This is a genomic window from Micromonospora sp. NPDC003197, from assembly GCF_053590565.1.
On the sequence record NZ_JBSFTE010000034.1, the window covers coordinates 1 to 56768 of the forward strand.

Consider the following 56768-nt stretch of genomic DNA (forward strand, 5'->3'; position numbering starts at 1 on the left):
CAGGACTCTCGACAAGCCCTATTTTCCCTGATCAGAAGGCACTTCTTCGTTTCCGGTCCACTCCTTGGACAGCCCTTAACGAAGGGCCGAGGCTAATGGTCCCATCGTGATTGAGTTGCAGCGTCGTGTCGATATCGACCCAGCCGTCGTTCTTCCTCACATGGATCGGCTGCGCAAAAGTCTCTGTGGAGAACGTCCCCGAGGGGTTCGCGAACAACCTGCTGTTCTCGGCACGCCTCTGTAAGACCTCCACTGGTAGGCCGGTGCGGATTGCCTCGGCGGTGGCCTCGGCGAGGATGCTTATCTCATCGCGTCGGTCCGCTTCAGTTGTGGCTGACGGAGTCGCAGCCGCAGCATCAGTCAGTGGGGGCGATCCAAGCGCGCCAGCCGCGAGTGTTAAGGCTAAGCCAGCCGCCAAAACGCGGCGGTGGCGTTGCCGTAAGTGCCCTGATATGGCAAGGGGGACGGACACGACCGGTGCCTCCAAGGACGATCTAACAGGACGGACAGCGGATCGTATGGGCGCGGATGCTCTCCGTCAAGATCTTGAATACGAGAATCTCATCCCTGACGATGATCTCCCGTCTCTTTGCCCCGGCCACCCCGGTCCGTCTCTTGTGGAGGCAAGATGCCTACGCGGCATGTCCGCCGATCACCTCGCTGGTCGATACGCAGGTGGGTGCCTGCCCGTCTCCGCCGAGCTCGTGTGCTGTCGGCCCTGCTGACGATCACACTGGTCTCGATGGGGCTTGGGCAACTGCCGGCATCTGCTGCTGAAACCGAGCGGCCGTCGTGGGCGGCACCCAAGGAGCCCTCGGTGCCGGGCACGAAGATGAAGCTCCGAGCGGCACCACCCAACCCGGCAGAGCAGGCTGCGGTACGCGGCGTGCGCGAGGTCGTGTGGCCTGCGGCGTCCTCCAGCGAGGTGGACCTGGCAGCGCAGCAATCTGCCCGGTCTGGCACGGCGCGAGTGCGGGTCGGAGACTCGCCAGTGTCGGTGGGGGTAGCGACTCGACGTGACGCCCGCCTGGCGGATGATGTTCCCGATCCGCGTCGGGTGCGGGTGCAGGTGCTCGACCGTGCAGCGACCATTAAGGCCAAGTCGGACGGGTTGCTGTTGCGGGTGCAGCGGACTGACACCGGCCGGTCCAGCGACCGAGTGTCGTTGCAGGTCGACTACAAGTCCTTTGGTTACGCGTACGGGGGAGACTGGGCTGCGCGGTTGCGTCTGGTGGCGCTGCCCGAGTGTGCGCTGACCACTCCGGACCGCTCGGAGTGCCAGGGCCGCCCGGTTCCCACCAGCAACGACACTGCAGCTGGTCAGCTGGTCGCAGATGTCGGTGTGAAGACGGACAGTGTGACCACCTTCGCGGTGACAGCCGCTGCCTCCGGCGCGTCGGGGTCGTACGCGGCCACGCCGTTGGCCCCCTCGGCGACCTGGTCCCACGGCGGCTCTTCGGGAGATTTCAGCTGGTCGTACCCGTTGCGAGTGCCGCCTGCGATCAACGGGCCGGCCCCCCAGATCGGACTCTCGTATTCCTCGGGCTCGGTCGATGGACGCACGGTGACTACCAACAATCAGCCGTCCTGGATCGGTGAGGGCTTCGAGTTCTGGCCGGGTCTGGTGGAGCGCCGGTACAAGCCGTGTGCCATGGACACGGAAAAGAAGAACAACCAGTTGCCCAACAACGTCGGTCGTCCGACCGGTGACCAGTGCTGGGCCACGGACAACGCCACCATCTCGCTCAACGGCAAGGGGTCCGAGCTGGTGCCAGTCGACGCGGCTGGCACGACGTGGCGGATGAAAAACGACGACGGCACCCGTGTGCAGCGGAAGCTCGACACTGGTCGCGGCAACGGTGATGCCGATGGGGAGTACTGGGTCGCGACCACCCCGGATGGCACCCAATACCACTTCGGCTACCACAAGCTGCCGGGATTCACCGGCGCTACTGGACAGGAAACCACCAACTCGACCTGGACCACGCCGGTCTACGGCAACCATCCAGGTGAGAACGGCTACAAGGCCGGAGACTTCGCTGGTTCGGAGCGCGCCCAGGGCTGGCGATGGAACCTGGACTACGTCGTAGACGTACACGGCAACACCATGTCCTACTTCTACGGTGCGGAGACCAACCGCTATGCCCGTAACGCCGACGTCAACGACGCCGCTGTCTACACCCGTGGCGGCTACCTCAAGCGCATCGACTACGGACAGCGTGAGAACGAGGTGTACGCCACCAAGCCGGTCGGGCAGGTCGTCTTCGAGGTGGCGGACCGGTGTGCTGAGGGCACGGTCTGTGATTTCGATCATCCGGACAGCTGGCCGGACACCCCGGTAGACCAAAATTGCTCGGCTGCACCCTGCAACGACGGGTTCTCTCCGACCTTCTGGACGCAGAAGAGACTGGCCAAAGTCACCACGAAGGTCTGGGACGGCACCTCCGAGTACCGGCTGGTGGACTCCTGGACGCTGAAGCACCTCTACGCAGACCCGGGCGACTTCACCAGGGCAGGGCTCTGGCTCGACTCGATCTCACACACCGGGCACGTAGCACCCGCTGGCCAGGAGATCACCCTGCCCGACGTCAAGTTCACTGGTGAGGCGTTCAACAACCGAGTCGACTCGGCAGCTTCCGATCACGTCGCTCCGCACAACTGGTGGCGAGTTACGGCAGTCCAGGCCGAGAACGGTGGCCGGATCGCGGTGAACTATGAGACGCCCGACTGCTTCGCGCCAGGTGGCCTTCCGGCGAGCCCGGACACCAACACCAAACGGTGTCAGCCAGTGCGCTGGTCTCCCGACCCCTCGCTCAGCGAGCGGCTGGACTGGTTCCACAAGTACGTCGTGAAGTCGATCAAGCAGTCGGATGAGCTTGATGGAACCAAGCCGGTCGAAAAGCACTACGAGTACCTGGGCGGAGCAGCCTGGCGCTACGACGAGGTCGACGGGATCACCCCCGAGGAGGAAAAGACCTGGAGCCAGTGGCGTGGCTATGGCCGGGTCAAGACCCGTACAGGCAGCCCGACCGAAGGCCAGATGGTCACCGAAACTCGGTACTTCCGAGGCATGGACGGCGACCGCACCGCCAGCGGTGGCCAGAAGGACGTGTGGGTCACCGACTCCCGTGGTGCTGGCTTCGAGGCAGAGGACCACGACCGTCTTGCCGGGTCGGTCCGAGAGACCATCGCCTGGCTTGCCGAGGATACCTCGATGCTGTCCCGTAGCATCGATGATCCATGGATTTCCGAGCCGACTGCCACCTCGGTCAAGCCGTGGGGTACCACCAAAGCCACGCTGGTTGACACCATTCGGACGCATGGGCGGTTTGCTGTCGAAGGCGGCTGGCGGGACAGCTTGATCGAGAAGACCATCGACGCTGACGGCACCGTCACTGCGGTCAGTTCCAAGCCGCACGTGGGCAAACCCGAGTTCGACACCTGCACCCGGTACGAGTTCGTCTCGAACACCACCAAGCACCTGATCGACCTGCCGAAGCGGGTGGAGAATGTCGCCAAGGCATGCGACGCGACTCCAGTCCGGCCCGCCGATGTCATCTCTGAGGCACTCAGCTTCTATGCGGCAACGAGACGCACGGTGCGGAGCCCACGAAGGGCCAGGTCACCCGGGTCGATGAGTTCTCGGGATGGGACACCGCCCAGAACAAGGCGACGTACCAAACCGTATCGCGGGCGGCGTACGCAGATCCGCACGGCCGGATGACCGAGTCCGTTGACGTCAAGGGCGGGGTGACCAAGACCCTATACACCCCGGCGACGGGCGGCCCGGTCACCAGCGTCAAGACCATCAACCCGCTGCTGCACGAGTCGACCACCTACGTGGAGCCGGCGTTCGGAGCGCAGACCGCGACGGTCGACGTGAATGGTCTCCGGACCGACATGGAGCTCGATGGGCTCGGCCGGCTGTCGAAGGTCTGGGGACCAGGGCGTACCAAGGGCACGGACACGCCGGACGCCGAGTTCGCTTACCTGATTGCCACCAACGGCACGGACGTGATCACCACTAAACGGTTGCAGCCCACCGGTGTCTACCAGACGAAGTACGAGTTGTATGACGGTCTGGGCCGGCTGCGCCAATCCCAGATTCCGGCTGTCGGGGGTGGTCGTGTCGTCTCCGACATGATCTATGACTCTCGCGGTTTGCTGGTCAAGAAGAGCGGCCCCTACTTCAACTCAGCGCCGCCGGCCTTCGAAGTGCTGCTGGTCGCAGATGATGCGATCGCCTCCCAGGCGCGAACGATCTACGACCTTGCCGGTCGGGTGACCAACGAGATCACCTTCGCCAACGGTGCGGAGAAGTGGCGGACCACCATTCACCGCACTGGCACCGACCGCGTTGACGTGGATCCGCCGACCGGTGGTACCGCCACCACGACGATCACCGACGCGCGGGGCAGCACGATCAAGCTCCGCCAGTACAAGGGCTCCTCGCCGACGGGCACCTACGACGAAACTACCTACAGCTACAACAACAAGGGGCAGTTGACCACTGTTACCGACGCCGCCCCAAACGGTGGGAACAAGTGGCAGTACTTCTATGACGTACGTGGTCGAGTCGAGCGGACCGTTGACCCGGACCGGGGCACGACCAGCTTCACCTACACCCCAGCTGGCGAGCAGGAAACAGTCACAACTCAGGACGGCAAGAAGCTTGCCTATGAGTACGACGTCCTCGGCCGCAGCATCGCCCTGCACGACAACTCGCTGAGCGGTGCGAAGCGCGCGGAGTGGGTGTACGACACCCTCCACAAGGGGATGCCGACTTCGTCGACCCGGTATGCGGATGGCAACGCGTGGACCACGCGGGTGGTGGGTTACGACAACGCGACCGGCCAACCCACCGGCACGGAAATCTCGGTTCCCGCCTCCGAGGGCGTGCTGGCTGGCAACTACCGCTTCGATATGACGTACCTGCCGGACGGCAGCCCGGCGACGACGAAGATGCCCGCCGCCGGCGGCCTGGCCGAGGAAACCCTGACGTACGGCTACAACGCCTACGGTCTGCCGACTACGCTTTCGGGGGCCGCAGCTACCGGGGCTACCGCCTACGTCGATGTCACGGAGTACACGCCCTTCGCTGAGCCGTCCCTGGTCGGACTAGGTGCCGGGGCGAAGTGGGTAGACCAAGAGATCTTCTACGAGGCCGGTACGCGTCGACTACAGGGCACCCGAGTCGCAACTGCTGCCAGTGGTTCAGGCTTTATCACCAACACGTCCTACACGTACGACGCGGTAGGCAACGTTACGGAGATTTCGGAGACGCCGACGGGTGTGGCGGCAGATAAGCAGTGTTTCCGCTATGACTATCTGACTCGGCTCACCCAGGCCTGGACTCCGGGTGACGGGGACTGCGCCCCTGACCCGACGGTGGGTGGATTGGGCGGTCCGGCGAAGTACTGGCATTCGTGGACCTATGACGAGACCGGTAACCGGACGTCTCAGGTTGTCCATGCTGCTGGTGGTGACACTACCTCTACCTACGGCTACCCGGCTCCGGGGCAGCCGCAGCCCCACACGATGACCCAGGTGGAGATTACCGACCCAGCGGGGACCCAGACAGTCGCCTATGGGTACGACGAGCTTGGTAATACCACGAGCCGGCCGGGCACTGGCTCTGAGCGCCAGACGCTGACATGGGATGCCGAGGGGCACCTGGAGAAGACCGTTGAGGGCGGCAAGGTCAGCACTTTCGTCTACGACGCCAGCGGTAACCGGATAGCCAAGCGGGACGCGTCGGGCACGACGGTCTACCTGCCAGGTATGGAGCTCAAGTCGGTTGGTGGGGCGACGAAGACTGCGGTCCGCTACTACAGCCACGGTGGACAGACGGTGGCGGTGCGGACGGATGACAACAAGCTGACCTGGATGTTCGCCGACAACCACGGTACGAACTCGGTGGCTGTGGATGCGGTGTCCCAGGCGGTGCAGCGTCGTTACTCGACTCCGTTCGGCGGGGACCGGGGTGATGTAGCGCCGGCGTGGCCGGATGACAAGGGCTTCGTCGGTGGAGTCAAGGACGACACCGGGCTGACACACCTTGGGGCTCGTGAGTACGACCCACAGACCGGGCGTTTCATTTCGGTTGATCCGATCATCGACCCGTCCGACCCGCAGCAGATGCACGGCTACGCGTATGCGGGTAACGCGCCAACCAGTTATGTCGACGCAACTGGGCTGCGTGAGGTCTGCGGTACCGGCGCTAACGACTACACCTGCGGTGATACCACAACCGACGTGGGTTTCACCGTCCCGTCTTACACGCCAGAAGACCTAAAGAACATTGTTGACGGCGCAAGAGAGGAAAAGGAGAAAGCTGAGGCAGTCAAGAAGAAGAGCCTCCTCGACATCATCATTGAGCAGGGTCTAGAGTTTTTACTGGAACTCCTTGGGATCCGCGATATCGAGCGATGCTTCCTCAAGGGAGATATTGGTGCCTGCGTAAGCACCGTGACCAACTTCATCCCGGCTGCAAAGCTTGCAAAGGCCGGTAAGGCCATCTTCTCGGGTGTCAAACGGGCCTTCAAGGCATACAAGGCTTGGCAGAAAGCGGCCAGACTAGCCGAGAAAGCCATCGCACGCGCCGATTCGGTTATCGAGTGGGCGACGAAGAAAGCTGACGAACTCGCGGCTGCGCTCGCAAAGGACAAAGCCCCTTCGTTGCCTGGTTGCGACCCCAAGAACAGCTTCGTTCCCGGCACGTTGGTTTTGATGGCTGACGGGAGCACGAAGCCGATCGAGGAAGTCCGGGTCGGCGATGAGGTAATCGCCACCGACCCTGAGACCGGCGAGTCTGGTCCCCGGGTGGTGACCCGAGAGATCACGGGCTCCGGCGACAAGGCGCTCGTCGAGGTCAGCGTCGATGTAGACGGCGACGAAGGCGATGTCACCGACACGATCGTCGCCACTGACGCTCACCCGTTCTGGGTTGCCAACGCTGGCCGCTGGGCCGACGCTGCCGACCTGCACCCCGGCGACACCCTGCTCGCTCCAGACGGCTCCCGCGTCCGCGTCATCGACATCGTCGCCTACAACGCCGTCGCCACCGTCCATAACCTCACCGTCGACGACATCCACACGTACTACGTGCAAGTGCACAATGTCTCAGTCCTCGTGCACAACTGTAACCAGGCTGGGCTTGCGGCCGCTGAGCGGGCAGGCGATCGCTTTGATCGCGCAGGAGGTGCCACCGGTGCCCTGCGTACGGATGAGCGCGGGTGGTTTCCTGATCCGCTTTCCTCGGGAAACAGGAATATCCACCCCAGCATTGATGGAAAGCCTGCGCCTGGAACCAGGTCAGGATTCAAGCATCACCTGGAGGCCCAGGTGGCGGCGCTTATGCGCCAGAATCCTGAAATGCGGAATGCGACACTTTATATTCACTTTCGGGATCCGGATGCTAAGCGAGAAGTTTGCGTACCCTGCGACGGGACTTTGGAGGATATGCTGCCGTCGGGTGCTTCCTTGACTGTCGTGTTTAGGCAGTTGGACGGGACCATTTTTTCATCAAGACCCTATATTGGTAACGCAAACTGATAGCAAGCAAAAAGGCGGGGTCCACATATTGTGGACCCCGCCTGCCTTCGTTCATTTAAAGAACCGTCATGCGACCTACCGTCGCCAATGCACTCCGGAAATTTCCTCGAGATGGGATAGCTGGCCAAATTCTGATGCGACCACTTCCACATCCCAGCCGGAGCCGGAGTCGGCCTTGACCGTCTCCGCGAGCGCGGCGTTCCCCATGAAAATCCGGTAACCCGGCGCTGGCCACTTCCAAGCGCCGAACGCAACTTCTTCCATAGGGGCTAGGGCTTCTTCCAATATTCTTTCAGGAACGGCAAGCGCTCTAATTCTAGCGGCGGCGCCATAGACGGCTTCTCTTACGGTATTATGTATGAGAAATTCCTCAAGCTGTTCCGGGTTCCTATCCCAGGGTTCGTAGCGCTCGGCATCGAATACACCTTCCGGGTCGTCAGGGTCGATGCACCAGCGCCAGTCGCCTGTAGCATCCACCATAAAGATGGCCTTTCCGTCTTCGGCGATGCGGATTCTCTCGGGGGAGATCATTGTCGTTGTGAACGTGAGTCGCGTCTCCCAGCGTGAGGTCAGCGTATGCCATTCCTTCAGCGGATTGGGAAGCCAATCGCAGGAACCAGGAAGCGGTGTTGCGTTTCTGCTGGGAGCGTCGTACCAGGTCGCGAGGAAGTCGGTTAGGTTAATTCTCTTGGGATCTATCACGCAGTCATTCTCTCATATGGGTGGCTTGTGGGATCCGCGATATCGAGCGATGCTTCCTCAAGGGAGATGTCGGTTCCTGCGTAAGCGCCGGCAGCAACTTCATTCCATCTGTAAAGATTTTGAAGGCTGGCAAAAGCGTCATCTCGGGTATAAATCGCGCTTTTAAGGCGTACAAGGCTTGGCAGAAAGCGGCCAGGCTCGCCGAGAAAGCCATCGCGCGCGCCGATTCGGTTATCGAGTGGGCAACAAAGAAGGCTGACGAACTCGCGGCCGCGCTCGCGAAGGGCCCAGAAGTCTCTTTGGTGCCTGATTGCAAGAAGAACAGCTTCGTTCCCGGCACGTTGGTTTTGATGGCTGACGGGAGCACGAAGCCGATCGAGGAAGTCCGGGTCGGCGATGAGGTAATCGCCACCGACCCTGAGACCGGCGAGTCTGGTCCCCGGGTGGTGACCCGAGAGATCACGGGCTCCGGCGACAAGGCGCTCGTCGAGGTCAGCATTGATGTAGACGGCGACGAAGGCGATGTCACCGACACGATCGTCGCCACTGACGCTCACCCGTTCTGGGTTGCCAACGCTGGCCGCTGGGCCGACGCTGCCGACCTGCACCCCGGCGACACCCTGCTCTCTCCAGAGGGCTCCCGCGTCCGCGTCATCGACATCGTCGCCTACAACGCCGTCGCCACCGTCCATAACCTCACCGTCGACGACATCCACACATACTACGTATCGGTCGGCAATGAGTCGGTTCTCGTACATAACTGCGGCATCGGCACGCAATTCGGCGTCCCGCGGAAGCCGGGCGTGTATGCAATAGAATTGAATGATGGGAATTTCTATATTGGCTCGGCCACCAGTAATATGCGAGGGCTCGTCAATGCGGCGGGCCGACAGGCCAAGCCGGGGAAGCGTCCACATGCTGTGGAGGCAGCCGGATATAATGCGAGCGACATTGTCAACGTAACGTGGGTGGAGGTGCCTGGCAATCTTCGTGGAAACAGATATATCAGCAAGGATGATGCTAGGTCGCTAGAGCAGAGCCAAAGCAAAGTCGGTTGGTCACTGAGTGGCTGCGTTGAGTAGCGTCGGGATGAGCATTTTGTTGGCGTGGTGTCGTTCCATGGTTTGTTTGATTCGGGTGTGACCGGCGAGGCGGATCAGGGCGAGGGCGAGATTGCGTAAGGCTGCCATGGTGTGGGCGGTGTTGCCGAGGTAGGCGTGGTGGGCGTCTTCGCCGAGTAGGACGTCACGGATCCAGTGAGGTGATCTCAGCAACTGTGCGGTAGGTACTTGTAGTCGAAATGAGTCAGATGCAGTGCTGCGGCGATGGTGTCACCGATTCCGCGGGGGCTGGCGGTGGTGTGTTGGAGTGCTTTCCAACGCCTGTTGATGATCGCGAAGCCGCGTTCACCTTGCCATCTCAGGCCGCGTAGCAGCCGATTGTAGGTGCGGTTGCCGACAGCGAGGGGCCTACGGTCGGACGGCTGCTTGACCGGGGTCTTGATGCCATGACCTGCGCCGTCGTAGCCGGCGTCGGCCAGCGCGGGCAGGTCGAGCTCGGCGGCTGACCAGTTGAGCGCGGCAGTGATGCCCAACTGTTGGGCACAGGTCAGGTCATGGACATGCCCAGGCGTCGCCGGCGAGGTCCATATCGGAATCCCGTCAGGGCGCATGACCGCTTGGATGTTCGCGCCGAAGCCCCGGTGCTTACCGGAGTACCAGGCGTCGATCGTTTCGCCTTTCACACTGGTGGTGGTCTCCGCGAGACGGTCACAGGCGAACAGTTTGCCGTCCAGGATCACATGCGACCAGCCGTCGTCGGCGACCCGCCGGAGGGCGTCGTGTAGGTCGGGTGCCTGAGCACACAGGACCGCGACGCCTTCGGCGACGTACCGGTAGGCGGTGGCCCGGGAGACACCGAAGCCTGCCCCTAACAGTGTTCTGTCCTCGCCCTTACGGAACCAGACCAACACCAGCAGGGCCTGCCGGTAGCAGGTCAACGCCCGCGTCCCGCGGCGGGTGCCCCGCGTACGGCGTTCGGTGGCCAGGAGTCGGGCGAGGTGGCGCACGAGTTCCGTGGGGACGTCGAGCATGGCACGATATGCGATCACGTGGGGTCCTCACCATGTGGGTGATCTTGTGGTGAGAACTACCTACCGAGGGCCCCACCCCTCATCCAGCACCGCCGCAAATCTACCGCGTTGCCCGTGTCGCACCAATCAACACATTCGCGATGCTGAGATCAGCTCAGTGCACCTTGTTCTCGATTGCCCAGTGTCCGCGTACGTGGGCGGCGATTTCGGTTGCGGTGCAGGTCAGGCTGGTGATGCCGTGCACGATGTGTTTGCTGACGCGTTGGCCGTCGGGGGCGTAGGTGTCACGGCGGATTCGGAAGACCTGGGTGGCGCCGGGGAAGTCGACGTCGTCGGCGGGTGCGGTCCAGATCGTGCGGGTGGTGTGGTGGCCGTTGCGGTGTTCGGTGTTGGTTGCGGCGGCGAGGTCGGAGACGGCTGCGGGGAGCCGTTCGGTGATCGCGGTGAGCAGGCCGGGCCGGTTTCCCTTGACGGTGAAGACGTAGCCGGCCTCGCGTTGTAGCAGGTAGGTGGCGGTGTTGTGGCTGGGGTGGGCGGCGTCGGCGGTGATCGTCATGCCGGTGAGGTCGACCGGGTCGAGCAGGGCGGCGATCTGGGTGACCTCGGTGGTGTCGGCCGGGACGCGGACCTGTGCGACGACCACGGCGGTGTCGTGGCGCATCGCGGAGAACAGTTGCACGTCTAGGCCGGTGGTGGTGCCGGGGCGGGTATTGCGGACGGTTTTCCCGTCGAGGGCCAGTCCGATACCGGCCTGCTCGTCGAGCAGGGTGTTGAGCCAGGTGCAGATCAGCCGGTCCATGACCGTGGCGTCGACGGTCTCGGTCAGCCGGCGCAGGGTGTCACGGCCTGGCGGGATCCGGATGCCCAGGACCGGGTGCCGGCGGGCGCCCGCGGCCTCGAGGAGGGCCTGCGGCAATTCCGCGATCCGATCGGCGGCCTGCCGGAAGTCACGCGCCCCGCACAGCAGTGCCATGGTCAACACCGTCAGTACCGCAGCCAGGGGATGCCGGACACCTTTCGGCTTACGTGGGTCGCTGACCTGTGCGAATAACGCGGCCAGGCCGGTGACCTGCCCAAGGTTGACCTCCCCGGACTCGTTCGTGACGACATCGGTGACCGCGTGCGAGACTGACACGAGCGGCCTTTCTGGTAGACGACGGTTGGCGTAGAGAACCGCCATCGTCTACTGAGGAAGGCCGCGTTCGTTCACCGACCCTGCCGCCATCAGGAACAACGAAGATCAACTAACTTTGCTTTGGCTCTGGTCGCTAGAGCAGGATGTTATGGATGTGTTTCTTTCTCAGGGGAAGGCGCTCATAAATCGTGACTATCCTGAAATGGAAAGCGGTCGCCATAACTCTAATTGGTTTAGCCGAATCTCAGGGCTTCTTCCGCACAGAAAATGAAATCTCGGAGGGCTGAGGTTCGTCCTGTGTCGCAAAATGGCCCGGAGCGCGGTGTGGGGATTTTACTGATGAGTCTGAGGGGTCGATGATCGTGGGTACGTGGAGTTCTGGGCCGTTCGACAATGACCATGCGATGGATCTTCTCGACGAGCTTGCTGAAATGAATGATCGTGAGAAGGCGGAATATCTCCGAGAGATCTTTACTAACGCCCTTGGACTTTCATCTACCGAACGAGTCTGGCCGAAAGAGGTAGTTGCTGCGGCGGCCCTTATCGCCTTGGCATTACCCGGCGGGGCCGTGGTGGTGATGTATGAGGAGGGCGACTTTGAGTCAGATGCCGAGGAGAACGCCGATGAGGAATGGTCGATTGCAATCCTTCGTGAGCCAGGGGTCGCCCTGGCCAGGCTTGCGCTTGACGCGCTTATGGAGGTTACGCGGCCGGAAGGTCGATGGTTTCTGGGGTGGCTTCTCGACAGTGATCGCGATGCTGCGTTGAACCATGTCGAGGCTGTCGCCCGCGTACTTCGAGCGGCCACCGCCTGAACTCGCCGCCATGAACGAGGTTCCTCGGGAATCACAGTTGTTTATAAACGTCCGTCCAGCCCCCGGTACGACTGCTTGCCGTCAGTCGTACCGGGGCCGGTTTTGTGGGGTGATGGGGGTCAGGTCTGGTGGTGGCGGGATGGGGTCCAGCCGAGAAACCGGGCGAAGAGCACGTACGGGTCGGGTGCGGTGTCCGGGTTGAGCGTGTAGAGGTCGGTCATCGCCTCGTGTAGTAGGCCGCTGAGGTGGACGTACAGCGGCACGGGGTTGTCCTGGAACTGTCGACGCAGGCTGAGTCGCGTCTGCGCACACGGCCACGGTTGCGCGTCGAAGCGGCAGATCCACAGCGGCCGTACCGTCCGATGCGGATCGGGGCGCAGATGCGGCGTCATGGTCTGCCTTTCGTCGGGCCTGGCGCATCGGTCAGGCTGGCTGTGCGTATCGGTCTGGAAGGGGCCGCCCTGACGCGGGGAGCCCTACCGGGGGAGAACGTGCCGAAAGGCGACGACGAGGGCGGCCCCGCGGTTCCGCCCGTCCTTTGGCGAGCGCCGAGCGAAGGGGAAGTTCTGCCGGCGTTCTGGCGGGTCCGAGCGGTTCCGCTGCCCCTCATCCTTGTGATTGGCTGACTACTTTCGGCAGGGGCGACGCGCCTACCAGGCAAGACGTGCGCCCACCCAGTGCTCGTGTGTAGGAGTGTGTAGATGTCGAACCGCCCCCTACTGGACCTGCTCGCCGGTGAGCTGCGCCGGGCGCGTACGGCCCGTGGTCTGACCCAGGTCGCCCTCGGCGAGGAGATCAGCTATTCCGGCTCGCTGGTGGCGATGGTCGAGCAGAGCCGGCGGATACCGAAGCTCGACTTCACCGAGCGCTGTGACCGGGTGCTGAAGACCGACGGGCTGCTGGGCCGCATCCACCATGTGCTGTTGAGCGACACGCTGCTGCCGTGGTTCCGCGAGTGGGTGGCGATCGAACGGGAGGCGGTGGCGCTGCGGTCGTACGAGCCGCTGGTCGTACCCGGTCTGTTGCAGACCGAGGCGTACGCCCGGGCGCTGCTAACCGGAGCGAGCCGATTCAGTCAGGAAGAAATGGAGTCGCAGGTCATTGCTCGGTTGGAACGGCAGGTGGTGCTTTCCCCGGAGAAGCCGCCGTTGCTTGTTGCCGTCTTCGACGAGTACGTGCTGCGTCGCCCGGTCGGCGGGCCGGCGGTGATGCGGGAACAGCTACTGCACCTGGTCGAGGTCGGCACGCGGCACCATGTGCATCTGCACGTCGTGCCGGTCAGTGTCGGGGCGTACGTCGGGCTCAATGGTGCCTTTGTCATCGCCAGCCCCGGCGAGGGGGACGACGTGGCCTACCTGGACAACCAACTGAAGGGGCACATCGTGCAGAATCCCGCCGACCTGTTGACGTTGCGCAATACGTGGGAGGCTGTCCGGGCGGAGGCGCTGTCGCATGGGCAGACGATCGAAGTGATCAGGGAGGCGGTGCGGGCATGGACCTGACCGGCGCGAAGTGGCGTAAGAGCACCCGGAGCAGCGGCAACTCTGGCAACTGTGTAGAGGTCGCTGACAACCTGTCGGGTGTGGTGGGCGTACGGGACAGCAAGGATCGTTCTGGCCCGGCACTCGTTTTCGCGCCCGCAGCATGGCGCACGTTCGTCAACGCGGTAAAGACTCACTGATTCGTTGATGCTGGGCAATGCGTGGGAGGCTGTTCGGGCGGAGGCGCTGTCGCATGGGCAGACGATTGAGATGATCAGGGAGGCGGTGCGGGCATGGACCTGACCGGCGCGAAGTGGCGTAAGAGCACCCGGAGCAGCGGCAACGGGGGCAACTGCGTGGAGGTCGCCGACAACCTGCCCGATGTGGTGGGCGTACGGGACAGCAAGGACCCGTCCGGCCCGGTGCTCGTCTTCGCCCCCGCCGCCTGGCGTGCGTTCGTCACACAGACCAAGGACAACTGAGCGTTCGTGGCTCAGAGCAAGGAGAGCTGATGTCGAGGACGCACAGCTACGAGTTGACCGTGGACTGGACCGGGGCCGGGGACACCGGCACGATCAACTATCGCGCGTACGGCCGGGAGCACGAGGTCACCGCCCCGGGGCTGCCCCCGATTCCGGGCACCGCCGACCCGACCTTCCGGGGCGACCCGAGCAGGTGGAACCCGGAGCAACTGCTCGTCGCCTCGCTGTCCCAGTGCCACCTGCTGTCGTACCTCAGCCTCTGCGCACGCAGCGGCGTCGTGGTAACCGCGTACGTCGACAACCCGATCGGCACGATGACCGAGATCGGCGACGGCGGGAGTTTCACCGAGGTCGTGCTGCGTCCGAAGGTCACCGTCGCGTCGGTGGATCAGGTGGAGAAGGCCACCGCGCTGCACGAGACCGCGCACGAGGTCTGCTTCATCGCCAACTCGGTCAATTTTCCGGTACGCAACGAGCCCATCGTCCTGGTCGCAGGGTCAGACGGCTCCAGGTGATTGCTCGGCGGCTGGCTGGGACGCGGAGTCCTGCACGAGCTTCATCGACACGAGCTCGGTGAATCCGGCGCGTTTGGCGAAGCGCACCTTCTGCCGCTTGTACACCGTGAAGCCGAGCTTGGTGTAGACGCGGAGGGCGGGTGCGTTGGTGTCCTTGATGTCCTCAAGGACGTACTCGCGATATCCGGGCAGCGCCAGCAGGTGACGCAGCAACGCGGTCGCGACGCCGCGACCCTGATAAGCCGGCTCGGTGGCGACGAACCCGATCTCGCCAAGCCCGGGCTGGGCACCGTCGAAGGGCCTCATGAACCAGCGCCGGATCACCACGTAGCCGAGTAGCCCGCGCACCAGCCCGAGGTGACGCCGGATCTCCGGCCATCGCGGCACGAACAGCGTCTGGTCGCCCTCGGTGAACGAGGCGAGGCCAGCGGGCTCCCCGTCCACGAGCGCGATGTAGAACCTTTCGAGCAGCAGCATGTGCTCGAACGCGTCGGCCAACTTGTCGGTGTCGCGCGAGAACGCGACGAAGTCCTCCGCGAAGCTGCGCACGTAGATTTCGGTGATCCGGCGCCGGTACGCCTCGCCGAGCTCGTCTCCCCGTTTGACGCCGACCATCGTCTCGGCCATCCCGCCCACCCCCGCTTGTCACACAGCCGTACGGGGTTGACGATATCCACCGGCACGCACCCGCCAACATCCACTGCGGATGGTATCGGCGCTCAGGTGTCGTGCCGTTCGACCACCCGTTGCACGGCCCGGTAGATCTGACCGAACCGTAGTGCGTCCGAGGTACTCAGCAGCAGGATCTCCTGCCCTCGGCGCTGCACCCACAGCTCGTGGATCCGCGCGCCCCGGTCGTAGGAGCGGTCCAACCAGCCCAGCGGCAGCTCCAGGAACGGGGCCAGCGCCAGCGCGCCGACCACGCAGATCGCCAGGATGACGCCCGGCACCAGCCAATCGCCCCGGTCGTGGGCGGTGTAGGCCAGGGAGAGCACACAGATCACCGCGAGCAGCGGCGGGATCGACAGCAGAAAGATGAGTACGCCCCGTCCCACCAACCTGCCGCCCTCGCGTACGGAACCGCGGCGACGGACGTGCCAGACGTAGGTCAACTCGGCGACCGGAATACTGTGGCCACCTGCGGAGACCGCCTCGGAGGTCACCTGCACCGAGTTATCGCGGTAATAGATGGTCACCATTCCAGCTAACCGTGTCTGTCAATACCGCCCGATCCCCGGACAGACCGGCGAGCATGCACCTGGCACCCTGTACGGACCGCCCGCAATGTGACGGGCGGCCTCGTACGTCGGAGAGGTGTGGTGCCCGGGTGGCCGCAACGGGGTGGAAGAACGCGTTCTACGGGCTGCTGCTGTTGGGCGGTCTGGTGGTAATGGTCGTGGTGCCCGGGGTGGTGTCGTGCGCGTTGCCCAACGAGGGGCGACCGCTCACCGAACGGCTCGACATCGGGTACGGCGCCACGATCCAGCCCCCGGCTGGCTCCCGGCTCAACCTTTCCGACTCCCGTCCCGGCAGCGGTGAGGTGATACTGCTGGTCGACGGGATGGAGGTGCAGCTCAGCGCCCAGTCGTTCCGAGGTGACGCCGAGCCTTATGTCGCGCACGCCCGAGACAAGTTCCAGCGGGACCAGGGACTGCAACTGCTCGGGCGGCCCGAATCGACGCGTACCACCTCCGGGGTCACCGGCGAGCGTGGCTCGCTGGTCGCCGAGGACGAGTACGCCACCAGCGAGAGCGGCTGCTACACCATCCTGACCGCCGGTTCGGTCGGCGTCGTCGCCCTGGTCACCCCGGTTACCAACTGCGCTGTCCTACCCGCGTCACTGAACGACGCGCTCGCCAGCATCGAGATCGAGGGGGCCGCATGACCCGGCCATGGTCGCCGCTGCGTACCCCGACGTTCTGGCTGCTGCTGGCCACACTGGCGCTCGGGACGCTCGGCACGCTTCTGCTGATGTTCTTCATGGCCCTGGTTACGCCCCTGGCCGCGCTGGTCAGCCTGCCCCCACTGCTGATGTTCGGCCTGCTGTCACTGCTGCTGATCCGACAGCTTGACCACCTCGGCCGCCGCCCGTGGTGGCTGGTGTTCATGGCGTACGCCTGGGGCGCGACCGCGTCGATCGTGGCCGCCAGCGGATTCAACTGGTTCGCCGACGTCATTTTGGCCAAGGTCTTCAGCCCGTGGTTCGCCGCCGACTGGGGTGCGGCGATCGTCGCCCCGATCGGCGAGGAGATCATCAAGGGCATCGGGGTGGCGCTGCTGATCCTGGCCGCCCGCCCGCATCTGCGTACCGTCTTCAGCGGAGCGGTGTACGGCGCGATCGTCGGCGTCGGCTTCACCATCGTGGAAGATGCCACCTACGCCTGGACCTCGGCAGACGAGATGCTGCCCGACAACATCGGCGAGGCGTTCCGCATCCTCGTGCTGCGGATCATGGTGCCGGGCGTGGCCGGCCATCCGCTCTTCAGCGCCCTGGTCGGGGCCGGGATCGCCTACTTCGCGCTGCGTACCGACCAGAGTCGGGGCCGACGGTTCGGCATGCTCGGGCTGGGCTTCGGGCTGGGGGCGCTGTGCCACTTTGCCGTGAACGCGCCACTCGGGTTCGCCGCCACCAACGCCCTGGACAAGCTGCCCGGGTTCGCCCCGCTGGGCGGTCTGCTGCTGGTCATCGCCGCGCCCGCCCTGCTGGGCTGGATCTGGCTGGCCCGGATCCGGCGTACCGAGACAGCGCAGCTCACCGCCGAACTCGCCGACCCGACCCGGTTCGCGGATTCGGCTCTGTCCATCGTCCCGGCTGGTCCCGCCGAATCTGCCGCTGCCGAGGTTGGCACTGGCGGAGCTGATGCTGCCGGATTTGGCACTGCCGAACCTGGCACTGCCGAACCTGGTGCTGGCGAGCCGGCGACTGCTGCGGTGGCGACGGCGGAGGAGGCGTACACCCTGGGGTCCTCGCTTCGGCGCTTCCGGGTCGTACGCGCGGTCCGCCGGGCGCACGGTGCTGCCGCAGCAGCGGCCGTTCGCCGCCTGCACCGGGCACAGCTGCGGTTCGTGCAGCTCCCCGTCGACCCGGTGCCGGCCGCCCCGGCTGTCTACTTTCCGGCCATCCCAGCTCAGCCGATACCCGCCCCGATCGCGTCGGCCCAGCCGACTCCGATTGCAGTCCCGGCCCCCGCAGCACCAGTCCAGGACGCACCCGCAGCTCCGATCCAGAGCGCCCCCACTGCCCCGGTCCAAGGCACCCCTGCTGCGCCTGGCCAGGTGGCCGCCCCTGTCCCCTGGCCGTATCCACCGATGGCTGGTCATTATCCGCCGCCCTTGCCGGGACAGTGGACTCCGTACGGACCCGCGCCGGTAGTTCCAGGGCAGTGGCAGCCAATCCCGGGAGGCCAATATCCACAGTCCGTGCCGGGCCAATATTCACAGCCCGTGCCCGGCGGGCAGTGGCCGCCGGTACCCGCCCAGTATCCGCCGCCCGCACCGGGGGGCTGGTATCCCACGCCCCCCGCCCCACCCGGGTACCCCATGCCTGCCCCACCCGGGTACCCCATGCCTGCTCAGCCCGGGTACCCCATGCCTGCTCAGCCCGGGTACGGCATGCCCGCCCACGCCTGGTATCCGATGCCCTCGCCGCCGGTCTGGCAGCCGTCGGCCCCCCGACCGACACCCGTGCAGACGGCTCGGGTCGAACTGGCCGCCGCACGCGCCGAGTTGGCCCGACTGACCGGCTCGGAGCACCCACCCGCTTCCCCCGGTACGCCGGAACCGGCACCGGCCTGGCTGCTCGCCACCGGATTCGGGCTGGCCGTGCTCGGCGTGGTGCACTGGGCGGCCGTGCTGCTCGGCGTACTGGTGATGGGTGTGCCGGTGGTCCTGGCGTGGCGGCGGCAGCAGCCGCTCCCACCCCGGCTGTCCTGGGCCGTGGCCGCTGTTGTCTTCAGCGGCTATCTCTGGCTGACCAGTTGGGTGCTGCTGCTGCTCTTCCCCGGCGAGGTTTGAGCACCCAGCGCGACCTGATGCGTGTTTGATCTCGTGCTGGTCTTGATCAAGAACGAACTGGGAACGGTTGTTGTTGCTCCGGTGACAACAACCGTTCCCAACGGCAGATGTGCTGGAGCCAGTACGCGGAACCAGCGGAGTGCTCGGCCATAGCTCAATGCGGGAAGGCCCGGGGTGTCCGGGGTGAGATCTCCGCACGGAACTGCTCGATCCGGAGGCTGACCTGACGCATCCCGACGGTGTGCTCCAACCGGTCCAGATAGAGCGACTGTCGGGCCAGGGCGTCCAGGTCGACCGTGAAGTAGATCGCCATCAGCGGGTTGACGAACAGGGCGCTGCCCCGGGTGCGGGTGGTGAACTGGTAGTCGCCGCACTCGCCCCGGGTCGCCGCCGCGATCTGGCCGTTGACGATGCTGGGCCGGAGTGGGGTGGCGGCCTGCGCGTCCGCCGCCGCGTCCCGGTACAGCGTCGCCGCGCGACTCTGGCTGGGGATGGAAAGCGCCCCGAGGTACGCGCCTTCGCGGTCGAGAGCGGCGATGTTCTCCAGCACCTGGACGTGGTTGACCCCGTGGTACGCGTCGATGCCGAACCCGAGGCAGGTGACCAGTTTGGTCGGCAGTTCCAGCCCGGCTGTCGCCGCCAGGCTGGTCATGTCCTCCTCGGGCGTTCCCAGGCCGGTCTCGTCGCCGCGCAGCAGGATGTCGGTTCCGCCGTCGACCAGCACGAGTGCGTCGACGTCGAGGTGCTTGACCAGGGTGCGGTAGGCGGCCCGCAGCGGCTGCACCCCGGTCCGGGGGAAGGCGTGGACCGTGGCGGGGAGATCGTGTGTGGCCAGCCAGCGGGCGAGGGTCCGTTCCGGGAAGTAGTCGTCCGGCCCAGCGGTGTCCGGCTCCACCACGGCCAGGTTCTCGTCGAGCCAACTGTCCAGGTCGAGCAGTTCCAGTTGGGTAAACGACAGGTTGGCCAGGTGCACCTGTCTGCCGGTTTCGAGCAGCGTCAGTGCGAGCGGCAGACCGGCGTAGATGTCGAAGCCGCCGCCGGCCCCGGCGATGAGGATGTTGCGCGCCCTGCTCAGCGCCGCGAAGAGTGGTGGAGTCGCCAGGGACGGCGAGTTGCCCGGTGGGATCACATAGCTGCCCGGTGGGATCACGGGCGGGATCCGTGGACGGGCTGGCCGCTCTCCAGCGCTCGTTGCAGCGCTCGGTAGATCTGGCCGAACCGCAGCGCGTCGCTGGTGTGCACGAGCAGCACCGGCCGGCCCTGGAAGTCGGCCCAGATCTCCAGGTCGTGCGCGCCTCGGGCGTACGACCGGTCCAGGTGTTCGAGTAGGAGGTCGGCGATCGGCCCGGCGGCGAGACCGACCAGGCAGGCGATGCCGACCAGGAGGATCGTGACGGCCAGGGATGCGTCGATCCGCAGCGCGACCACCAGTCCGATGATGGCGGCCACGATCGGCCCGACCAGTGCCGCGCCGATGGCACCTCGGCCGGCCAGTTCCCGCCACGAGCGGCGGCCCCGCTGGTGCCACACCCGGGCCAGTCCGCGTAGCGGATAGCTTCGCCCACCGACCCGGATGGCATCGGAGGTGACCTGTATGGCGCGGTCGTCGTAGTAAGTGATCATTTCCGACCCCGATCGTTCCGCTACCGGACAACCTACCCAACGAGCCGGGGACGTACGCTGGCTCGCGACTTCGACGTGGAGGTGCAGCGTGGGGGACTTCGTCCGCCTGGAGATCAACGACGGCATCGGCACGATCCGGCTGGACCGGCCGCCGATGAACGCGCTCAACACCCAGGTGCAGGAGGAACTGCGGGCCGCGGCGACGCAGGCCACCGCCGACCCGCAGGTTCGGGCGGTCATCGTGTACGGCGGCGAGAAGGTCTTCGCGGCCGGTGCCGACATCAAGGAAATGGCCGAGATGTCGTACGTGGACATGGCCGAACGGTCAGCCGACCTGTCCAGTGCGCTGGGTGCCCTCGCCCGGATCCCCAAGCCGGTGGTCGCGGCGATCACCGGATACGCCCTCGGTGGGGGCTGCGAGTTGGCGCTGGCCTGTGACTGGCGGGTGGTCGCCGAGGACGCCAAGCTCGGCCAGCCCGAGATCAAGTTGGGCATCATCCCCGGTGCCGGTGGTACGCAGCGGCTGGCCCGCCTGGTCGGCCCGGCCCGGGCCAAGGACCTGATCATGTCGGGGCGGATGGTGGACGCGTCGGAGGCGCTGCGGATCGGGCTGGTCGACCGGGTGGTGCCGGCGGCCGAGGTCTATGACGCGGCGGTGGCGCTGGTCAAGCCGTACGTCTCGGGCCCGGCGCAGGCGCTGCGCGCGGCGAAGCTGGCGATCGACGGTGGCCTGGAGATGGACCTGGCCTCCGGGCTGGCCTGGGAGAGTCAGCTCTTCGCGGCGCTGTTCGCCACCGACGACCGGCGCGAAGGCATGGCCGCGTTCGTCGAGAAGCGTAAGCCCGACTTCACCGGCCGCTGACGGTTCACCGGTCGCCTGACCGCGAACATCAGGGGCGTTGTGCCCTTCTTGCCATCCCGACTGACCGGTAACATGCGGCCGATCGAGGCCAATCGCGGCCCCTGAGGGCCATCCATGCCGATCGACAGGAGCGACGATGACGGAGCGGATCGAAGGCAACGGCGGTGACCTGGTGCTGGCGGCCCTTCAAGGCTACGGGGTGCGCGAGATGTTCACCCTCTCCGGCGGTCACGTCTTTCCGCTCTACGACGCCGCGCACCGGGCCGGGGTCGCCGCCGACGGCCAGCCGGTGATGCGGATCGTCGACGTCCGACACGAACAGTCGGCGGTCTTCGCCGCCGAAGCGGTCGCCAAGCTCCAGCGCCGCCCGGGTCTGGCGGTACTCACCGCCGGACCTGGCGTCACCAACGGCATCTCCGGGTTGACCAGCGCCTACTTCAACGCCTCACCGGTGCTGGTGCTCGGGGGCCGGGCACCCGCCTTCCGGTGGGGCTCGGGCAGCCTCCAGGAGATCGACCACGTGCCGCTGGTCGCGCCGGTCACCAAGCACGCGGCCACCGTCTTCGCCACCGAGGACATCCCGACCGCGATCACCACCGCGTTGACCGCCGCGCTCAGCCCGCACCGGGGACCGGCCTTCCTGGACCTGCCACTGGAGGTGGTCTTCTCGACCGCCGACGTCGACCGTCCCGCCGTGCCGGTGATCGCCCCGATCGAGCCGGACCCCGACGAGGTCGCCAAGGCCGCCCGGCTGATCGCCGGGGCGCAGCGGCCGGTCATCGTCGCCGGCTCCGACGTCTACGCCGGGGACGCCGTCACCGCGCTGCGGGCGGCGGCCGAGGCACTGGGCGTACCGGTCTTCACCAACGGCATGGGTCGGGGAGCACTGTCCCCGGAGCACCCGCTCGCCTTCGCCAAGGCCCGCCGGGTCGCGCTCAAGGGCGCCGACGTGATCGTGGTGGTCGGTACCCCACTGGACTTCCGGCTCAGCTTCGGCGACTTCGGTGACGCGCAGGTCGTACACATCGTGGACGCCCCCCAGCAGCGGGCCGGGCACGTCGAACCGGCCGTCGCGCCCGCAGGTGATCTGCGGCTGATCCTGTCCGCGCTGGCCGAGTATTCCGGCGACCGGACCGACCACGCCGACTGGATCGCCGAGCTGCGGGTGGCCGAGGACGCGGCCAAGGCCAAGCACGCCGCCGAGATGGCCGCCGACAGCGACCCGATCCGCCCGGCCCGGGTCTACGGCGAGCTGCGCCAGGTGCTGGACCCCGACGCGATCACCATCGGCGACGGTGGTGACTTCGTGTCGTACGCCGGCCGTTACCTGGAGCCGGCGCTGCCCGGCACCTGGCTCGACCCCGGGCCGTACGGCTGCCTCGGCACCGGCATGGGTTACGCGATGGGGGCCAGGATCACCCACCCGGACCGGCAGGTGTGTGTGCTGATGGGCGACGGTGCTGCCGGCTTCTCGCTGATGGACGTCGAGTCCCTGGTACGGCAGAAGCTGCCGGTGGTCATCGTCGTGGGCAACAACGGCATCTGGGGTCTGGAGAAGCACCCGATGCAGGCCATGTACGGCTATGACGTGGCCGCTGACCTGCAACCTGGGCTGCGTTACGACGATGTGGTGACCGCCCTCGGCGGGGCGGGGGAGACGGTGGCGAAGGCCGGTGATCTCGGTCCGGCGCTGAAGCGGGCGTTCGACGCCGGCGTGCCGTACCTGGTCAACGTGCTCACCGACCCGGCCGACGCCTACCCCCGCTCGTCCAACCTGGCCTGACGCCTACCCGGTCAGGAACTGAAGGAGTACGGGCCGAACCGACCCCAGACGACCACGGCCGCCAGCACCAGCAGGACGATGTTCATCACGACCGACTGGACTTCCTTGCGGCGGGCGTGGACGACGATCGCGCCGATCATGACCACGACCAGGCCGAGCGCGGCCAGTGGTACGAGCACCGGGGCGATGTCGAGGATGGCAGGCAGGATCAGCCCGATCGCGGCCAGCACCTCCAGCCCGCCGAGGAGTTTGACCAGGCCGGGGTTGGTTCCTTCGACCCAGTGCATGCCGGAGGCGAGCAGCTTCTCCTTCGGCTGCAGCACCTTGTTCGCTCCCGCGAACAGGAAGGCGACGGCCAGCAGGCCAGCAATGATCCACAGAACGATTTCCACGGGGCCCTCCGGCCGCTAGGTGACTTCAAGTGTTGAGTGAAAGCTAGCGGCACTCACTTCAAGCTTCAAGTCATCGGGCGGAGGAATCACTTCAGGCGTGAAGTTATGCTGGAGGCATGGAGCGCGCGGAGGAGCCACGCTGGCTGGATGACGAAGAGCAGCAGACGTGGATCGCACTGGTCGGTTTGCTGATCCGGCTCTCCGGGTCTCTGGACGCGCAGCTACAACGTGACGCCGGGATCAGCCACTTCGAATACCAGGTGCTGGCCGGACTCTCCATGTACCCCGAGCGCACCATGCGGATGAGCGAGCTCGCGGCATTCGCGGAAGGCTCACTGTCCCGGCTCTCCCAGGTGGTCGGCCGGCTGGAGAAACGTGGTTGGGTACGCCGCCGACCCGACCCCACGGACGGCCGCTACACGCTGGCCGTACTCACCGACGACGGCTGGACCAAGGTTGTCGAGACCGCACCCGGACATGTCGACACGGTCCGCCGGCTCGTCTTCGACCCGCTCACAAAGGCACAGCAGCGTCAGCTGCGGGAGGCCGGTCAGCGCATCCTGCGAGCCATCGATCCCGACACCGCCTGCCCTCGCAGCCACTCGAACTGATCAATGCCCGCCGGAGACCCCTGGGTGTCGTCCGGTCTACCCGTTGCTCGGCGTGGTGTCGTCGCGGGGCGGCTCACCGGACTCGCGGCGACGTAGGTCGTCCTCGCGGCGACGCAGGTCCTCCTCCCACTTCTTGAACATCTCCTGGTCCTGCTTGGCGCGTTGGGCGTCGAGGGAGCGGAGGAACTCCGGGTCATCGTCCGGGGCCACCTGACGCGGGCGGTTCCGTTCCGGGGAGCCCCCACCCGGCCGTAAACCGCTATCTGGTTTGCCAGCGGGGGCCGGGCGGCCGGCGAGGAACCAGCCGATCGAGCCGACCAGCGGGAAGATCAGGATGATCAGCACCCAGACGAACCGGGGTAGGGCGCGGATCTCCCCTTCTTCGGCCGACAGGCAGCTGATCAGAGCAACTGCCGCGAGGATGATCTGCGCGATGAAGAGGACGACGTACAGGCGGGCCATTGGACAATGATGGCCCATGACCGACGGCCCGCCCACTCCGACAAGGGTGATCAGCCCACTCCGACAGGGTTGATCAGGTTAGTCCGGCGAGGATGAACAGCACCCCGAGCGTGGCGAAGCCGACGGTGATCAGAGCGACCAGCGGCAGCGCGAATCCGGCACCGTCGGCTTGCTCCCGAGTCCGGCCGGTGAGCCGGGGGAAACTGACCAGCGCGAAGGCGATCCAGCAGCCCAGCGCCGCGCCGATGATCGATCGAGCTACCCAGGGCATCGCGTGGATTCCTTTGATCAGGGCCAGGCGGGTGACGAGCAGGGTCACGATGATGACCGCCAGGTTGGTCCGGAGCCAGGCCAGCCGGGTGCGTTCGGCGACCAGCCCGGGTTTGGCACTGTCCGGTGGTGCCCCGGGCTCGGGACTCAGTGGGGGTGGCCCAGACGGTCGACTCACCGGACACCGCGCGACGGCAGCAATACCACGACCACCAGCAGCAGCGCACCGACACTGACCAGGATCGCCAGTACGGCGGGCAGCCGTGTCGGCGGTAGCTCCTGACCGAGCCGCATGGCCCGCTCGGTACGGATCCAGCGGTCCACCGCCCCGACCGCGACCGATGCCCCGAGCAGGAGCAGAACCACGGCGATCGCCTCGCGTCCGTGTGCCACCGGCAGCGGGGGAAGGAACTGGGCGACGCCGAGCCCACCGGCGATCAGGGCCAGCCCGGTACGCAGCCAGGCGAGGAAGGTCCGCTCGTTGGACAGGGAGAACCGGTAGTCCGGTGCGGTACCGACCTGGCGTACCTCCCGGGTGTCGAACCACTGTTTGATCGTCTGGAGCACGACAGGGAATATCCGGTTGCTTGCCGACGTAACCTGAGCGCATGACCGATCTTGACGTTTCCGCACTTCGTGCGGCCTATGACAGCCAACTTCGGCCGGAGGTTCCGGATCCGATGCCGGCCGGTGTCACCGTCGAGCGGGACGGCCCGTTGGTGCGGGTCATCGGTCAGTCCTCGGGCGGTTTCCTCACCTATCGGGACCTGGGCGGGCTGTCCGGGGCCGAGCTGGACGAGCTGATCGTCCGACAGCGGGAGATCTTCGCCCGTCGGGGCGAGCAGGTCGAGTGGAAGCTGGTCGAGCACGATGAGCCGGCCGATCTGGGCGACCGGTTGCGGGCCGCCGGGTTCGAGCCGCAGGCACGGGAGGCCGTCGTGGTTGGCCCGGTCGCGCCGCTGGCGGCCGTGCTGCCGGTGCTGCCCGAGGGCGTACGGCTGCGTGAGGTGACCGCTCGTGCGGACCTGGACCGGATCGCGGAGATGGAGACGGCGGTCTGGGGTGAGAACCGGTTCCGGGTGGCCGACATGCTGGAGAAGGAGCTGGCCGCCGGGGCCGACCGGTTGACCGTGGTGGTGGCCGAGGAGGTCGAGACCGGGCAGGTGTTGAGCGCGGGTTGGGTGCGCTACCAGGCCGGCACCGGGTTCGCCTCGCTCTGGGGTGGGGCGACCCTGCCCGAGTGGCGGGGTCGGGGGATCTATCGGGCGCTGGTCACCCACCGGGCTCGGCTGGCCGACACCCGGGGGTTCACGCTGATGCAGGTCGACGCCTCCGACGACAGCCGCCCGATTCTGCATCGGCTCGGGTTCGTCACGATCACGACGACCACCCCGTACGTCTACACTCCATGATGTGGATCAACAGCTGACGGATGAGGAGAGGCAGGTCGTCAAGACCGCCGCGTTCGGTGCCGTCTTTCTGGTCTCCAACGCCGACCCCGGGGTGCTCGACCTGATCCGGGAGAGCTTCGCTGCCTCCAACGTCTTCGCCGACTCGACCGGTCTGGTCAAGGAGGTGCTGACCAGCGGGGGCCTGCCCCGGTTGGCCAGCGACTCACCGGCCGACGTGGAGCGGGAGGTGCTGCCGGCGTTGCGGCAGGCGGTGCAGATCCTCGAGGCGAAGGTGCCCAATGAGGTCGACCAGTACCGGGCCACGGTGGTGGCGGCCGTCGAGCAGGTCGGGCAGGTGTCCGCCGGCATCACCGAGGTGGAGGCTGCGATGATCGCCAAGATCCGGTCGACGCTGGGGCTTTCGGACTGACCCGCCAGATCCCGTGTACGGCGTCCCGTACGCAGTGGTGGCGTAGCCGTCCACACCGACATCGATGACCCTGTTTCGGATCCGATCCGCACCGCCCGGTCGAATCCGGCTCGCCCACTGCTGCGGCTTCGGCCTGCTCAGCTGATGGGGCAAATTGCCCTGACATTTCACGACACCTCCCGATTTTGGCACTCTACGCGCTGATCGCTGACCAGGTGAGATGTGTCACTGAGGGCTCGTCGGAGCGTTATGCTACTCGCAGGTAACATGGGCGTCGTGGGCGACTCCACAGCGCTCAATGGTTGACCAAAAGTCAGTGAACGCGGGAGGCTGCGCCCCAAGAACAGGGCGTGGGATGGCAACACCAACAGGAGGGTCGTCGAATCGCGATGAACATCGTCGTACTCGTCAAGCAGGTGCCCGATTCGGGCGCGGACCGCAACCTGCGCAGTGACGACAACACCGTCGACCGCGGCTCGGCGAGCAACGTCCTCAACGAGATGGATGAATACGCCATCGAAGAGGCGTTGAAGATCAAGGAAGCTCACGGTGGCGAGGTCACCGTGCTGACCATGGGCCCGAGCCAGGCCACCGAGTCGATCCGCAAGGCGCTGTCGATGGGGCCGGACAAGGCCGTACACATCCTGGACGACGCGCTGCACGGCTCCTGCGCCGTGGCCACCTCCAAGGTGCTCGCCGCCGCGCTGCGTACCCTCAACGCCGACCTGGTGCTCTGCGGTTCCGAGTCGACCGACGGTCGGGTCCAGGTCATGCCGCACATGCTCGCCGAGCGGCTCGGCGTCGCCGCGCTGACCGGCGCGCGCAAGCTGACCGTGGACGGCTCGACGCTGACCATCGAGCGGCAGACCGAAGAGGGCTACGAGGTCGTCACCGCCACCGCCCCCGCCGTGGTCTCGGTCTGGGACACCATCAACGAGCCCCGCTACCCGTCCTTCAAGGGCATCATGGCGGCCAAGAAGAAGCCGGTGCAGACCCTGTCCCTGGCCGACCTGGGCGTCGCCCCGACCGAGGTGGGCTTCGACGGCGCCACCAGCACGGTCGTCGAGCACGCCAAGCGTCCGCCCCGCTCCGGCGGTGCGAAGATCACCGACGAGGGCTCCGGCGGCGCGCAGCTGGTCGAGTTCCTCGCCACCGAGAAGTTCGTGTGAGGAGTCTGAGTCATGGCTGAGGTACTCGTAGTCGTCGAAGCCACCAGCGCTTTCGGCGTCAAGAAGGTCACGCTCGAACTGCTCACCCTGGCCCGCGACCTGGGCACCCCGGCCGCGGTGGTGCTCGGCGGCCCCGGTGCGGTCGCCGCGCTGAGCGACAAGCTCGGCGAGTACGGCGCGGAGAAGATCTACGCCGCCGAGAGCGAGGAGATCGACGGCCACCTGGTCGCCCCCAAGGCCACCGTCCTGGCCGAGCTGGTCAAGCGGGTGCAGCCGGCCGCCGTGCTGCTCGCCTCCACCCAGGAGGGCAAGGAGATCGCCGCCCGGCTCGCCGTCAAGCTGGACAACGGCATCCTCACCGACGTGGTCGGGCTGGCCGCCGACGGCACCGCCACCCAGGTGGCCTTCGCCGGTTCGACCGTCGTCAAGTCCAAGGTCACCCGGGGCCTGCCGCTGGTGACCCTGCGCCCCAACTCGGTCACCCCGGCCCCGGCCCCGGCCACCCCGGCCGTCGAGCAGGTCGACATCCAGCTGGGCGACGCCGACAAGCTGGCCAAGGTGGTCAACCGGGTCGCCGAGCAGAAGGGTTCCCGCCCTGAGCTCACCGAGGCGTCGGTGGTCGTCTCCGGTGGTCGTGGCGTCGGCAACGCGGACAACTTCAAGCTGGTCGAGGAGCTGGCCGACCTGCTCGGCGGCGCGGTCGGCGCGTCCCGGGCGGCCGTCGACTCCGGCTACTACCCGCACCAGTTCCAGGTGGGGCAGACCGGTAAGACGGTCTCGCCGCAGCTCTACATCGCGCTCGGCATCTCCGGCGCCATCCAGCACCGGGCCGGCATGCAGACGTCGAAGACGATCGTCGCGGTCAACAAGGACGGCGAGGCGCCGATCTTCGACCTGGCCGACTTCGGCGTGGTGGGTGACCTGTTCAAGGTCGTACCGCAGGCGGCGGACGAGATCCGCAAGCGCAAGTAGCTCCACCCCGCAGAGCGCTTCGCTTCCTCCTGCCGGCGAGCATTCGGCGGAAAGGGTGGCCATCCGACCTCGGATGGCCACCCTTTCCATCTGAGCAGCGGCGGATAGGCTGGTAGGCGATGGCATATCTGGATCATGCGGCGACCACCCCGATGCTCGACGAGGCACTGGCGGCGTACGTCGACACCGCCCGCGAGGTCGGCAACGCCTCCTCCCTGCACGCCTCCGGCCGGCTGGCCCGCCGCCGCGTCGAGGAGTCCCGGGAGCGGGTGGCCGCCGCGCTCGGTGCCCGTCCGTCCGAAGTGATCTTCACCGGGGGCGGTACGGAGAGCGACAACCTCGCGGTCAAGGGCATCTTCTGGGCACGTCGCGCAGCCGATCCGACCCGAACCCGGGTGGTGGCCAGCGCGATCGAGCACCACGCCGTACTCGACTCGGCGCAGTGGCTGGAACGGCACGAGGGCGCCTCGGCGAGCTGGCTGCCGGTCGATGCGGCCGGGCGGCTCAGCCCGGACGGGCTGCGCGCGCTGCTCGACGAACACGGCGACCAGGTGACCCTGGTGACCGCCATGTGGGCCAACAACGAGGTGGGCACGGTCCAACCGGTGGCCGAGCTGGCCGCGGTGGCCGCCGAACGGGGGATCCCGTTCCACACCGACGCCGTACAGGCGGTCGGGCAGGTGCCGGTGGACTTCGCGGCCAGCGGGGTGGCCGCCCTCACCGTCACCGGGCACAAGCTCGGTGGCCCGGTCGGCGTGGGCGCGCTGCTGCTCGGTCGGGACGTGGCCTGCACCCCGGTCCTGCACGGCGGGGGCCAGGAGCGGGACGTCCGCTCCGGCACCCTGGACGCGGCCGGCATCGCCGCCTTCGCCGTGGCCGTGGAAAAGGCCGTCAAGACCCAACAGGAGTACGCGGCCCGGGTCGCCGCACTCCGCGACGACCTGGTGACCCGGGTACGGCAGACCGTGCCCGAGGCGATCTACAACGGTGATCCCGTGCACCGGTTGCCGGGCAACGCGCACTTCTCCTTCCCCAGCTGCGAGGGGGACGCCCTGCTCTTGCTGCTCGACGCCCAGGGCATCGCCTGCTCGACCGGATCGGCCTGTTCGGCCGGGGTGGCCCAGCCCTCCCACGTACTGCTGGCGATGGGGGCCGACGACGACCGGGCCCGGTCGTCGCTGCGCTTCGCCCTCGGCCACAACTCGACCGCCGACGAGGTGGACGCCCTGGTCGCGGCGCTGCCCGGGGTGGTCGAGCGGGCCCGCCGGGCCGGTGTGATCAAGTCGGCCCGGGGGTGACCTGGTACCGCTCGTCCGGGCGGCTACCCTCGACGGGATGGGGGAGGTGAACCGGTGAGGGTTCTGGCAGCCATGTCCGGCGGGGTCGACTCGGCGGTGGCCGCCGCACGGGCGGTGGCGGCCGGGCACGACGTGACCGGCGTGCATCTGGCGTTGGCCCGTAACCCACAGACCTACCGGACCGGGGCCCGAGGCTGCTGCACCCTGGAAGACTCCCGCGACGCACGTCGGGCAGCGGACGTGATCGGCATCCCGTTCTACATCTGGGACATGGCCGACCGGTTCCACGAGGACGTGGTGGACGACTTCGTCGCCGAGTACGCGGCGGGCCGCACTCCGAATCCGTGCCTGCGCTGCAACGAGAAGATCAAGTTCGCGGCGGTCCTGGACCGGGCCGTCGCCCTGGGCTTCGACGCGGTCGTCACCGGCCACCACGCCCGACTCGGCCCCGACGGCCTGCTGCGTCGCAGCGTCGACCTGGCCAAGGACCAGTCGTACGTCCTGGCGGTGCTCACCCGCGAGCAGCTCGACCGGTCGATGTTCCCGCTCGGCGACTCCACCAAGGAGCAGGTACGCGCCGAGGCGGCCGAGCGCGGCCTGGCCGTGGCCGACAAGCCCGACTCGCACGACATCTGCTTCATCGCCGACGGCGACACCCGGCGGTTCCTCGCCGAGCGGCTGGGCGAGGCCCCCGGCGACATCGTCGAGGCCAGTACCGGTGCCGTGCTCGGCTCACACTCCGGGGCGTACGCCTACACGGTGGGCCAGCGCAAGGGGCTGGCGCTGGGCGTACCGGCCGCCGACGGCAAGCCACGCTACGTCCTGTCGATCACCCCGAAGACCAACACGGTGACCGTGGGCCCGGCCGAGGCGCTGGAGGTGTCCACGGTCCAGGCACAGCGGCCGGTCTGGACCGGCGGCCCGACCCCCACCGGCCCGGTCGACTGCGAGGTGCAGCTGCGGGCACACGGCAACGTCGTGCCGGCGACCGTACGCCTCGACGGCGGCACGCTCCACGCCGACCTGCACCGGCCGATGCGTGGCGTCGCCGCTGGTCAGGCGATCGTGGCGTACTGGCCCGACCCGGCCGGCGACGTGGTGCTCGGCTCCGCCACCATCACCGGTTAACCTTCCGCCCGTGGAGCAACTGGTGCACGAGCAGAGCCCGGCCGAGGAGCAGCAGACCGAGGAGCAGCAGACCGTTGGCGGCTGGCCCTGGCCGGCGGGGGCGGCGACCGGAATCGGCTCCCTGCCCGGCACGGACGTCGCCGAGGCGCAACGGATCGTCCTGGGTGAGCTGCCGGCCCTGCCGCACGTGCCCGAACTGCCGGCCCGAGGGCCGGGGGCAGACCTCATCGGGCGGGGCGCCAGCCTGCTGGTGGACCTGCCGGTCGAGCTGTACGCCGCCCGGTGGCGCATCGCCGGCCGCCCCGGCCGGGACCTGCGCCGCGCCCACGACCTGATGGAACGGGACCTGGACCAGCTCACCGAGCAGGCCGAGGAGTACGCCGGCCCGATCAAGGTGCAGGCGGCCGGCCCGTTCACCCTGGCCGCCAACCTGGACCTGCCCATCGGCGGGCGAATGCTGCGCGACCCGGGGGCGGTACGGGACCTGACCGAGTCGCTGGCCGAGGGGCTGCGCACGCACGTCGCCGACCTGCGGCGGCGGCTGCCCCGGGCACGCGTACTGCTGCAACTCGACGAGCCGTCCCTGCCGGCGGTACTGGCCGGGCAGATTCCCACCGAGAGCGGCTTCAGCGTCTATCGGTCGGTCGAGCCGGGCACCGCCCGGGCGCTGCTGGCAACGGTGATCGAGGCGGTGGAGACACCGGTCGTCGTGCACTGCTGCGCGCCGGACGTACCGCTGGAGTTGATCCGTACCGCGGGCGCGGTGGGGGTGGCCTTCGACCTGGACCTGGTCAAGCAGCTCGACCCGCTCGGTGAGGCCATCGACGCCGGCCTCGGCCTGCTGGTCGGGGCCGCGCCCACGTCGCCGTCGTCGAACGGTCGCCCGCCGGCCTCGGCGCAGGTCGCCGACCGGGTACGCCAGCTCTGGCACCGCCTCGGCTTCCCGATCCGCCAGCTCGCCGAGCAGGTGGTGGTGACGCCCGCGTGTGGCCTGGCCGGGGCCAGCCCCGAGTACGTCCGCGCGGTGCTCACCGCGTGCCGGGACGCCGGCCGCCGACTGTACGAGGATTAGCCATCGGTCTGGCCGGGCAAGAGGCCGGACATGATAGGAAAACTGCGCACAGTTGTGATCGACTGTCCGGAGCCGCGTGCCCTGGCCGACTTCTACAGCGAGTTGCTCGGGTTGCCGGTGACCTCCGACGACGGCGCGTGGGTGGTGATCGGCGGCGGGGAAGGTGAAGCCCGGCTCGCCTTCCAGCAGGCCCCCGGGCTGCGCGAACCTCGCTGGCCCGATCCGGAACGTCCACAGCAGCTGCATCTGGACGTGAAGGTGGACGATGTCGAGGCGGCCGAGGCCAAGGTGCTCGCGCTCGGGGCGAAGCGACTGCCCGGCGAGGGCGGCGGCTTCCGTGTCTTCGCCGACCCGGTCGGCCACCCGTTCTGCCTTCTCTGGGACTGACCGCGGTCCGTCTGGGCTGGGACTGGCCGCGTCTCGTCCGGGCTGGGACTGGCCGCGTCCCGTTTGGCGCTGGTCGTAGCCGTCACCGGTGGCGGGAGTCTGCGAGTATGGCGGCCATGATCGAACAGCCCGCTGGGTCGGTTGATGGAGTCGTGGGGAAGCAGCGCGCCTCGGGGTCGTTGTTTGGGCTGGCCTACGGTGACGCGTTGGGCAAGCCGACCGAGTTCCTGACCGTCGCGGAGATCCAGCGGCGCTACGGCCCGGGCGGTCCGCGTGCGCTGACCGGGCAGCCGGCCCTGGTCACCGACGACACCCAGATGGGATTGGCGGTCGCCTGGGCGCTGCACGAGGCTCGCGCCGCCACCCCGGAGATCCTGGAGCCGCTGCTGCGGGAACGCTTCCTGACCTGGGCATCCAGTCCGGACAACAACCGGGCACCAGGGATGACCTGCCTACGGGCCTGCGGGGAGCTGGCCCGGGGCACGCGCTGGCAGCAGGCGACCATCGCCGGCTCGAAGGGGTGCGGGGCCAACATGCGGGTCACCCCGGTCGGGCTGGTGCCCGACTACGACCTGGACACGCTCGCCGGAGTGGCCCAGCTCCAGGCCGGGCTGACCCACGGTCACCCGACCGGGCTGGCCGCCAGCGAGCTGACCGCGTACGCCGTGCGGGTGCTCCGCGACGGCGCGAGCCTGACCGAGGTCCCGGCCCTGCTGCGGCAGCGCGCCCTGGAGCAGCGCACCGTCTACCGGGGTGACTGGCTGGGCGACCTGTGGCAGCGGCCGGGCATCACCGACCCGGCGGAGTTCATCGCCCGGGGCTGGGACGAGTGCCTGGACGTACTCGACCGGCTCGACGCGGCGCTCGCCACCCCCGACGACGGGGGCGACCCGTGTGAGCGTACCGGGCAGGGCTGGATCGCCGAGGAGGCGCTGGCCACGGCGCTGCTCAGCGCGCTGTGGCACCGCGACGACCCGGTGGCGGCGCTGGGGCGGGCGGCCACCACCGCCGGTGACTCGGACTCCATCGCCGCGCTGGCCGGGGCGTTCCTCGGGGCTGAGCGCGGAATGTCCGCCTGGCCGACCGCGTGGCAGCACCAGATCGAGTACGCCGACCAGCTCGCCACCCTCGGCGCGGCCTGGGACTGACACCGGCCGCCCACGCGTCGATGTTGAGGTGGCGTTCGCGCAGGTGGGGTGGGGCGGGGCGGCGGTTGTCGTACCGTCCGGTTACCGTTCCGGGGAAGCGTGATCACGGAGGTCGCCGGTGTCCGAAGAAGTCATTCCGCAGCAGGTCAGCGCCGAGCAGGAGGCTGCGGCGGGGGCCGAGCCCACCGCCGAGGCGCGGGAGCGGCACACGATCCTGAGCACGGAGATCACCGAACACCAGTACCGCTACTACGTGCTGGACGCGCCGACCGTCGCCGACGCCGATTTCGACGTGATGCTGCGTGAGCTGGAGGCGCTGGAGGAGGAGTTCCCGGCGCTGCGTACCCCCGACTCGCCCACCCAACGGGTCGGCGGCACCTTCTCGACGCAGTTCACGCCGGTGGCGCACGCCGAGCGGATGATGTCGCTCGACAACGCCTTCGACGACGCGGAGCTGGCGGCGTGGGCCGAGCGGGTGGAGCGGGACGCCGGAGGCGAGGCGCCCTACCTCTGCGAGCCGAAGGTCGACGGCCTGGCGATCAACCTCACCTACGAGAACGGCCGCCTGATCCGGGCCGCGACCCGGGGCGACGGTCGGACCGGCGAGGACGTGACCCCCAACGTGCGCAGCATCCGGGACGTGCCGGAGCGGCTGACCGAGGGCACCGAGCCGATCCCGGAGCTGCTCGAGGTGCGCGGCGAGATCTACTTCCCGGTGGCGGCCTTCGCCGACCTCAACGCCAGCCTGGTCGAGCAGGGCAAGGCCCCGTTCGCCAACCCGCGTAACGCCGCAGCGGGCAGCCTGCGCCAGAAGGACCCGCGGATCACCGCCTCCCGGCCGTTGCGCCTGGTCGTGCACGGCGTCGGGGCCCGCAAGGGGTTCCAGCCGGTGACTCAGTCCGAGGCGTACGCGGCACTGAAGGCGTGGGGCCTGCCGACCAGCGACCGGTGGCGGGTGGTGCCGGACCTGGCCGGCGTCCGTGACTACATCGACTACTACAACGCCCACCGGCACGATGTCGAGCACGAGATCGACGGTGTGGTGGTGAAGGTGGACCCGGTCGCCATCCAGGGACGGCTGGGCTCGACCAGCCGCGCCCCCCGATGGGCGATCGCCTTCAAGTACCCGCCGGAGGAGGTCACCACCAAGCTGCTCGATGTCGCGGTCAACGTGGGCCGCACCGGTCGGGTCACTCCGTACGCGGTGCTCGAACCGGTCCGGGTGGCCGGCTCCACCGTTGCCCAGGCGACCCTGCACAACGCCCGCGAGGTGGAGCGTAAGGGGGTGCTGATCGGCGACACGGTGGTGCTGCGCAAGGCCGGTGACGTGATCCCCGAGGTGCTCGGTCCGGTGATGGAGTTGCGTCCGGCCGACGCCCGCCCGTTCGTGATGCCGACCCACTGCCCGGACTGCGGCTCGCCGCTGGCTCCTTCCAAGGAGGGCGACGTCGACATCCGGTGCCCCAACACCCGTACCTGCCCGGCACAACTGCGGCAGCGGGTGATCCACCTGGCCGGTCGGGGCGCGTTGGACATCGAGGTGCTGGGCGAGAAGGGGGCGGCGGCGCTGCTCGACTCGCACGCGATCACCGACGAGGGGGACCTGTTCCTCCTGGACACCGAGAAGCTGGCGAAGGCCCCGTTCTTCGTCAACAAGGACGGGACCCTGGGCAGCAACGCGGCCAAGCTGCTCGACAACCTCACCGAGGTCAAGCAGCGGCCACTGTGGCGGGTGCTGGTCGCGTTGTCCATCCGGCACGTCGGCCCGACCGCTGCCCAGGCGTTGGCCCGGCACTTCGGGTCCATTCCGGCGATCGAGGCGGCCAGCGAGGAGGAACTCTCCTCGGTGGAGGGGGTCGGGCCGACGATTGCGGTGAGCCTGCGGGAGTGGTTCGCGGTGGACTGGCACCGCGAGGTGGTGCGCAAGTGGGCCGAGGCCGGCGTACGGATGGCCGAGGAGCGGACCGACGAGGGGCCGCGCCCGCTGGCCGGGTTCACGGTGGTGGTGACCGGTACGCTGACCGGCTTTTCCCGGGACCAGGCGGCGGAGGCGGTCCAGTCCCTGGGCGGCAAGGTCAGCGGTTCGGTGTCGAAGAAGACTGGCTTCGTCGTGGTGGGGGACAACCCCGGGTCCAAAGCGGAGAAGGCGTTCTCACTCAAGGTGCCGGTGCTGGACGAGGACGGTTTCCGCGTCCTCTTAGCTCAAGGACCAGAGGAAGCACTGAAGGTTGCACAAAGTAACGAGTGATCTGCCCTTGGTTAACTCTGGGTATATGTGAATCTTGGCGACGTAGTGCCGCGTATTCCAAGTTCGTTACGAGTGCGTCCGTTTCGTGGCTGTCACCCATCACAATCGCAGGGTGGGGGCGTTTGATGGGGGCACGGCGTGGCGTTCGGCTGTGCCGGGGATAGCTGCGTCGGGAGGTTCGATGGAGGCCGCCGTACTGCGGAACTCCGTACCCCCGGGCCGGGCCGTGCCCTTCTTCAGTTTCGTCTGGACGGTCGTCGGCCTGGCGGCGCTGCTGTGTGTCGCGCCGCTGCTGCGGCTGCCCGAGCAGATCCCGGACCTGCCGGTGGCGTTCTGGACGATGGCCGCGCTGGCCCTGGTCGCCGACGCCAGACCCTTCACCCCACCCGGCCACCGGCAGAGCCCGGCCGTCTTCCCCTCGGTCTGCTTCACCTTCGCGATCCTGCTGGTCTGGGGACTCGGCCCAGCCGTGGCGGTACAGGCCGGGGCGGTCGTCGTCTCCAGTTGGCGGATGCGCCACGCGGTGTGGCGGATGATCTTCAATATCGCCCAGTACGCCGTCGGGCTCGCCGCCGCCAGCGCGATCACCGGACGCATCACGGACACCGCGTTCCGCACGGCGGTGAACCCCCGCTGGACCGACGTGCTCCTGGTGGTGGGCGCGGCGGCGGTCTGGTTCCTCATCACGTACGGCTGCGTCAGCATCGCCCTCTGGCTGCGCTTCGGCGGCGCCTGGTGGCCGCACTTCCGCCACCCGCTCGCCTTCGAACTGGTCTCCACCGGCTCGTTGCTGCTGCTCAGCCCGGTATTGGTGGCGGCGGCGGAGGCCAGCGCGACGTTGATCCCGCTGGTCGTCGTGCCGCTCTTCGCGGTCTACCGGATGTCCCGGCTCTCCAGCGAGCAGGAACGACTGACCCGGCTGGACCCTCTCACCGGACTGGTCAACCGCAAGGCGTTGCGCACCGAGGTGACCGAGCAGCTGCGCGTGCACGCCGAGCAGGCGGCCAAGAGCGGCCCGGACGCCCAACTGGCCCTACTGTTGCTCGACCTCGACCGGTTCAAGCACGTCAACGACGCCCTGGGGCACGGGGTGGGTGACCGGCTGCTGGTGGAGGTGGCCCACCGGCTCACGGCGACGGTACGAAGTCAGGACGTGGTGGCCCGGCTCGGCGGCGACGAGTTCGCCATCCTGTTCACCCGACTGCGCAACATCGAGGAGGCGCGGCAACTCGCCGAGCAGGTGGTGGGCGCACTGGCCGAACCGGTCGCCCTCGACGGGTTGCCGCTGGACGTGGGCGGTTCCATCGGCATCGCCCTCTATCCCGAGCACGGCGAGGACTTCGCCACCCTCATGCGGCACGCGGACGTCGCCATGTACGACGCCAAGCACCAGGGCGATCCCATCGCCGTCTACGCCCCCGAGTCCGACCACAACTCGCCGGAGCGACTGAGCCTCCTGGCCGACCTGCGGCGGGTGCTGGACAACCGTCCTGCGCTCGCCGACGGCCCGCCCGGCTACCCCGCTGCTGTTCCGGCGGCGGCCGCCCCAGCGGGTACGGAGACGGAGGGGACCACGTCGGCCACCGACCGCGCACCGGCAGCGTCGGCCGAGGTCACCGGGCCGGCTCCGGCGTTCGATACGACGGCCCCAATATTCGACACGCCGAGCGAGGCCACCATCGTGCCGAGTTCCGTGGCGAGCATCCTCGGCGCGGCCAACCGGCCGGCGACCGACCCGGCAGCGGCCGCCACGCGGTACAACGGTGCGCTCCCGGGCAGCGGCGGCGGTCCACTGCCGGAGGTGACCGGTGCTCCGATGGCGGACGTGACCGGTCCACTGGCGGAGGTGACCGGCCCGGTGGTGGGCGGGGATGGCGCGGCCGCCGACAGCCCCGGCACCAGCACAGACGCGGTCGGTGGGGGCGACGTCGGTGAGATCACCATGTACTACCAGCCACAGATCGCCATCGACACCGGGGAGGTCGTGGGCGTCGAGGCGCTACTGCGTTGGCGGCACCCCCGCCGGGGCATGGTCGACCCGGAGGAACTGATCCGGGTCGCCGAGCAGAGCGCGGTGATGCGACTGCTGACCCGGCGGGTCGTGGACGACGTGGTGGAGCAACTCGCCCAGTGGTCCGCCGCCGGGTTGCATCTGCGGGCCGCCCTCAACGTCAGCGTGCGCGACCTGCACACCGGAGAGATCGCCGACCAGATCGCCGAGCGGCTGGCCCGCTTCCAGGTCAGTCCGGCACAACTCCAACTGGAGATCACCGAGGGCGCGTTGATGGCCGACCCGCGTCGGGTGCTGGCCACCATCTCCCGGCTCGACAAGATCGGCGTGGCGATCGCGCTGGACGACTTCGGCACCGGGTACTCCTCCATGCAGCACCTGCGCCGGTTGCCCCTGGCCGAGGTGAAGGTGGACCGGTCGTTCGTACTCGGGATGGCGACCGACGCCGACGACGCCGCCATCGTCCGATCGGTGATCGAACTGGCTCGGGCCCTCAATCTGCGGGTGGTGGCCGAGGGCGTGGAGGACGAGGCCACCTGGCGGCTGCTACACGCGGCTGGCTGTCATGTCGCCCAGGGCTGGTTCTTTGCCCGACCGATGCCGGCGTCCGAGCTGGTGACCTGGCTGGGTCGGTACCGGCCGCTGAAGCCCACGCCGATCCAGGAACTCTCCGCCCGACACCGAACCCGGAGCTGAACCAGCCCACCCGATTCGGGGGAGTCGGCGGCGCATCGCCCGTCGGCCACAAATAGACTCGCTCAGGTCACGGCGGCCGGGCACGACCCGACCGCTCGCCGGCACGTCCGGCATGACATCCGCACGCTAGGCATGAAGGGGGCACCGATGGCCGCCATCTCCCGCGAGGAGGTCGCGCACCTGGCGCGCCTGTCGCGGCTCGCCGTCACCGAGGAGGAGCTGGCGACCTTCGCCGGCCAACTCGACGTGATCCTCCAGGCGGTCGCCCGGGTCGGCGAGGTAACCGCCGGGGACATCCCGCCCACCTCGCACTCGGTGCCGCTGACCAACGTACTGCGCGACGACGTCGTGGTGCCGGGCCTGACCCCGGCCGAGGCGCTCTCCGGCGCCCCGGACGCCGAGGAGCAGCGCTTCCGGGTGCCCCGCATCCTGGACGAGGAGGCCTGAGTTTCATGAGCGAGCGGAGCGGAGTGCCGGCATGACCGACCTGACCAGGATGACCGCGGCGGAGATCGCCGACGTCGTCGCCTCCGGCGAAGCCTCGGCCGTCGAGGTGACCCAGGCCCACCTCGACCGGATCACCGCCGTCGAGGACCGGGTGCACGCCTTCCTGCACGTCGACACCGAGGGTGCGCTGGCCGCCGCCCGCGCCGTCGACGCCCGCCGGGCTGCCGGCGAGGAACTCGGCCCGCTGGCCGGGGTGCCGGTCGCGGTCAAGGACGTACTCACCACGAAGGGCGTACCGACCACGGTCGGCTCGCGCATCCTCGAAGGCTGGCGTCCGCCGTACGACTCGACCATCGTCGAACGACTGCGGGCCGCCGGCACGGTGATGCTCGGCAAGACCAACATGGACGAGTTCGCGATGGGCTCCTCCACCGAATACTCGGCGTACGGGCCGACGTACAACCCGTGGGACCTGACCCGGATCCCGGGCGGCTCAGGTGGCGGCAGCGCCGCTGCGGTGGCCGCCTACGAGGCTCCGCTGGCGATCGGCTCCGACACCGGTGGCTCGATCCGGCAGCCGGGCGCGGTCACCGGCACCGTCGGGGCGAAGCCGACGTACGGCGGCACCTCCCGCTACGGCCTGGTGGCGTTCTCGTCGTCGCTGGACACCCCCGGCCCGTGCTCGCGTACCGTGCTCGACTCGGCGCTGCTGCACGCGGTGATCGGCGGGCACGACCCGCGCGACTCCACCTCGATCCCGCAGCCGGTGCCGGACGTCGTGGCGGCGGCCAAGGCCGGCGCGACCGGCGACCTCAGCGGCGTACGCCTGGGCGTGGTGACCGAGTTCTCCGGCGAGGGTTCCGAGCCGGGGGTGCTGGCCGCCTTCCACGAGTCGATCGACACGCTGCGTAAGCTGGGTGCCGAGATCGTCGAGGTGTCCTGCCCGCACTTCGAGTACGCGCTGCCGGCCTACTACCTGATCGCGCCGAGCGAGTGCTCCTCCAACCTGGCCCGCTTCGACGGGGTCCGGTTCGGGCTGCGCACCGGCGACGACGGCAACCGGTCGCTGGAGGAGGTCATGTCGCTGACCCGGGAGGCCGGCTTCGGGCCCGAGGTCAAGCGCCGGATCATCCTCGGCACCTACGCCCTGTCGTCGGGCTACTACGACGCCTACTACGGGCAGGCGCAGAAGGTGCGGACCCTGATCACCCGCGACTTCACCGCCGCCTTCGAGCAGGTGGACGCGCTGATCTCGCCGACCACGCCGTTCGTGGCGTTCCCGATGGGGGCCCGCACCGACGACCCGTACCAGATGTACCTGGCGGACCTGTTCACCATTCCGACCAACCTGTACGGCGGCCCGGCCATCTCGGTGCCGTGCGGATTGTCGGAAGGGCTGCCGGTCGGCCTGCAGATCATGGCTCCGACGATGGCCGACGACCGGATGTACCGGATCGCCGCCGCGCTGGAGTCCGCTGTCGGCACCCTCACCCCACCGGCCCTGTAGAGCCTGCGGCATGCTCACCCGGATCGAGATCGACGGGTTCAAGTCCTTCCGGAACTTCGAGTTGGACGTCCCGCCGTTTCTCGTGATCATCGGGCGAAACGCCGCTGGCAAGTCCAACCTGTTCGACGCCATCCAGTTCCTCAGCCGGCTGGCGGGCGAGCCGGTGCTGGAGGCTGCCCAGCACATGCGCGGCGACATGGTCGACCTGTTCCATCGGCACACCGATGGCAGCCAGGTCGACCGGATGTCGTTCGCGGTGGAGGTGCTGCTGGACCGGTCGGTCACCGACGCCTTCGGTGACACGGTTGAGGTGAACCACTCGCGGCTCCGCTACGAGCTGGAGATCGAGCTGCGCTCGGCCAGCCACAGCGGAGCCAAGCGGCCGTACGTCGTCCGGGAGCGGGTGGAACGGCTCCAGAAGGCCGATGACCGGTGGATGGCGCGGCCGGAGGTGGAGCAGTGGAAACAACTGGCGGTGTATCACGGCGGCGGCACGGATCTGCTGGAGACGGAGCAGGACGACCAGGGCCGGCCGGTGTTCAGCATTCGGCAGCAGGGAAACCAGGGGCGCAAACGTAAGCTGCCGGCGAGCGCCGCGACCGCGACGGTGCTCTCCAGCCTCACCACCGCCACCGACTTTCCCCTGCTCTACGCGCTGAAGCGGGAGCTGCAGTCGTGGCGGTTACTGCATCTCGACCCAAGCGCTCTTCGTACGCCCGACTCGTACGACGACCCGGACAGTCTGGCGGCGAACGGCGCGCACCTGGCCAACACCCTGCGGAGGCTGGCGGACGAGACCGGCAGCGAGGACCGGCCCGAGGGGGCGTTGAACGACCTCTCGGCCGATCTGGCCGCCGTCATTCCCGGCGTTACCCGGGTGCAGCTCACCGAGGACGATGCGCGCCGGCAGCGTCAGGTGGAGGTGGTCACCCGGGAAGAGGCACCGTTCTCGGCCCGAGTCGCCTCCGACGGTACGCTTCGGGCGATCGCCCTGCTGGCCGCGCTCTACGATCCGCGGGGTGCGGGGCTGATCTGCTTCGAGGAGCCGGAGAACGGGATCTTCCCACAGCGGCTGGCGCAGTTCGTTCGATACCTTAGGACCCTGGTCAATCGCGCTCCGGCTAACAAGACGGACGGGTCGGCCCTGACCCAACTCATTCTCAGCAGCCACTCGCCGGCCATCCTGCGTGCACTGGAGCCGGCGCAGTCCGCGCTGCGCCCCGACGCGGTTTTCCTGGATGTGGTGACCCGGGTTCAGCGCGGTGAGCCCCGGAGCCGGGTCAGCCGTTTTCGGTTTATTGGTGGTGAGCGACAACTCACGATTGATGACGAGTTCGACGTCGGCAAGGTGGTTGGCCGGACGGAGATCGAGGAGTTCGAGGTTCTGGCGGAGCTGGACGACTGATGCGCTATCTGACCTCCGCACTGGTCTCGGAAGGCGTCACGGATGACCAGTTTTTGCCGAGGCTGCTCGGTCGGGCACTGACCGAGCTGTGTCTGTCCGAGTTCGACGAATCGGTCGATGTGGCGGATGTCCAGCCGCTGCGGGACCGGAGGGGCCCCTCTCCGGTCAGGGACATCGTCCAGCTCATCGAGCGGAACGCTGGTAGCTTCTCCGTCGTCTTCTTCCATCATGACCAGGGGGCGAACCCCGACCGGGTGGCGAACGAATGGCTGCAGCCGCTGCGCGAACGGTGGGGAGACCGCGCCGAGCAGTTGGTCGCGGTCGTCCCGATCCGGGAGACGGAGGCGTGGCTGCTGGCGGACGGAGACGCGTTGCGCCGTGCGCTCGGGGTGCGGTGGAGCGACGCCGAGATGGGGCTACCCGCGCATCCGAAGGAGGTCGAGCGGATTGCTGACCCCAAGCGGGTGCTGAATGCTGTGATGCGTCGAGTGCGCCGCTCGACTGAGGATCATTACGCCCAACTGGGCGAGCTGGTCTCGTTGGAGCGGCTGAGTCTGGTTCCTGCCTATGCCCAGTGGTGGAACGACTCGGCAGTGGCGCTGTCAAAGCTGGGCTATCGCCGGATCTGACGGACCGGAAGCCGCGACGTCGCCCGAGGTGAGCCCCGGCTTATCGGCCCTCGGTGTCGCGGACCAGCAGCGCTGCCTGGACTCGGTTGGCGCAGTCGAGCTTGGTCAGGATGCGGCTTACGTAGGTCTTGATGGTCGTCTCGCTCATGTGCAGTCGCCGGCCGATCTCGGCATTGGACAGGCCCTCGGCCACCAGACGTACGACCTCCACCTCACGGGACGTCAAGGCGTTCAGCCGATCACCGGCCTCCTGCCGGCGTCGGGCGGTCTTCGGCGTGACCATGCCGAGCACCAGGCGGGTCACCGCTGGGGAGAGGTAGGCGTCGCCAGCGTGTGCCGCCTGGACCGCGCGGATCAGCTCGTGTGGCGTGCAGTTCTTGAGCACGAATCCTGCCGCGCTGTGCTGGAGGGCGTGCAGCACGTTCGGTTCCGCGCCGAACGACGTCAGCACCACCACCCGCAGCGCGGGTACCTGTCGACGTAGCTCCTCGATCGTGCCCAGCCCGTCCAGGACCGGCATCTTCAGGTCGATCAGCGCCACGTCGACCCGGTGCCGGATTGCCTCCGTCACGGCCGCCCGACCGTTCTCCGCCTCGGCGATGACGGTGATGTCCGGCGCGGACTCCAGCACGGTACGGATGCCGGCCCGGATCAGGGGTTCGTCGTCGGCGACCAGCACCCTGATCACTTAGCCCACCCCCACCAGGAGCGTCGCGGGCAGGACCACGAACATCAGCGCTGCGGCGGCGATCCCGACGGCGACCGTACGGAAGCGGTCGACCGGGGATGGATGGCTGACCTCGTCGACTGGCTGGTCTGCGGCACCGGGCGGTACGGCGGGCAGCATCGCGTAGAGCCGGAAGACCCCGTCGGCCAGGCGGTGATCCAGGAACCCGCCGGCGGGTAGTACCCGCTCGCTCAACCCGGTCAGACCGTGACCGGCACCCGGTGTGGGCGGCGAGTCTGTCAGCGGATTGGTGATGGTGAGCAGTAGCGCGTCCGGCTCCCACCCGACGTTTACCGTGATCAGTCGACCCGGGGCGTGTTTGACGGCGTTGGTCAGCCCTTCCTCGACCACCCGGTATGCCGCCTGCCCGGCCGCTGTCGACAGTGGGCGTGGCTCGCCGTGTTGGTGCAGCGCCACGGACACCCCGGCCGCCTGGAACTCCGCCACCAGTCGGCCGATCGCCGGGACGCCCGGCGCTCCGGCGAGCGCATCGTCCGGTTCCCGTAGCGCCCCCACCAGTTGGTACAGCTCGTCCATCGCCCCGCGCGTCGCGGTCGCCAGTTGGCGGACCGCCTGCTGTTGCCGTGGCGGCAGTTCCGACACCTCCAACGCGGCTGCCTGGACCGATACCAGGCTGAGCCGGTGGCCGAGCGAGTCGTGCATGTCCCGGGCGATCCGTAGCCGCTCGCTGAGCCGTTCCCGTTCGGCGATGATCTCCTGCTCCCGGCGGAGCTGCCGGTTGTTCCGGCCGAGCGCCGACACCAGCCGCTCGTGCTGCCCGAGATATCCGCCGACCAGCAGGGGCAGCACGACGAACACGAGGAACGTGGCAACGGCGGGCCCGATCGCCTGCGGTTGCCCGCCCCGGGCCACGAACTGGGTGCCGAGCCCTCCGACCGCCGCCCCGACGATCACGGCGATGCCGGTTCGGGACACGATCGACCGCCCGGCCTGGTAGGCGGCCCAGAGCAGGAGGACGTACGTAGCGCCGGTCAGTGTGGCGAGCACCAGTGCGGCCACGAACGCGGCCGTGGGGCTGCGATATCGCAGAACGATCACCAGCGCGACGGCCAGCGCGTATCCCGCGACGGCAGCCGGGGGCAGGCTGTCAGTGTGCGTGGCCGCCAGCAGCCAGGTGTCCACGGCGACCACGAGGGCGGCGAGAAGATGTTTGCCCACGCCTAGCAGGCTAGATGGACAGCCGGACTACTCTGCAGCGAGCGGCGTGAATCGTTCGGTGCCGGTGACCCGCAGCAGGTCGAGTGCCAAACTCTCGGCCGTGCCCGGCGCGGCCGAATAGACGATGAGCGTCTGGTCGGCGTCCGGCACCAGGAGGGCGTCGCAGTCGAGGGTGAGAGTGCCGAGCGTGGGGTGCAGGATGGTCGTGGTGGTGCCCCGCAACCGCTCCGATCGCGCAGCTCGCCACAGCTCGTCGAAGCGTTCACTGCCGGAGCGCAGATCGGCGATCAGGCGCCTGAGCCGGGGGTCGTCGGGGTAGCGCGATTGGGCGCTGCGCAGGCAGCCGACACAGTGGGGGGCCGTGGCTGCCTCCTCCTGTTCGGTCAACCTCGTCCGGTCCGGATCGGTGCCGAGGAACCGCTGTCGGATCAGATTGCGGTGGGCGGGTGGCCATCGGGAGAAGTCGCCGAGGAGCGCCGCAGCGAGCGGGTTCCAAGCGAGGACGTCGGAGGCGGCCGACAACACCAGAGCGGGCAGGTCCGACATCCGGTCCAGCAGTCTCAGCACGCTGGGACGGATCAGCATCGGCACCCGCCCAGCCTGCGGTGGCTCGGATCCGGCCAGCCGGAACACCAGGTCGCGGTCGCTGTCACTGAGGCGCAGTGCCCGGGTCAGCGCGCCGAGCACCTGACTGGAGGGGCGCGGCCCACGGCCCTGCTCGAGCCGGACCACGTAGTCGACGCTGACCCCAGCCAGTTGCGCCACCTCCTCGCGGCGTAGCCCCGGCACCTGCCGGCGTCGGCCGGTCGGGAGGCCGACGTCGTCCGGCCTTACCCGGGTACGGGCGGTGCGTAGCACTGCGGCCAGTTCGGCTCGATCCACCTCCCCATCCTGCCGCAGAGCCGAACCCGCGGGGTGGTACCGCCGGTCCCATGCCTCGGCAGCCCTGGCGGGCCGCCGAGGTGGCGGCGACGCTGTTCGGCATGACAGCAACGACGACCGCGCTGGTCACCGGCGCGAACAAGGGTTTGGGGCGCGAGACGGTACGTCGGCTCGCGGGGCTGGGCTGGCGGGTCTTCCTCGCCGCCCGGGACGCGACACTTGGCACCGCTGCTGCGGCGGAGCTGGCCGCCGACGGCCACGACGTGAGGTTCGTTCCGCTCGACGTGACTTCGGAGGAGTCCGTCACCGCCGCCGCCGAACTGGTGCGGGGCCAGGTTGGGCGGCTGGACGTGCTGGTGAACAACGCCGGGATCGGTGGAGTGAACAACACTCCGGACGAGACTCGCGCCGAGGATCTGCATGAGGTGTTCGAGGTGAATGTGTACGGGCCGGTCCGGGTGACCCGTGCCTTCCTGCCGCTGCTACGCGCCGCCGAGCGCCCCCGAATCGTCATGGTGTCCAGCGGGATGGGGTCGGTCGCCACCGTTACCCACCCGGAGCTGGGTGCGTTGGTCTCCCCGGCCCTCGCCTACCCTGCGTCGAAGGCCGCACTGAACATGATCACCACCCAGTACGCCCGCGCGTTGACCGATGTGAAGATCAACGCAGTCGATCCCGGCTACACCGCCACCGATCTGACCGACCACAAAGGCTTCCAGACGGTGACGGACGGAACCGACGCGATCGTACGACTGGCCAGCGTCGGCTCGGCCGGGCCCACCGGCGGCTTCTTCGACCGTACGGGTCCGGCCCCCTGGTGACCGGCGGCGCAGGAGAGGAGAGCACCATGGCAGCCAGTGAGGCGCGCGGGGGCAGTGACATCCTGTCGATCGGGCTGCACCCGAGCGCCGTCGACTATCACCGGCACCCCGGTCTGGACGAGGCGACCCTGACCGCCCGGATCGAGGCCGGCGAGGCCGCGCTGCGCGAGGCCGGGTTCGACTTCGCCTCGTGCCAGGTGCCGTCGGCACCCGACGAGGCCGAGGCAAGGGTGCGTGAGTGCGCCGCCGCCGGGCCGTTCCGGGTCGCGATGATCGGAGCAGGCGTACGGATGGCCCCGGAGCACACGCTGCTGTTCGAACGGCTCGTGAACGTCCTGACCGAGATCCAGCCCGGGATCAGATTCTGCTTCAACACGTCGCCGGAGGGCACGATCGACGCGTTGCGCCGCTGGGGGCGACAGCGGCAGGGCAGTCAGTAACCCGCGTCCGACCACCTGGCGCAAGCGGATCAACTTTGGCGACGGCGACCGACAACCTTCGAGGACTGCCCCCGCCCGGCCCGATCCATAGCGTTGATCCGGTGATGGAAGTGCAGAATCTCAGCAAACGGTACGGGAGCACGGTCGCCGTGGACGGGCTCACCTTCTCCGTACGGCCCGGCCAGGTGACCGGGTTTCTCGGGCCGAACGGCGCCGGTAAGTCCACCACGATGCGGATGATGCTGGAGCTCGACCGGCCGACCAGCGGTCAGGTACTGGTCGGTGGTACGCGCTACCGGCACCTGACGGAACCGCTGCGCCGGGTCGGCGCGCTGTTGGAGGCCGGGGCGGTGCATCCGGGCCGCAGCGCGTACCACCATCTGCTGTGGCTGGCGCAGAGCAACCGGATCCCGAAGGCCCGGGTGTGGGAGGTCCTGGAGCTGGTCGGCCTGACCGATGTGGCGCAGAAGCGGGTCAAGGGGTTCTCACTCGGCATGGGGCAGCGACTCGGCATCGCCGCCGCGCTGCTCGGCGATCCGCCGGTGCTGCTGTTCGACGAGCCGGTCAACGGGCTGGATCCGGAGGGCGTGCTCTGGATCCGGCACCTGATGAAGGGGCTGGCTGCCGAGGGGCGCACAGTCTTTGTCTCCAGTCACCTGATGAGCGAGATGGCGCTCACCGCGACGCATCTCATCGTGATCGGCCGTGGCCGGCTCCTCGCCGACACCACCGTCGACGACTTCATAACGGCCCACGCCCGCTCGTACGTCCGGATCCGTACGCCGGAGCCGGAGCGGATGCGTGACGTGCTGACGGCGGCCGGCATTCCGGTGCGGCCGGCGACGGACGGCACGTTGGAGAGTCACGGGGCGGAGGCCGCGAGGATCGGCGAGTTGGCGGCGGCGCACGGTCTGATCGTCCACGAGGTCAGCACCCAGTCGGCCACGCTGGAGGAGGCGTTCATGCGGCTCACCGGGGACACCGTCGAGTACCGGGCCGTCGGAGGGCAGCGATGAGCGCCGGCGCGGTCCTCACCGCCGAATGGACCAAGATCCGGACTGTCCGGTCTACCAACTGGACCCTGCTGCTGGGCTTCGCTCTCTGCGTCGGCCTCGCTGCCCTGTTCGGGCTCAGCTTCCGTAACCCTTCGCCAACCGGGTCGACGTACTTCGACCCGCTCTTCGCCACGTTCTACAGCCTCACTCTCGGCCAACTCGCCCTGGTGGCGTTCGCGGTGCTCGTGGTCGGCAGCGAGTACGGCTCCGGCACGATCCGCGCGTCGCTGGCGGCGGTGCCCCGCCGGGGCCTGTTCTACACCGGCAAGGTGCTTGCCGCCGCACTGCTGGTGGCGGGCGTCTCGCTGGTTACCGTGCTGGTCACCTTCTTCGTGGCGCAGGCGGCGCTCGGCCCGCGCGGTACGACCCTCGGCGCGGATGGCGTGCCGCAGGCGATCGTCGGCGCGTGGCTCTATCTGACGCTGATCTGCCTGTTCGCCATGGGGGTGGCGGCGATGCTGCGCAGCTCGGCACTGTCGCTCGGGATTCTGATTCCGCTGCTCTTCCTCGGCGGGCAGGGGCTCGGCAACATTCCGAAGCTGAAGACCGTGACACAGTTCCTGCCGGACCAGGCGGGTTGGGTGATCATGCACCTGGCCGGTCCACCGGATGATCCCCGTTGGGCCCGCGCCTACGGCCCGTGGACCGGGCTGGGCATCGTTGCGCTCTGGGCCGCCGCTGCCCTCATCAGCGGCTACCTGGTGCTGCGTCGCCGCGATGCCTGAGGCGATCGCCGCGAACCCGGCCATCGCCGACAAGATCCGGGACGGCAGGGTGGTGGCGGCCGGTGCGCTGGTGGGTGCGATTGCGAAGACCATTCGGGTGCCCGCGATTACCGGCCAACGTTTTCGAGGTGCGTCGATTACTGTGTACGCCGTGACTGGGCCTGGGAAAACGGATCCGATGCGCGTGGTGCTCGGCACCGACACCGGCTACCCGTTGGGCTGACCGTGGCCACCGATTACCGGCTGCGCTACGAGAGCGCTCTCGCTGCCCACCTGGCACCGGGCGAGACCCTGATCGAGGCGCGCGAGGCGAAGCGCCCGCTGGGCCCGGCACCGGAGCAGCCCGTCCGGCCACCCGACCCACCGCCGAGCACCGGTGCGGCGGTCGGGGCCATGGCGGTGGTCGGCGTCCTGGTCAACGCTGCCGACGCGATCGACAACTTCGGCTCCGGTGGCCCGACGGACTGGCTGATGCGACTGCTCTTCGGCCGGGCCGCGCACGGCCGGCCGGAGTCGGTCGCGGGCAGTTGGGCCATGGTCGTCCCTACCGGCGACAAGCTGGTGGTCGCGGTGACCGACCGGCGGATGCTGGTGCTGAAGCTGACCGGCTTCGAACCGATCGTGGCGTTCGGGGAGCCGCCCGCGCCGGTGACACCCGAACGGGTGACGCTGCTGTGGTCGGTGTCGCGGGCGCAGGTGACCGGCGTGCGGCGTCGGCGGCACCGGTTGCACGGTGCCCGGCTGCGGGTGAATTTCCGCGACGACTCGTGGCTGGAGCTGACCGGGCCGGTCCTGCTGCGGCGCCGTGGTGCCGAGGCACTACGGGCCGCGCTGACCGGGTGAGCCGGGCGGCACGACGGAACGGCCCAAACCCCCGGCAGCCCGGCCGGGGCGAGCCACTAGGCTGGTGCTGGTTAATCCGGTTGCCACGCAGAGCTGGAGTTCTTGATGAGCACGACCGTGCTGCCGTCGTACGACGAGGTTGTCGAGCGTTATGAGCCGGTGATCGGCCTGGAGACCCACGTCGAGCTGGGCACGAACACCAAGATGTTCTGCGGCTGCCCGACCGATTTCGGTGGCGAGCCGAACACCCGGGTCTGCCCGGTCTGCCTCGGCCTGCCCGGGTCGCTGCCGGTGGCCAACAAGGCCGCGATCGAGGCGACGATCCGGATTGGCCTGGCGCTGAACTGCTCGATCGCCTCCTGGTGCCGGTTCGCCCGGAAGAACTACTTCTACCCGGACATGCCGAAGAACTTCCAGATCAGCCAGTACGACGAGCCGCTCTGCGTGGACGGCTACCTGGACGTCGAGGTCGACGGCGAGCTGGTCCGGATCGGCATCGAGCGGGTGCACCTGGAGGAGGACACCGGTAAGACGTTGCACGTGGGCGGGGCCACCGGCCGGATCCACGGCGCCACCGAATCGCTGGTGGACTACAACCGGGCCGGCATTCCGCTGGTCGAGATCGTGACCAAGCCGATCCCCGGCACCGGTGCGCAGGCACCGATGGTCGCCCGCGCCTACGTCACCGAGCTGCGCGACGTGATTCGTTCCCTCGGCGTCTCGGACGTACGGATGGAGGAGGGTTCGCTGCGCTGCGACGTCAACACGTCGCTGAACCCGGTCGGCGCGACCGAGTGGGGCACCCGTACCGAGACGAAGAACGTCAACTCGCTGCGCTCGGTCGAGCGGGCGGTCCGGTCGGAGATGCTGCGGCAGGCGTCGGTGCTCGACGGCGGCGGTCGGATCACCCAGGAGACCCGGCACTTCCACGAGGACACCGGGGACACCACCTCGGGCCGGTCCAAGGAGACCGCGACCGACTACCGCTACTTCCCCGAGCCGGACCTGGTGCCGCTCGCGCCGGACGCCGCCTGGGTCGCCGAGCTGAAGGCCGCCCTGCCGGAGCTGCCTCGGGTGCACCGTAAGCGGCTTCAGGAGCAGTGGGGCCTCTCCGACCTCGACATGCAGTCGGTGCTCAACGCCGGCGCGGTCGAGCTGATCGAGCAGACCGTGGCCGCCGGCACCACCCCGGCCGGGGCCCGCAAGTGGTGGCTGGGCGAGCTGTCCCGCCGGGCCAACGAGACCGGTGTCGAGCTGGCCGCCGTCGGGGCCACCCCGGCCCAGGTGGCCGAGCTGCAGGGGCTGGTCGACGCGGGCAAGCTCAACGACAAGCTGGCCCGTACCGTGCTGGACGGGGTGCTGGCCGGCGAGGGCTCGCCGACGCAGATCATGGCCGACCGGGGGCTGGAGGTGGTCTCCGACACCGGTGCGCTCACCGCCGCCGTGGACGAGGCGATCGCCGCCAACCCGGCCATCGCCGACAAGATCCGGGACGGCAAGGTGGCGGCGGCCGGTGCGCTGGTGGGTGCGGTCATGAAGACCACCCGGGGTCAGGCGGACGCCAAGACCGTACGGGAGCTGATCCTGTCCCGCCTCGGCGTCGAAGGCTGACCGACTGTTTCGTCGACCGGACGCCCCGACCTCAACGAGTGGGGGTCGGGGTGACCGGGGCCGACGGGTTCACCCCGGCTGGCTCCTTGATCACGTGCCGTTCCAGGCTGACCTGGGACTCGCCGGTCCCGCCGACCTGGATGTCGTCGTACGCCTGGAGCAGTTTCTGCTGGTCGAAGTAGAGCACGGTCATGGTCAGCGGGGTGGGCTTCTCGCCCTCCAGTCCCCGCAGGCCCGCGCCCCCGGTGGAGCCCTGGATCATCAGTTGGGTCGGCGGCTCCCCGGGCTTCTCCGGCAGGGTGCGTGTCTCGCGCTTGTGGGTGTGCCCGGCCAGCACCAACCGGCAGACACCGTCGAGCGGGCCGGCCGAGGCCGGATCGTGCACCAGAGCGATGTTGACCGGGTTCGGTGACGCCTTGACCGTGGCGGCGAGTTTGTCGCCGGTCCCGATGAGCGCGTCGGCAGTCTCCTTCGACAGGCCCGAGCCGGCCGGTGAGGTCGCCTTGTCGGGGGTGAACCGAGGGTCGCCGATCCCGGCGATGGTCAGCCCGGCCACGGTGGTGGTCGAGTTGTTCAACACGATCGCGTTGGGCTGGCGGGCCACCGCCGCCGCCGTGGCCGGCGAGTCGTGGTTGCCCCGGATGAAGACGTACGGCTTCTTCAACACACCGATGGAGCCGACGAACGACGCCTCCGGTTCGCTGCCCCAGTCGGTGATGTCGCCGGTGTCGACCACGACGTCGATGTTGAACTGCTCGACCACGGTACGGATGAGCTGCCATCCGGTCGGGTTCAGGTGCATGTCGGAGACGTGCAGTACCCGGGTGGTGCCCGGCGCGGGTTCGTAGACCGGCAGCGCCGAGACCGTGGTGTAGAGCTGGCTGACGTTGCCGACGAGCCGTTGCAGCTGCTCGGCGTACTTGCTGTAGTCGTTGGCGATCCGCCGGGCGTCACCGACGATGGCCGGCGCGTTGACCAGCAGCCCCTCGTAGCGGGGTTCCTCGATGGACTCCGGGCGTAGGGTCAGCCCGGCGATGCCGAGGCTGCCGCCGGTCAGCGCCAGAGCCAGTACGCCGGACCAGGCGACCCGGCGCATGTTGCGGAAGACCAGGGCGGCCAGGATCAGCGTGCAGAGTACGGTGGCGGCGATGGTCCGCATGCCCACCCGGATGACCCCGCTGGTCACGTCCTTGACCGCCGACTGGCTGGCCCGGTTGAGGCTCGCCGGGTCATCGATCAGCGCCTCGGTGCGCCGCTGGTCGAGCGAGCCGAGCTGGACCGTCAGCCGGGTTGGCCCGTCGTGGCTGTCGAGTTGGAGCGCCCCCAGCGGCGGGATGTTGATCCGGGTCTCGCCGTTCGTCGACGGGGTGATCGCCATCTCGGCCTGGAACGGGCCGACGTCGGTCTGCACCCGGCCCCCGAGGAGCATGCCGACCACGATGCCGACCAGACTGACCGCCAGGACGGCCAGACCGACCCCGATCCGGCGGCTGGCGGTCGATCGGAGGGCGGTGCGGGATGTCCGTAGGGCACGACGTACCGCCGAGTCCGGTCGTCCCTTGGCGGTCTGCTCGTCGTCGTGGCGTCCGTCCATATGCACATCATCACCTGCCCCACCGATGATCTCGGCAAACCCGGCCAGACGAGTCGAGTAAACGGCAAACCCGGCCGGACGAGTTCGGTAACCAGCAAACCCGGCCGGACGGGGTCAGCTCTTGCCGGCTCCGCCGCCGGAGAAGACCAGCCGGATGATCCGGTCGTCCTCCGGGCTGGGCTGGCCTCGCCCGTCGTGGTTGGAGGTGGAGACCCAGAGCGAGCCGTCCGGGGCGACGACGGCGGTGCGTAGCCGCCCGTACTTCTCGGTGAGCAGCGCCCGGGGCTGACCGAGGACACCGCCCGAGGCGGTGAGTTCCACCAGCCACACCCGTTCGCCCCGCAGACACGCGGTGACGAGGAGACGTTCGACGGCGGCCAGTCCGGAACAGGAGGCGTCCCCGGTCTGCCAGTTGACGATCGGATCGACGAAGCGGGAATCCGGGTTCCTGCCGGGCCCCTCCACCTCGGGCCAACCGTAGTTCTTGCCCGGCTCGATCCGGTTGATCTCGTCCCAGGTGTTCTGCCCGAACTCCGCCGCGTACATCTGCTTGCTGGCGTCCCAGGCGATGCCCTGCGGGTTGCGGTGCCCGAGGGACCAGACCGGCGAGTTGGGGAAGGGATTGCCCGGGGCCGGTTTGCCGTCCTTCGTGATCCGCAGGATCTTGCCGGCGAGGCTCTTGGTGTCCTGGGAGAGCCCCCGCTCGGAGGCGTCCCCGGTGGTGGCGTAGAGGAACCCGTCCGGGCCGAACGCGAGCCGCCCGCCGTTGTGGATACCGGAGCGCGGGATGCCGGTGACGATCGGGGTCGGGGCGCCGCCCAGGGTCAGCTTGGCGATCCGGTTGTCCTGCCGGGTCGAGTAGTAGACGAAAAGCGTCTGGTCCTTGGCGTAGTCCGGTGAGACGGCGAGCCCGAGCAGGCCCCCCTCACCGGCCGCGTCGACCACGTCCAGGGTCTGCACCGTGGTCACCTTCAGCCCGTCCGGCCCGGACTCCGGGCCGAGCTTCAGGATCTTGGCGGTGTCCCGTTCGGTGACCAGCGCCGCGCCGTCGGGTAGGAAGCCGATGCCCCAGGGCACCCGCAGCCCCTTGGCCAGCACCGTCGCCGCCACCTGCTGATCGACGCCACCACCCTGGCTGGGCGACACGGATGGGGTGGGAAACCTCGGTGGTTCGCCGGCGGGGTCGGGCTCAGGCTCGCCGAAGGCGCAGCCGCCGGTCGCGAGGACGACCGCCGCGCAGAGCGCGACCGCCGCCCGGGTACGGGTGGGCCGGGGGTACGGAGGACGAAGGCTCACCTGCCCAAGAGTAGCCATATCGTCCACCTTCGCGCTGCGCCGCTGGGCTGAACCAGATCGTCGGCCGATCGCCGGCGGCGGCTATCGTCGGCGGGCGTGAAGGTGTGGATTGCCCACGAGCGGGGCCGTGAGTTGCTCGGTGAGATTCCGTCCGGTGTGACTGTCGAGGTGGTCGAGGAGCCGACCCGGCAACCTCGGGACCCGGCCGGGGTCGAGTTCTGGGTGCCGCCGTTCCTGTCCCAGACGGAGTCGGTGCCGGTCGCGGCCACTTTGCCCGACCTGCGGGTGGTGCAGCTGATGTCGGCCGGGGCGGACGTCTGGGTCGGCCGGCTGCCCGACGGGGTGACCCTGTGCGACGGCCGAGGAGTGCACGACTCGTCGACCGCCGAGTGGGTGCTTACCGCGATCCTGTCGTACCTGCGGGCCTTTCCGACCTTCGTACGGGCTCAGGCCCGGGGACAGTGGGCGCCCGAGGTGACCGGCGAGCTGGCCGGTAAGCGGGTGCTGATCGTCGGGGCCGGGTCGATCGGCACTGCGATCCGACGCCGGCTGGAGCCGTTCGAGGTGACGCTGACGATGGTGGCGCGTACCGCCCGACCGGCCGAGGGGGTGTACGGCGTGGCCGACCTGCCAGAGCTGTTGCCGGCGGCCGACGTCGTAGTCATGATCGTGCCGCTCACCGAGCAGACCCGGGGGATGGTCGATGCCCGGTTCCTGGCTGCCCTGCCCGACGGAGCACTGCTGGTCAACGCCGCCCGGGGGCCGGTGGCCGACACCAAGGCCCTGGTCGCCGAGTTGACCACCGGCCGGATCGGGGTAGCGATGGACGTCACCGACCCGGAACCACTGCCCGCCGGTCATCCGCTCTGGGGGCTGCCCAACGTGCTGCTCACCCCGCACATCGGCGGATCGGTCGCCGGCCTGCTGCCTCGGGCGTACCGGCTGGTTGGTGAGCAACTGCGCCGGTACGCGGCCGGCGAGCCGCTGATCAACGAGGTGGTGGAGGGCTACTGAGCGGGGCCCTCGAGGGTCTGGCCGCTGGCGGTGAGGAGCTTGTGCAGGTCGTCGGCGCGTACGGCGGGCAGCCGGGTGTGGCTGCCATCGTCGAGCCGTACGACGGCCTGACCGCGCGGGTCGGCGGTCAGCTCGACCACCTGTGACCAGGGGATGAGCCGCTGGCCAAACAGCGCACGTAGGCGCAGCCCCTGGGAGTCGGCGTCGGTGCCGGCGCGCCAGGCCCACACCCCGACCCCCAGCGGTACGAGTAGCAGCGGGACCAGGAACCATCGGGCGGAGGCCAGCGGCAGGGTGCCGATGAACGCGACGATCGCGGCCACCAAGATCGCCTGGCTGTGTCGGAAGCGGATGCTGTTGGCGCTGCTCACCCGGCAATTTTTGCACTCGTGCCGGTGCGCGTCGCTAGTGGGCGGAAAGCAGGGCTTCGTACGCCCGAATTCGCGTGCCACCCGAGTAGGAGCACTACCCAGGGTCTCGGCAAAGTCGGGCGGATCTGCGGCCTGGGGTGGTTGGCGCAGACGCGGAACCGAGTTGCGCGTGATCGCCGCGCCCGCAGTATCACGTACGCGGCCCGACCTGCGCGGTGCCGGACACTTTGTGACTTGCCGGGGCATCCTGGGCACTACCCGCCGACCGGGCCACCGAAGCTTTCCGATCGGCGGACAGGGGCGTTGTGGGCTACCAGTGCCTCAGGGAAACTTCGGCTTGCCCGCCGCGACGGTGTTTCAGGCTGCGATCCACCCTCCGCCATCGGCGTTGATCGTCTGACCGGAGAGCCAGTGGCTGTCGTCGGATGCGAGGAAAACGACGATCGGAGCGACATCGTTGTACGGATCGCCAGGGCGGCCGAAGGCATTGTCCTTGAACGCCTCCATCGCAAACTTCTGCATCTCCGGATGCTGCTCATGCATGCTCGCGCTGGCATTGTCAGTAAATCCGCCCGGGCAGATCGCGTTTACGCGGATGTTGTATTCGCCCCATTCGCGGGCGACCGTGCGCGACAGTGCGCGGACAGCCTCCTTCGAGGCCGAGTACGTCGCACTGAGCTTGGGGCTCTCCTGGCCCCACCGTGAGCCGAAGTTGATGATCGACGCACCTGCGCCCGGCTTGTTTTTCAGGTACGGGAAGCACAACTTCATCATGTGCCAGGCGGAGAAGACGGAGATTTCGAGTTCGGTCCTGAAGTCCTCGATGTCCAGATCGAGGAAGGGTTTGAGCGTGGTCCTATGGACATTGTTCACCAGAACGTCGATGGTGCCGAACTGCTCTACCGTCTGGTCCACGAAAGCCTTCAGGCTGTCGTAGGAGCGTACGTCGCAGCCGACCGCCACGACGCGCACACCCTGCTCCTCGCACAGCTGCTTTGTCTCCTGCAGCCGCTCCTCCTGGATGTCACAAATGGCGACATTGGCACCTTCTGCCGCCAGGCGGATCGCCTCGTACTTGCCCAGTCCGCTGCCCGCTCCCGTGACGATGGCGACTTTGCCGTCTACCTTGCCCATGCGTTTCCCTTCTCGCGGTGTCGGCAGGTGACTCTCCGGATCCGGCGACCTGTTACGCGCCTTCGCGTGCCCACCGGTCGAGTAACCATCCGCGACGTGGCCGCTGCCGCCGGGGTATCCACCGCCACCGTCAGTTACGTTCTCAACGACGTGCCGAACCAGACGATCTCCGCGGTGACGAAGGAGCGTGTGCGCGCCGCAGCCAGCGAGCTCGGCTACCCGTCGAGCGTCACGACGGTGCCGGCAGACCGAAGTGCTTTACCGATCGTGTTGTTGAACATCGGCACGGATGCGATCGGGAAGAGTCTTAGCGGCGTGATCCGCACGATGCAAGAGGAGTTGCGC

General features: G+C 68.2%; 57 protein-coding genes (1 of these 57 running past the window's edge). 37 read left to right on the top strand and 20 right to left on the bottom strand.

All coding sequences use genetic code 11. From position 1 onward, the window contains the following. The first annotated feature begins 817 nt into the window (after window positions 1-817). Both ACWDV4_RS27170 and ACWDV4_RS27175 read left to right on the top strand, forming a co-directional pair. Entirely contained in the window at window positions 818-3724 is a 2907-nt protein-coding gene (locus tag ACWDV4_RS27170) for a hypothetical protein (RefSeq protein ID WP_449984284.1), read from the top strand. Further along, window positions 3721-7554, top strand: a complete 3834-nt coding sequence (locus ACWDV4_RS27175) for a polymorphic toxin-type HINT domain-containing protein (protein ID WP_449984287.1) — start codon at window positions 3721-3723, stop codon at window positions 7552-7554. Before ACWDV4_RS27170 ends, ACWDV4_RS27175 begins: the two co-directional genes overlap by 4 nt. A gap of 75 nt (window positions 7555-7629) precedes the next feature. Here the strand turns inward: ACWDV4_RS27175 and ACWDV4_RS27180 are convergent, their stop codons facing one another. Beyond that, complete coding sequence (locus ACWDV4_RS27180; RefSeq protein WP_449984290.1) at window positions 7630-8256, bottom strand: hypothetical protein; 627 nt, start codon at window positions 8254-8256, stop codon at window positions 7630-7632. A gap of 20 nt (window positions 8257-8276) precedes the next feature. Here ACWDV4_RS27180 and ACWDV4_RS27185 point away from each other — a divergent pair, with 20 nt between their 5' ends. Beyond that, entirely contained in the window at window positions 8277-9338 is a 1062-nt protein-coding gene (locus ACWDV4_RS27185) for a polymorphic toxin-type HINT domain-containing protein (protein ID WP_449984293.1), read from the top strand. On the opposite strand, the gene ACWDV4_RS27190 is transcribed toward ACWDV4_RS27185, so the two are convergent. The 3 genes from ACWDV4_RS27190 to ACWDV4_RS27200 form a co-directional block, all read right to left on the bottom strand. Then, entirely contained in the window at window positions 9315-9530 is a 216-nt protein-coding gene (locus ACWDV4_RS27190) for a hypothetical protein (protein WP_449984296.1), read from the bottom strand. The two genes, ACWDV4_RS27185 and ACWDV4_RS27190, sit on opposite strands and share 24 nt — an antisense overlap. Continuing rightward, window positions 9524-10366, bottom strand: a complete 843-nt coding sequence (locus ACWDV4_RS27195; RefSeq protein WP_449984299.1) for a transposase family protein — start codon at window positions 10364-10366, stop codon at window positions 9524-9526. Before ACWDV4_RS27195 ends, ACWDV4_RS27190 begins: the two co-directional genes overlap by 7 nt. A 136-nt stretch (window positions 10367-10502) precedes the next feature. Beyond that, a complete protein-coding gene (locus ACWDV4_RS27200; protein ID WP_449984302.1) occupies window positions 10503-11483 on the bottom strand; it encodes an ISAs1 family transposase in 981 nt (326 codons plus the stop codon). Between the two features lie 356 nt (window positions 11484-11839). On the opposite strand from ACWDV4_RS27200, the gene ACWDV4_RS27205 reads away from it, so the two are divergent. Continuing rightward, window positions 11840-12298, top strand: a complete 459-nt coding sequence (locus tag ACWDV4_RS27205) for a DUF4259 domain-containing protein (protein ID WP_449984305.1) — start codon at window positions 11840-11842, stop codon at window positions 12296-12298. 119 nt (window positions 12299-12417) lie between these two features. Here the strand turns inward: ACWDV4_RS27205 and ACWDV4_RS27210 are convergent, their stop codons facing one another. After that, on the bottom strand, window positions 12418-12690 hold the full coding sequence (locus ACWDV4_RS27210) for a hypothetical protein (RefSeq protein ID WP_449984308.1): 273 nt from the start codon (window positions 12688-12690) through the stop codon (window positions 12418-12420). 309 nt (window positions 12691-12999) lie between these two features. Here ACWDV4_RS27210 and ACWDV4_RS27215 point away from each other — a divergent pair, with 309 nt between their 5' ends. From ACWDV4_RS27215 to ACWDV4_RS27230, 4 genes are all read left to right on the top strand, one after another. Continuing rightward, a complete protein-coding gene (locus ACWDV4_RS27215) occupies window positions 13000-13800 on the top strand; it encodes a helix-turn-helix domain-containing protein (protein WP_449984310.1) in 801 nt (266 codons plus the stop codon). Further along, complete coding sequence (locus tag ACWDV4_RS27220) at window positions 13791-13979, top strand: DUF397 domain-containing protein (RefSeq protein WP_449984312.1); 189 nt, start codon at window positions 13791-13793, stop codon at window positions 13977-13979. Before ACWDV4_RS27215 ends, ACWDV4_RS27220 begins: the two co-directional genes overlap by 10 nt. A 93-nt stretch (window positions 13980-14072) precedes the next feature. Further along, window positions 14073-14261 (top strand): DUF397 domain-containing protein, encoded by a 189-nt coding sequence (locus tag ACWDV4_RS27225; RefSeq protein WP_449984314.1) that lies wholly within the window; start codon window positions 14073-14075, stop codon window positions 14259-14261. Between the two features lie 29 nt (window positions 14262-14290). Then, window positions 14291-14776, top strand: a complete 486-nt coding sequence (locus tag ACWDV4_RS27230; protein ID WP_449984317.1) for an OsmC family protein — start codon at window positions 14291-14293, stop codon at window positions 14774-14776. Here the strand turns inward: ACWDV4_RS27230 and ACWDV4_RS27235 are convergent. Continuing rightward, complete coding sequence (locus ACWDV4_RS27235; RefSeq protein WP_449984320.1) at window positions 14759-15403, bottom strand: GNAT family N-acetyltransferase; 645 nt, start codon at window positions 15401-15403, stop codon at window positions 14759-14761. The genes ACWDV4_RS27230 and ACWDV4_RS27235 overlap by 18 nt on opposite strands. A 92-nt stretch (window positions 15404-15495) precedes the next feature. Continuing rightward, window positions 15496-15975, bottom strand: coding sequence for a DUF6232 family protein (locus tag ACWDV4_RS27240; RefSeq protein WP_449984323.1), 480 nt, complete (start codon window positions 15973-15975; stop codon window positions 15496-15498). 128 nt (window positions 15976-16103) lie between these two features. On the opposite strand from ACWDV4_RS27240, the gene ACWDV4_RS27245 reads away from it, so the two are divergent. Further along, window positions 16104-16661 carry a hypothetical protein gene (locus ACWDV4_RS27245; RefSeq protein ID WP_449984326.1) on the top strand — a complete coding sequence of 186 codons (558 nt, stop codon included), beginning with the start codon at window positions 16104-16106 and terminating at the stop codon, window positions 16659-16661. Next, window positions 16658-18790 carry a PrsW family glutamic-type intramembrane protease gene (locus ACWDV4_RS27250; RefSeq protein ID WP_449984329.1) on the top strand — a complete coding sequence of 711 codons (2133 nt, stop codon included), beginning with the start codon at window positions 16658-16660 and terminating at the stop codon, window positions 18788-18790. The genes ACWDV4_RS27245 and ACWDV4_RS27250 overlap by 4 nt, the downstream gene beginning before the upstream one ends. A 154-nt stretch (window positions 18791-18944) precedes the next feature. Here ACWDV4_RS27250 and ACWDV4_RS27255 read toward each other — a convergent pair whose 3' ends face one another. Next, window positions 18945-19940 (bottom strand): DUF1152 domain-containing protein, encoded by a 996-nt coding sequence (locus ACWDV4_RS27255; RefSeq protein ID WP_449984331.1) that lies wholly within the window; start codon window positions 19938-19940, stop codon window positions 18945-18947. Beyond that, entirely contained in the window at window positions 19937-20413 is a 477-nt protein-coding gene (locus ACWDV4_RS27260) for a DUF6232 family protein (protein ID WP_449984333.1), read from the bottom strand. Before ACWDV4_RS27260 ends, ACWDV4_RS27255 begins: the two co-directional genes overlap by 4 nt. Before the next feature lie 88 nt (window positions 20414-20501). Here ACWDV4_RS27260 and ACWDV4_RS27265 point away from each other — a divergent pair, with 88 nt between their 5' ends. Both ACWDV4_RS27265 and ACWDV4_RS27270 read left to right on the top strand, forming a co-directional pair. Then, window positions 20502-21275: an enoyl-CoA hydratase/isomerase family protein gene (locus ACWDV4_RS27265; protein ID WP_449984335.1), complete on the top strand. Its 774-nt coding sequence runs from the start codon at window positions 20502-20504 to the stop codon at window positions 21273-21275. 136 nt (window positions 21276-21411) lie between these two features. Continuing rightward, a complete protein-coding gene (locus ACWDV4_RS27270) occupies window positions 21412-23058 on the top strand; it encodes an acetolactate synthase (protein WP_449984338.1) in 1647 nt (548 codons plus the stop codon). Between the two features lie 11 nt (window positions 23059-23069). On the opposite strand, the gene ACWDV4_RS27275 is transcribed toward ACWDV4_RS27270, so the two are convergent. Next, window positions 23070-23450: a DoxX family protein gene (locus ACWDV4_RS27275; protein ID WP_449984341.1), complete on the bottom strand. Its 381-nt coding sequence runs from the start codon at window positions 23448-23450 to the stop codon at window positions 23070-23072. A 116-nt stretch (window positions 23451-23566) separates the two neighbouring features. On the opposite strand from ACWDV4_RS27275, the gene ACWDV4_RS27280 reads away from it, so the two are divergent. After that, window positions 23567-24061 carry a MarR family winged helix-turn-helix transcriptional regulator gene (locus ACWDV4_RS27280; RefSeq protein ID WP_449984343.1) on the top strand — a complete coding sequence of 165 codons (495 nt, stop codon included), beginning with the start codon at window positions 23567-23569 and terminating at the stop codon, window positions 24059-24061. A gap of 36 nt (window positions 24062-24097) precedes the next feature. On the opposite strand, the gene ACWDV4_RS27285 is transcribed toward ACWDV4_RS27280, so the two are convergent. The 3 genes from ACWDV4_RS27285 to ACWDV4_RS27295 all read right to left on the bottom strand — a co-directional run bounded on the left by ACWDV4_RS27285 (window position 24098) and on the right by ACWDV4_RS27295 (window position 25360). Then, on the bottom strand, window positions 24098-24523 hold the full coding sequence (locus tag ACWDV4_RS27285) for a PLD nuclease N-terminal domain-containing protein (protein WP_449984345.1): 426 nt from the start codon (window positions 24521-24523) through the stop codon (window positions 24098-24100). Between the two features lie 73 nt (window positions 24524-24596). Then, complete coding sequence (locus tag ACWDV4_RS27290) at window positions 24597-24971, bottom strand: DUF202 domain-containing protein (RefSeq protein ID WP_449984348.1); 375 nt, start codon at window positions 24969-24971, stop codon at window positions 24597-24599. Continuing rightward, a complete protein-coding gene (locus tag ACWDV4_RS27295; protein ID WP_449984351.1) occupies window positions 24968-25360 on the bottom strand; it encodes a YidH family protein in 393 nt (130 codons plus the stop codon). The genes ACWDV4_RS27290 and ACWDV4_RS27295 overlap by 4 nt, the downstream gene beginning before the upstream one ends. 41 nt (window positions 25361-25401) lie before the next feature. Here ACWDV4_RS27295 and ACWDV4_RS27300 point away from each other — a divergent pair, with 41 nt between their 5' ends. The 15 genes from ACWDV4_RS27300 to ACWDV4_RS27370 all read left to right on the top strand — a co-directional run bounded on the left by ACWDV4_RS27300 (window position 25402) and on the right by ACWDV4_RS27370 (window position 42731). Beyond that, window positions 25402-26205, top strand: a complete 804-nt coding sequence (locus ACWDV4_RS27300) for a GNAT family N-acetyltransferase (protein WP_449984354.1) — start codon at window positions 25402-25404, stop codon at window positions 26203-26205. Window position 26206: 1 nt separating this feature from the next. Continuing rightward, window positions 26207-26614: a hypothetical protein gene (locus ACWDV4_RS27305; RefSeq protein WP_449984357.1), complete on the top strand. Its 408-nt coding sequence runs from the start codon at window positions 26207-26209 to the stop codon at window positions 26612-26614. A 389-nt stretch (window positions 26615-27003) separates the two neighbouring features. Continuing rightward, on the top strand, window positions 27004-27783 hold the full coding sequence (locus tag ACWDV4_RS27310) for an electron transfer flavoprotein subunit beta/FixA family protein (protein WP_449984360.1): 780 nt from the start codon (window positions 27004-27006) through the stop codon (window positions 27781-27783). Between the two features lie 12 nt (window positions 27784-27795). Beyond that, window positions 27796-28755: an electron transfer flavoprotein subunit alpha/FixB family protein gene (locus ACWDV4_RS27315; protein WP_449984363.1), complete on the top strand. Its 960-nt coding sequence runs from the start codon at window positions 27796-27798 to the stop codon at window positions 28753-28755. 119 nt (window positions 28756-28874) lie between these two features. Next, window positions 28875-30053, top strand: coding sequence for a cysteine desulfurase family protein (locus ACWDV4_RS27320; protein ID WP_449984366.1), 1179 nt, complete (start codon window positions 28875-28877; stop codon window positions 30051-30053). 54 nt (window positions 30054-30107) lie between these two features. Beyond that, on the top strand, window positions 30108-31181 hold the full coding sequence (gene mnmA / locus ACWDV4_RS27325) for a tRNA 2-thiouridine(34) synthase MnmA (protein WP_449984368.1): 1074 nt from the start codon (window positions 30108-30110) through the stop codon (window positions 31179-31181). A gap of 22 nt (window positions 31182-31203) precedes the next feature. After that, on the top strand, window positions 31204-32253 hold the full coding sequence (locus ACWDV4_RS27330) for a methionine synthase (protein WP_449984493.1): 1050 nt from the start codon (window positions 31204-31206) through the stop codon (window positions 32251-32253). 30 nt (window positions 32254-32283) lie between these two features. Further along, window positions 32284-32640, top strand: coding sequence for a VOC family protein (locus tag ACWDV4_RS27335; protein ID WP_449984371.1), 357 nt, complete (start codon window positions 32284-32286; stop codon window positions 32638-32640). A gap of 152 nt (window positions 32641-32792) precedes the next feature. After that, window positions 32793-33788 carry an ADP-ribosylglycohydrolase family protein gene (locus ACWDV4_RS27340; RefSeq protein ID WP_449984374.1) on the top strand — a complete coding sequence of 332 codons (996 nt, stop codon included), beginning with the start codon at window positions 32793-32795 and terminating at the stop codon, window positions 33786-33788. 118 nt (window positions 33789-33906) lie between these two features. Next, entirely contained in the window at window positions 33907-36036 is a 2130-nt protein-coding gene (ligA, locus tag ACWDV4_RS27345; RefSeq protein WP_449984377.1) for an NAD-dependent DNA ligase LigA, read from the top strand. Window positions 36037-36217: 181 nt separating this feature from the next. Beyond that, entirely contained in the window at window positions 36218-38743 is a 2526-nt protein-coding gene (locus tag ACWDV4_RS27350) for a putative bifunctional diguanylate cyclase/phosphodiesterase (RefSeq protein ID WP_449984379.1), read from the top strand. 147 nt (window positions 38744-38890) lie between these two features. After that, window positions 38891-39190 (top strand): Asp-tRNA(Asn)/Glu-tRNA(Gln) amidotransferase subunit GatC, encoded by a 300-nt coding sequence (gene gatC / locus ACWDV4_RS27355; RefSeq protein WP_184533776.1) that lies wholly within the window; start codon window positions 38891-38893, stop codon window positions 39188-39190. Window positions 39191-39221: 31 nt separating this feature from the next. Further along, complete coding sequence (gene gatA / locus ACWDV4_RS27360; RefSeq protein ID WP_449984383.1) at window positions 39222-40697, top strand: Asp-tRNA(Asn)/Glu-tRNA(Gln) amidotransferase subunit GatA; 1476 nt, start codon at window positions 39222-39224, stop codon at window positions 40695-40697. Window positions 40698-40707: 10 nt separating this feature from the next. Next, the gene (locus tag ACWDV4_RS27365) at window positions 40708-42102 is read left to right on the top strand and encodes an AAA family ATPase (protein ID WP_449984386.1); all 1395 of its coding nucleotides are present in this window, start codon (window positions 40708-40710) and stop codon (window positions 42100-42102) included. Continuing rightward, window positions 42102-42731, top strand: a complete 630-nt coding sequence (locus tag ACWDV4_RS27370) for a DUF4276 family protein (protein WP_449984389.1) — start codon at window positions 42102-42104, stop codon at window positions 42729-42731. Before ACWDV4_RS27365 ends, ACWDV4_RS27370 begins: the two co-directional genes overlap by 1 nt. 40 nt (window positions 42732-42771) lie before the next feature. Here ACWDV4_RS27370 and ACWDV4_RS27375 read toward each other — a convergent pair whose 3' ends face one another. From ACWDV4_RS27375 to ACWDV4_RS27385, 3 genes are read right to left on the bottom strand one after another with little or no spacing between them, the layout of a single operon-like run. Beyond that, window positions 42772-43419 carry a response regulator gene (locus tag ACWDV4_RS27375; RefSeq protein ID WP_449984392.1) on the bottom strand — a complete coding sequence of 216 codons (648 nt, stop codon included), beginning with the start codon at window positions 43417-43419 and terminating at the stop codon, window positions 42772-42774. Then, a complete protein-coding gene (locus tag ACWDV4_RS27380) occupies window positions 43420-44637 on the bottom strand; it encodes a sensor histidine kinase (protein ID WP_449984395.1) in 1218 nt (405 codons plus the stop codon). It abuts the gene before it with no gap. A gap of 27 nt (window positions 44638-44664) precedes the next feature. Next, the gene (locus ACWDV4_RS27385) at window positions 44665-45519 is read right to left on the bottom strand and encodes a helix-turn-helix transcriptional regulator (protein WP_449984398.1); all 855 of its coding nucleotides are present in this window, start codon (window positions 45517-45519) and stop codon (window positions 44665-44667) included. A gap of 50 nt (window positions 45520-45569) precedes the next feature. Here ACWDV4_RS27385 and ACWDV4_RS27390 point away from each other — a divergent pair, with 50 nt between their 5' ends. The 7 genes from ACWDV4_RS27390 (at window position 45570) to gatB (ending at window position 51014) form a co-directional block, all read left to right on the top strand. Next, window positions 45570-46340: an SDR family NAD(P)-dependent oxidoreductase gene (locus ACWDV4_RS27390; RefSeq protein WP_449984400.1), complete on the top strand. Its 771-nt coding sequence runs from the start codon at window positions 45570-45572 to the stop codon at window positions 46338-46340. Window positions 46341-46366: 26 nt separating this feature from the next. Continuing rightward, window positions 46367-46780 (top strand): hypothetical protein, encoded by a 414-nt coding sequence (locus ACWDV4_RS27395; RefSeq protein ID WP_449984403.1) that lies wholly within the window; start codon window positions 46367-46369, stop codon window positions 46778-46780. Window positions 46781-46881: 101 nt separating this feature from the next. Beyond that, window positions 46882-47796, top strand: a complete 915-nt coding sequence (locus ACWDV4_RS27400; protein ID WP_449984406.1) for an ABC transporter ATP-binding protein — start codon at window positions 46882-46884, stop codon at window positions 47794-47796. Continuing rightward, window positions 47793-48560 (top strand): ABC transporter permease, encoded by a 768-nt coding sequence (locus tag ACWDV4_RS27405; RefSeq protein ID WP_449984409.1) that lies wholly within the window; start codon window positions 47793-47795, stop codon window positions 48558-48560. Before ACWDV4_RS27400 ends, ACWDV4_RS27405 begins: the two co-directional genes overlap by 4 nt. Then, window positions 48553-48783 carry a hypothetical protein gene (locus ACWDV4_RS27410; protein WP_449984496.1) on the top strand — a complete coding sequence of 77 codons (231 nt, stop codon included), beginning with the start codon at window positions 48553-48555 and terminating at the stop codon, window positions 48781-48783. Before ACWDV4_RS27405 ends, ACWDV4_RS27410 begins: the two co-directional genes overlap by 8 nt. Window positions 48784-48785: 2 nt before the next feature. Further along, on the top strand, window positions 48786-49403 hold the full coding sequence (locus ACWDV4_RS27415) for a hypothetical protein (protein WP_449984412.1): 618 nt from the start codon (window positions 48786-48788) through the stop codon (window positions 49401-49403). A gap of 105 nt (window positions 49404-49508) precedes the next feature. Next, window positions 49509-51014 carry an Asp-tRNA(Asn)/Glu-tRNA(Gln) amidotransferase subunit GatB gene (gene gatB, locus ACWDV4_RS27420; protein ID WP_449984415.1) on the top strand — a complete coding sequence of 502 codons (1506 nt, stop codon included), beginning with the start codon at window positions 49509-49511 and terminating at the stop codon, window positions 51012-51014. Between the two features lie 31 nt (window positions 51015-51045). On the opposite strand, the gene ACWDV4_RS27425 is transcribed toward gatB, so the two are convergent. Beyond that, window positions 51046-52608 carry a metallophosphoesterase gene (locus ACWDV4_RS27425; RefSeq protein WP_449984418.1) on the bottom strand — a complete coding sequence of 521 codons (1563 nt, stop codon included), beginning with the start codon at window positions 52606-52608 and terminating at the stop codon, window positions 51046-51048. A gap of 114 nt (window positions 52609-52722) precedes the next feature. Beyond that, window positions 52723-53904 (bottom strand): PQQ-dependent sugar dehydrogenase, encoded by a 1182-nt coding sequence (locus tag ACWDV4_RS27430; RefSeq protein ID WP_449984421.1) that lies wholly within the window; start codon window positions 53902-53904, stop codon window positions 52723-52725. Window positions 53905-54000: 96 nt separating this feature from the next. On the opposite strand from ACWDV4_RS27430, the gene ACWDV4_RS27435 reads away from it, so the two are divergent. Then, on the top strand, window positions 54001-54918 hold the full coding sequence (locus tag ACWDV4_RS27435; RefSeq protein ID WP_449984424.1) for a 2-hydroxyacid dehydrogenase: 918 nt from the start codon (window positions 54001-54003) through the stop codon (window positions 54916-54918). On the opposite strand, the gene ACWDV4_RS27440 is transcribed toward ACWDV4_RS27435, so the two are convergent. Both ACWDV4_RS27440 and ACWDV4_RS27445 read right to left on the bottom strand, forming a co-directional pair. Further along, complete coding sequence (locus tag ACWDV4_RS27440; RefSeq protein ID WP_449984426.1) at window positions 54912-55289, bottom strand: PH domain-containing protein; 378 nt, start codon at window positions 55287-55289, stop codon at window positions 54912-54914. The two genes, ACWDV4_RS27435 and ACWDV4_RS27440, sit on opposite strands and share 7 nt — an antisense overlap. A 357-nt stretch (window positions 55290-55646) precedes the next feature. Further along, the gene (locus tag ACWDV4_RS27445; protein ID WP_449984429.1) at window positions 55647-56423 is read right to left on the bottom strand and encodes an SDR family NAD(P)-dependent oxidoreductase; all 777 of its coding nucleotides are present in this window, start codon (window positions 56421-56423) and stop codon (window positions 55647-55649) included. Window positions 56424-56519: 96 nt separating this feature from the next. On the opposite strand from ACWDV4_RS27445, the gene ACWDV4_RS27450 reads away from it, so the two are divergent. After that, window positions 56520-56768, top strand: partial view of a substrate-binding domain-containing protein gene (locus ACWDV4_RS27450; protein ID WP_449984432.1) — the start only. It continues 657 nt past the right edge of the window; only the first 249 of its 906 coding nucleotides appear in the window; it begins with the start codon at window positions 56520-56522; the stop codon falls past the right edge of the window.

Coding starts and splice junctions, on each gene's coding strand:
- ACWDV4_RS27280 (WP_449984343.1), top strand. CDS start 23,567: ATGGAGCGCGCGGAGGAGCCACGCTGGCTGGATGACGAAGAGCAGCAG.
- ACWDV4_RS27370 (WP_449984389.1), top strand. CDS start 42,102: ATGCGCTATCTGACCTCCGCACTGGTCTCGGAAGGCGTCACGGATGAC.
- ACWDV4_RS27410 (WP_449984496.1), top strand. CDS start 48,553: ATGCCTGAGGCGATCGCCGCGAACCCGGCCATCGCCGACAAGATCCGG.
- ACWDV4_RS27320 (WP_449984366.1), top strand. CDS start 28,875: ATGGCATATCTGGATCATGCGGCGACCACCCCGATGCTCGACGAGGCA.
- ACWDV4_RS27260 (WP_449984333.1), bottom strand. CDS start 20,413: ATGATCACTTACTACGACGACCGCGCCATACAGGTCACCTCCGATGCC.
- ACWDV4_RS27395 (WP_449984403.1), top strand. CDS start 46,367: ATGGCAGCCAGTGAGGCGCGCGGGGGCAGTGACATCCTGTCGATCGGG.
- ACWDV4_RS27445 (WP_449984429.1), bottom strand. CDS start 56,423: ATGGGCAAGGTAGACGGCAAAGTCGCCATCGTCACGGGAGCGGGCAGC.
- ACWDV4_RS27215 (WP_449984310.1), top strand. CDS start 13,000: ATGTCGAACCGCCCCCTACTGGACCTGCTCGCCGGTGAGCTGCGCCGG.
- ACWDV4_RS27250 (WP_449984329.1), top strand. CDS start 16,658: ATGACCCGGCCATGGTCGCCGCTGCGTACCCCGACGTTCTGGCTGCTG.
- ACWDV4_RS27205 (WP_449984305.1), top strand. CDS start 11,840: ATGATCGTGGGTACGTGGAGTTCTGGGCCGTTCGACAATGACCATGCG.
- ACWDV4_RS27365 (WP_449984386.1), top strand. CDS start 40,708: ATGCTCACCCGGATCGAGATCGACGGGTTCAAGTCCTTCCGGAACTTC.
- ACWDV4_RS27300 (WP_449984354.1), top strand. CDS start 25,402: ATGACCGATCTTGACGTTTCCGCACTTCGTGCGGCCTATGACAGCCAA.
- ACWDV4_RS27390 (WP_449984400.1), top strand. CDS start 45,570: ATGCCTCGGCAGCCCTGGCGGGCCGCCGAGGTGGCGGCGACGCTGTTC.
- ACWDV4_RS27225 (WP_449984314.1), top strand. CDS start 14,073: ATGGACCTGACCGGCGCGAAGTGGCGTAAGAGCACCCGGAGCAGCGGC.
- ACWDV4_RS27335 (WP_449984371.1), top strand. CDS start 32,284: ATGATAGGAAAACTGCGCACAGTTGTGATCGACTGTCCGGAGCCGCGT.
- ACWDV4_RS27310 (WP_449984360.1), top strand. CDS start 27,004: ATGAACATCGTCGTACTCGTCAAGCAGGTGCCCGATTCGGGCGCGGAC.
- ACWDV4_RS27315 (WP_449984363.1), top strand. CDS start 27,796: ATGGCTGAGGTACTCGTAGTCGTCGAAGCCACCAGCGCTTTCGGCGTC.
- ACWDV4_RS27230 (WP_449984317.1), top strand. CDS start 14,291: ATGTCGAGGACGCACAGCTACGAGTTGACCGTGGACTGGACCGGGGCC.
- ACWDV4_RS27405 (WP_449984409.1), top strand. CDS start 47,793: ATGAGCGCCGGCGCGGTCCTCACCGCCGAATGGACCAAGATCCGGACT.
- gatB (WP_449984415.1), top strand. CDS start 49,509: ATGAGCACGACCGTGCTGCCGTCGTACGACGAGGTTGTCGAGCGTTAT.
- ACWDV4_RS27220 (WP_449984312.1), top strand. CDS start 13,791: ATGGACCTGACCGGCGCGAAGTGGCGTAAGAGCACCCGGAGCAGCGGC.
- gatC (WP_184533776.1), top strand. CDS start 38,891: ATGGCCGCCATCTCCCGCGAGGAGGTCGCGCACCTGGCGCGCCTGTCG.
- ACWDV4_RS27270 (WP_449984338.1), top strand. CDS start 21,412: ATGACGGAGCGGATCGAAGGCAACGGCGGTGACCTGGTGCTGGCGGCC.
- ACWDV4_RS27425 (WP_449984418.1), bottom strand. CDS start 52,608: ATGGACGGACGCCACGACGACGAGCAGACCGCCAAGGGACGACCGGAC.
- ACWDV4_RS27175 (WP_449984287.1), top strand. CDS start 3,721: ATGACCGAGTCCGTTGACGTCAAGGGCGGGGTGACCAAGACCCTATAC.
- gatA (WP_449984383.1), top strand. CDS start 39,222: ATGACCGACCTGACCAGGATGACCGCGGCGGAGATCGCCGACGTCGTC.
- ACWDV4_RS27285 (WP_449984345.1), bottom strand. CDS start 24,523: ATGGCCCGCCTGTACGTCGTCCTCTTCATCGCGCAGATCATCCTCGCG.
- ACWDV4_RS27210 (WP_449984308.1), bottom strand. CDS start 12,690: ATGACGCCGCATCTGCGCCCCGATCCGCATCGGACGGTACGGCCGCTG.
- ACWDV4_RS27350 (WP_449984379.1), top strand. CDS start 36,218: ATGGAGGCCGCCGTACTGCGGAACTCCGTACCCCCGGGCCGGGCCGTG.
- ACWDV4_RS27235 (WP_449984320.1), bottom strand. CDS start 15,403: ATGGCCGAGACGATGGTCGGCGTCAAACGGGGAGACGAGCTCGGCGAG.
- ACWDV4_RS27240 (WP_449984323.1), bottom strand. CDS start 15,975: ATGGTGACCATCTATTACCGCGATAACTCGGTGCAGGTGACCTCCGAG.